General features: G+C 59.0%; 49 protein-coding genes, 5 tRNA genes, 1 pseudogene and 2 riboswitches (2 of these 57 only partly in view). Of the genes and pseudogenes, 27 read left to right on the top strand and 28 right to left on the bottom strand.

Annotated features, from left to right (window positions below; genetic code table 11):
* The 3 genes in view from CLU84_RS06265 to CLU84_RS06255 are tightly spaced (each overlapping or abutting the next) and all read left to right on the top strand, a layout consistent with a single transcriptional unit that may run on beyond the window.
* On the top strand, nucleotides 1-826 hold the 3' portion of the coding sequence (locus tag CLU84_RS06265) for an NAD-dependent epimerase/dehydratase family protein (protein WP_099736447.1). Its footprint begins 56 nt before the window's first position; the window shows 826 of its 882 coding nt (coding positions 57-882); the start codon falls outside the window, past its left edge; its stop codon occupies nucleotides 824-826.
* Nucleotides 819-1,241, top strand: a complete 423-nt coding sequence (locus tag CLU84_RS06260; protein WP_099736446.1) for a DoxX-like family protein — start codon at nucleotides 819-821, stop codon at nucleotides 1,239-1,241. Before CLU84_RS06265 ends, CLU84_RS06260 begins: the two co-directional genes overlap by 8 nt.
* Complete coding sequence (locus tag CLU84_RS06255) at nucleotides 1,238-1,714, top strand: DUF2269 domain-containing protein (protein WP_099736445.1); 477 nt, start codon at nucleotides 1,238-1,240, stop codon at nucleotides 1,712-1,714. Before CLU84_RS06260 ends, CLU84_RS06255 begins: the two co-directional genes overlap by 4 nt.
* 56 nt (nucleotides 1,715-1,770) lie before the next feature.
* Here the strand turns inward: CLU84_RS06255 and hdhA are convergent, their stop codons facing one another.
* On the bottom strand, nucleotides 1,771-2,538 hold the full coding sequence (gene hdhA / locus CLU84_RS06250; RefSeq protein WP_099736444.1) for a 7-alpha-hydroxysteroid dehydrogenase: 768 nt from the start codon (nucleotides 2,536-2,538) through the stop codon (nucleotides 1,771-1,773).
* Between the two features lie 111 nt (nucleotides 2,539-2,649).
* Nucleotides 2,650-3,126 (bottom strand): Lrp/AsnC ligand binding domain-containing protein, encoded by a 477-nt coding sequence (locus CLU84_RS06245; protein WP_099736443.1) that lies wholly within the window; start codon nucleotides 3,124-3,126, stop codon nucleotides 2,650-2,652.
* A gap of 170 nt (nucleotides 3,127-3,296) precedes the next feature.
* On the opposite strand from CLU84_RS06245, the gene putA reads away from it, so the two are divergent.
* Nucleotides 3,297-7,040: a trifunctional transcriptional regulator/proline dehydrogenase/L-glutamate gamma-semialdehyde dehydrogenase gene (putA, locus tag CLU84_RS06240; protein ID WP_099736442.1), complete on the top strand. Its 3,744-nt coding sequence runs from the start codon at nucleotides 3,297-3,299 to the stop codon at nucleotides 7,038-7,040.
* Between the two features lie 127 nt (nucleotides 7,041-7,167).
* On the opposite strand, the gene CLU84_RS06235 is transcribed toward putA, so the two are convergent.
* From CLU84_RS06235 to CLU84_RS06195, 9 genes are all read right to left on the bottom strand, one after another.
* Nucleotides 7,168-7,383: a molybdopterin-binding protein gene (locus CLU84_RS06235; RefSeq protein ID WP_099736441.1), complete on the bottom strand. Its 216-nt coding sequence runs from the start codon at nucleotides 7,381-7,383 to the stop codon at nucleotides 7,168-7,170.
* Between the two features lie 42 nt (nucleotides 7,384-7,425).
* A complete protein-coding gene (locus CLU84_RS06230; protein WP_099736440.1) occupies nucleotides 7,426-8,376 on the bottom strand; it encodes an ATP-binding cassette domain-containing protein in 951 nt (316 codons plus the stop codon).
* A 122-nt stretch (nucleotides 8,377-8,498) separates the two neighbouring features.
* Nucleotides 8,499-9,332: an aliphatic sulfonate ABC transporter permease SsuC gene (gene ssuC / locus CLU84_RS06225; RefSeq protein WP_099736439.1), complete on the bottom strand. Its 834-nt coding sequence runs from the start codon at nucleotides 9,330-9,332 to the stop codon at nucleotides 8,499-8,501.
* Between the two features lie 10 nt (nucleotides 9,333-9,342).
* Nucleotides 9,343-10,521, bottom strand: coding sequence for an FMNH2-dependent alkanesulfonate monooxygenase (gene ssuD / locus CLU84_RS06220; RefSeq protein ID WP_099736438.1), 1,179 nt, complete (start codon nucleotides 10,519-10,521; stop codon nucleotides 9,343-9,345).
* 11 nt (nucleotides 10,522-10,532) lie between these two features.
* A complete protein-coding gene (locus tag CLU84_RS06215) occupies nucleotides 10,533-11,537 on the bottom strand; it encodes an aliphatic sulfonate ABC transporter substrate-binding protein (protein ID WP_099736437.1) in 1,005 nt (334 codons plus the stop codon).
* A gap of 20 nt (nucleotides 11,538-11,557) precedes the next feature.
* A complete protein-coding gene (locus tag CLU84_RS06210; RefSeq protein ID WP_099736436.1) occupies nucleotides 11,558-12,571 on the bottom strand; it encodes a sulfonate ABC transporter substrate-binding protein in 1,014 nt (337 codons plus the stop codon).
* A 229-nt stretch (nucleotides 12,572-12,800) separates the two neighbouring features.
* The gene (ssuE, locus tag CLU84_RS06205; RefSeq protein WP_099736435.1) at nucleotides 12,801-13,394 is read right to left on the bottom strand and encodes an NADPH-dependent FMN reductase; all 594 of its coding nucleotides are present in this window, start codon (nucleotides 13,392-13,394) and stop codon (nucleotides 12,801-12,803) included.
* A gap of 153 nt (nucleotides 13,395-13,547) precedes the next feature.
* Nucleotides 13,548-13,751, bottom strand: a complete 204-nt coding sequence (locus tag CLU84_RS22325; RefSeq protein ID WP_233209938.1) for a hypothetical protein — start codon at nucleotides 13,749-13,751, stop codon at nucleotides 13,548-13,550.
* A 59-nt stretch (nucleotides 13,752-13,810) separates the two neighbouring features.
* Nucleotides 13,811-14,845, bottom strand: a complete 1,035-nt coding sequence (locus CLU84_RS06195; RefSeq protein WP_099736434.1) for a sulfate ABC transporter substrate-binding protein — start codon at nucleotides 14,843-14,845, stop codon at nucleotides 13,811-13,813.
* A gap of 146 nt (nucleotides 14,846-14,991) precedes the next feature.
* Between CLU84_RS06195 and CLU84_RS06190 the strand changes: the two genes are divergently transcribed.
* From CLU84_RS06190 to mnmC, 3 genes are all read left to right on the top strand, one after another.
* A complete protein-coding gene (locus CLU84_RS06190; RefSeq protein ID WP_099736433.1) occupies nucleotides 14,992-15,267 on the top strand; it encodes an oxidative damage protection protein in 276 nt (91 codons plus the stop codon).
* Nucleotides 15,268-15,557: 290 nt separating this feature from the next.
* Nucleotides 15,558-15,649, top strand: a riboswitch (glycine riboswitch).
* A gap of 13 nt (nucleotides 15,650-15,662) precedes the next feature.
* A riboswitch (glycine riboswitch) is annotated at nucleotides 15,663-15,782 on the top strand.
* Nucleotides 15,783-15,834: 52 nt separating this feature from the next.
* Nucleotides 15,835-16,500 carry a trimeric intracellular cation channel family protein gene (locus tag CLU84_RS06185; RefSeq protein ID WP_099736432.1) on the top strand — a complete coding sequence of 222 codons (666 nt, stop codon included), beginning with the start codon at nucleotides 15,835-15,837 and terminating at the stop codon, nucleotides 16,498-16,500.
* Between the two features lie 171 nt (nucleotides 16,501-16,671).
* On the top strand, nucleotides 16,672-18,615 hold the full coding sequence (mnmC, locus tag CLU84_RS06180) for an FAD-dependent 5-carboxymethylaminomethyl-2-thiouridine(34) oxidoreductase MnmC (protein WP_099737894.1): 1,944 nt from the start codon (nucleotides 16,672-16,674) through the stop codon (nucleotides 18,613-18,615).
* Between the two features lie 223 nt (nucleotides 18,616-18,838).
* On the opposite strand, the gene CLU84_RS06175 is transcribed toward mnmC, so the two are convergent.
* Nucleotides 18,839-20,158 (bottom strand): hemolysin family protein, encoded by a 1,320-nt coding sequence (locus CLU84_RS06175; protein WP_099736431.1) that lies wholly within the window; start codon nucleotides 20,156-20,158, stop codon nucleotides 18,839-18,841.
* 295 nt (nucleotides 20,159-20,453) lie between these two features.
* Here CLU84_RS06175 and CLU84_RS06170 point away from each other — a divergent pair, with 295 nt between their 5' ends.
* The 7 genes from CLU84_RS06170 (at nucleotide 20,454) to CLU84_RS06140 (ending at nucleotide 27,504) form a co-directional block, all read left to right on the top strand.
* Nucleotides 20,454-22,238 (top strand): nitrite/sulfite reductase, encoded by a 1,785-nt coding sequence (locus tag CLU84_RS06170; RefSeq protein ID WP_099736430.1) that lies wholly within the window; start codon nucleotides 20,454-20,456, stop codon nucleotides 22,236-22,238.
* A 41-nt stretch (nucleotides 22,239-22,279) separates the two neighbouring features.
* Nucleotides 22,280-22,720, top strand: a complete 441-nt coding sequence (locus CLU84_RS06165) for a DUF934 domain-containing protein (RefSeq protein WP_233209937.1) — start codon at nucleotides 22,280-22,282, stop codon at nucleotides 22,718-22,720.
* Nucleotides 22,674-23,309, top strand: a complete 636-nt coding sequence (locus CLU84_RS06160) for a phosphoadenosine phosphosulfate reductase family protein (RefSeq protein WP_099736429.1) — start codon at nucleotides 22,674-22,676, stop codon at nucleotides 23,307-23,309. The genes CLU84_RS06165 and CLU84_RS06160 overlap by 47 nt, the downstream gene beginning before the upstream one ends.
* 177 nt (nucleotides 23,310-23,486) lie before the next feature.
* Nucleotides 23,487-24,419: a sulfate adenylyltransferase subunit CysD gene (cysD, locus tag CLU84_RS06155; RefSeq protein WP_099736428.1), complete on the top strand. Its 933-nt coding sequence runs from the start codon at nucleotides 23,487-23,489 to the stop codon at nucleotides 24,417-24,419.
* 141 nt (nucleotides 24,420-24,560) lie between these two features.
* Nucleotides 24,561-25,937: a sulfate adenylyltransferase subunit 1 gene (locus CLU84_RS06150; RefSeq protein WP_099736427.1), complete on the top strand. Its 1,377-nt coding sequence runs from the start codon at nucleotides 24,561-24,563 to the stop codon at nucleotides 25,935-25,937.
* A gap of 145 nt (nucleotides 25,938-26,082) precedes the next feature.
* Nucleotides 26,083-26,412, top strand: a complete 330-nt coding sequence (gene fdxA, locus CLU84_RS06145) for a ferredoxin FdxA (protein ID WP_099736426.1) — start codon at nucleotides 26,083-26,085, stop codon at nucleotides 26,410-26,412.
* Nucleotides 26,413-26,448: 36 nt separating this feature from the next.
* Nucleotides 26,449-27,504, top strand: coding sequence for an NAD(P)/FAD-dependent oxidoreductase (locus CLU84_RS06140; RefSeq protein WP_099736425.1), 1,056 nt, complete (start codon nucleotides 26,449-26,451; stop codon nucleotides 27,502-27,504).
* A 205-nt stretch (nucleotides 27,505-27,709) separates the two neighbouring features.
* Here the strand turns inward: CLU84_RS06140 and CLU84_RS06135 are convergent, their stop codons facing one another.
* Nucleotides 27,710-29,200 (bottom strand): nucleobase:cation symporter-2 family protein, encoded by a 1,491-nt coding sequence (locus tag CLU84_RS06135; RefSeq protein WP_099736424.1) that lies wholly within the window; start codon nucleotides 29,198-29,200, stop codon nucleotides 27,710-27,712.
* A 468-nt stretch (nucleotides 29,201-29,668) separates the two neighbouring features.
* Nucleotides 29,669-30,208, bottom strand: coding sequence for a peptide deformylase (gene def, locus CLU84_RS06130; protein WP_099737893.1), 540 nt, complete (start codon nucleotides 30,206-30,208; stop codon nucleotides 29,669-29,671).
* A 217-nt stretch (nucleotides 30,209-30,425) separates the two neighbouring features.
* Between def and CLU84_RS06125 the strand changes: the two genes are divergently transcribed.
* From CLU84_RS06125 to CLU84_RS06105, 5 genes are all read left to right on the top strand, one after another.
* A tRNA-Asn gene (locus CLU84_RS06125) sits at nucleotides 30,426-30,501 on the top strand.
* Between the two features lie 44 nt (nucleotides 30,502-30,545).
* A tRNA-Asn gene (locus tag CLU84_RS06120) sits at nucleotides 30,546-30,621 on the top strand.
* A 47-nt stretch (nucleotides 30,622-30,668) separates the two neighbouring features.
* Nucleotides 30,669-30,744: transfer RNA gene (locus CLU84_RS06115), tRNA-Asn, on the top strand.
* 47 nt (nucleotides 30,745-30,791) lie between these two features.
* Nucleotides 30,792-30,867 (top strand) — tRNA-Asn (locus CLU84_RS06110).
* A gap of 47 nt (nucleotides 30,868-30,914) precedes the next feature.
* Nucleotides 30,915-30,990: transfer RNA gene (locus tag CLU84_RS06105), tRNA-Asn, on the top strand.
* A gap of 50 nt (nucleotides 30,991-31,040) precedes the next feature.
* Here the strand turns inward: CLU84_RS06105 and CLU84_RS06100 are convergent.
* Nucleotides 31,041-31,346 (bottom strand): hypothetical protein, encoded by a 306-nt coding sequence (locus CLU84_RS06100; RefSeq protein ID WP_099736423.1) that lies wholly within the window; start codon nucleotides 31,344-31,346, stop codon nucleotides 31,041-31,043.
* Between the two features lie 390 nt (nucleotides 31,347-31,736).
* Here CLU84_RS06100 and CLU84_RS06095 point away from each other — a divergent pair, with 390 nt between their 5' ends.
* Complete coding sequence (locus CLU84_RS06095; protein WP_144445413.1) at nucleotides 31,737-31,958, top strand: hypothetical protein; 222 nt, start codon at nucleotides 31,737-31,739, stop codon at nucleotides 31,956-31,958.
* 411 nt (nucleotides 31,959-32,369) lie between these two features.
* Nucleotides 32,370-33,272, top strand: a pseudogene (locus CLU84_RS06090) (IS5 family transposase).
* 239 nt (nucleotides 33,273-33,511) lie between these two features.
* On the opposite strand, the gene CLU84_RS06085 reads toward CLU84_RS06090, so the two are convergent.
* Nucleotides 33,512-34,798 (bottom strand): TIGR03862 family flavoprotein, encoded by a 1,287-nt coding sequence (locus tag CLU84_RS06085; RefSeq protein WP_099736421.1) that lies wholly within the window; start codon nucleotides 34,796-34,798, stop codon nucleotides 33,512-33,514.
* A gap of 215 nt (nucleotides 34,799-35,013) precedes the next feature.
* Here CLU84_RS06085 and trxA point away from each other — a divergent pair, with 215 nt between their 5' ends.
* The 5 genes from trxA (at nucleotide 35,014) to CLU84_RS06060 (ending at nucleotide 40,561) form a co-directional block, all read left to right on the top strand.
* A complete protein-coding gene (gene trxA / locus CLU84_RS06080; RefSeq protein WP_099736420.1) occupies nucleotides 35,014-35,343 on the top strand; it encodes a thioredoxin TrxA in 330 nt (109 codons plus the stop codon).
* A gap of 275 nt (nucleotides 35,344-35,618) precedes the next feature.
* A complete protein-coding gene (gene rho, locus CLU84_RS06075) occupies nucleotides 35,619-36,881 on the top strand; it encodes a transcription termination factor Rho (protein ID WP_099736419.1) in 1,263 nt (420 codons plus the stop codon).
* 159 nt (nucleotides 36,882-37,040) lie between these two features.
* A complete protein-coding gene (locus CLU84_RS06070; RefSeq protein WP_099736418.1) occupies nucleotides 37,041-37,286 on the top strand; it encodes a type B 50S ribosomal protein L31 in 246 nt (81 codons plus the stop codon).
* A 174-nt stretch (nucleotides 37,287-37,460) separates the two neighbouring features.
* Nucleotides 37,461-39,188 (top strand): hypothetical protein, encoded by a 1,728-nt coding sequence (locus CLU84_RS06065; protein WP_099736417.1) that lies wholly within the window; start codon nucleotides 37,461-37,463, stop codon nucleotides 39,186-39,188.
* On the top strand, nucleotides 39,185-40,561 hold the full coding sequence (locus tag CLU84_RS06060) for an MATE family efflux transporter (protein WP_099736416.1): 1,377 nt from the start codon (nucleotides 39,185-39,187) through the stop codon (nucleotides 40,559-40,561). Before CLU84_RS06065 ends, CLU84_RS06060 begins: the two co-directional genes overlap by 4 nt.
* A 38-nt stretch (nucleotides 40,562-40,599) precedes the next feature.
* On the opposite strand, the gene phoR is transcribed toward CLU84_RS06060, so the two are convergent.
* The 7 genes from phoR to pstS all read right to left on the bottom strand — a co-directional run bounded on the left by phoR (nucleotide 40,600) and on the right by pstS (nucleotide 47,317).
* Nucleotides 40,600-42,000 carry a phosphate regulon sensor histidine kinase PhoR gene (phoR, locus tag CLU84_RS06055; protein WP_099736415.1) on the bottom strand — a complete coding sequence of 467 codons (1,401 nt, stop codon included), beginning with the start codon at nucleotides 41,998-42,000 and terminating at the stop codon, nucleotides 40,600-40,602.
* A gap of 46 nt (nucleotides 42,001-42,046) precedes the next feature.
* Nucleotides 42,047-42,742: a phosphate regulon transcriptional regulator PhoB gene (gene phoB, locus CLU84_RS06050; RefSeq protein ID WP_099736414.1), complete on the bottom strand. Its 696-nt coding sequence runs from the start codon at nucleotides 42,740-42,742 to the stop codon at nucleotides 42,047-42,049.
* 18 nt (nucleotides 42,743-42,760) lie between these two features.
* Nucleotides 42,761-43,462, bottom strand: coding sequence for a phosphate signaling complex protein PhoU (gene phoU, locus CLU84_RS06045; RefSeq protein WP_099736413.1), 702 nt, complete (start codon nucleotides 43,460-43,462; stop codon nucleotides 42,761-42,763).
* Nucleotides 43,463-43,512: 50 nt separating this feature from the next.
* Nucleotides 43,513-44,289 carry a phosphate ABC transporter ATP-binding protein PstB gene (gene pstB / locus CLU84_RS06040; RefSeq protein ID WP_099736412.1) on the bottom strand — a complete coding sequence of 259 codons (777 nt, stop codon included), beginning with the start codon at nucleotides 44,287-44,289 and terminating at the stop codon, nucleotides 43,513-43,515.
* A 17-nt stretch (nucleotides 44,290-44,306) separates the two neighbouring features.
* Nucleotides 44,307-45,191 (bottom strand): phosphate ABC transporter permease PstA, encoded by an 885-nt coding sequence (gene pstA / locus CLU84_RS06035; RefSeq protein ID WP_099736411.1) that lies wholly within the window; start codon nucleotides 45,189-45,191, stop codon nucleotides 44,307-44,309.
* Complete coding sequence (pstC, locus tag CLU84_RS06030; RefSeq protein ID WP_099736410.1) at nucleotides 45,188-46,126, bottom strand: phosphate ABC transporter permease PstC; 939 nt, start codon at nucleotides 46,124-46,126, stop codon at nucleotides 45,188-45,190. The genes pstA and pstC overlap by 4 nt, the downstream gene beginning before the upstream one ends.
* A 159-nt stretch (nucleotides 46,127-46,285) precedes the next feature.
* The gene (pstS, locus tag CLU84_RS06025) at nucleotides 46,286-47,317 is read right to left on the bottom strand and encodes a phosphate ABC transporter substrate-binding protein PstS (RefSeq protein ID WP_099736409.1); all 1,032 of its coding nucleotides are present in this window, start codon (nucleotides 47,315-47,317) and stop codon (nucleotides 46,286-46,288) included.
* Nucleotides 47,318-47,677: 360 nt separating this feature from the next.
* Between pstS and CLU84_RS06020 the strand changes: the two genes are divergently transcribed.
* Nucleotides 47,678-49,159, top strand: coding sequence for a Ppx/GppA phosphatase family protein (locus CLU84_RS06020; RefSeq protein ID WP_099736408.1), 1,482 nt, complete (start codon nucleotides 47,678-47,680; stop codon nucleotides 49,157-49,159).
* A gap of 172 nt (nucleotides 49,160-49,331) precedes the next feature.
* On the opposite strand, the gene ppk1 is transcribed toward CLU84_RS06020, so the two are convergent.
* The 5 genes from ppk1 to CLU84_RS05995 all read right to left on the bottom strand — a co-directional run.
* Complete coding sequence (gene ppk1, locus CLU84_RS06015) at nucleotides 49,332-51,416, bottom strand: polyphosphate kinase 1 (RefSeq protein ID WP_099737892.1); 2,085 nt, start codon at nucleotides 51,414-51,416, stop codon at nucleotides 49,332-49,334.
* Nucleotides 51,417-51,853: 437 nt separating this feature from the next.
* Nucleotides 51,854-53,188: a phosphoglucosamine mutase gene (gene glmM / locus CLU84_RS06010; protein ID WP_099736407.1), complete on the bottom strand. Its 1,335-nt coding sequence runs from the start codon at nucleotides 53,186-53,188 to the stop codon at nucleotides 51,854-51,856.
* Nucleotides 53,189-53,238: 50 nt separating this feature from the next.
* Nucleotides 53,239-54,087: a dihydropteroate synthase gene (folP, locus tag CLU84_RS06005; RefSeq protein ID WP_099736406.1), complete on the bottom strand. Its 849-nt coding sequence runs from the start codon at nucleotides 54,085-54,087 to the stop codon at nucleotides 53,239-53,241.
* A gap of 69 nt (nucleotides 54,088-54,156) precedes the next feature.
* Nucleotides 54,157-56,079, bottom strand: coding sequence for an ATP-dependent zinc metalloprotease FtsH (gene ftsH, locus CLU84_RS06000; protein ID WP_099736405.1), 1,923 nt, complete (start codon nucleotides 56,077-56,079; stop codon nucleotides 54,157-54,159).
* Between the two features lie 259 nt (nucleotides 56,080-56,338).
* Nucleotides 56,339-56,860, bottom strand: the 3' portion of a protein-coding gene (locus tag CLU84_RS05995) for an RlmE family RNA methyltransferase (RefSeq protein WP_099736404.1). It continues 141 nt past the right edge of the window; only the last 522 of its 663 coding nucleotides appear in the window; the start codon falls outside the window, past its right edge; its stop codon occupies nucleotides 56,339-56,341.

Here is a 56,860-nt window from a genome sequence, read left to right as displayed (position 1 = left end):
CCTGATGCAGCAGGGTCACGACCCCGTGGTGCGCAGCCGCCACAGCACACCGGCCCTTGATTTCAACGCCTGCACCCAAGCCGAACAATGGCTCGAGCACCTGAACGGCATCGATGCCGTCATCAATGCCGTCGGCGCCCTACGGGATAAGCCCGGCCAGGATCTGCAGACCTTGCACACCCTGGCGCCCGTGGCTCTGTTCGATGCCTGCGCCCAGGCAAGCGTGCGCAGTGTGGTCCAGGTCTCGGCCTTGGGCTCCGGCCAGAGCAGCACCCAATACGCCAGCACCAAGCGTGCAGCAGACGAGCATCTATTGGCACTAGGCGCACAAGGCCTGCTCAATCCCGTGGTGGTGCGCCCCAGCATCATCTTTGGCGCAGGCGGTGCCAGCAGCCAGCTGTTTTTGAACCTCGCCAAGCTGCCCGTACTGCTGCTGCCGCAGATCATGCGCAGCAGCCAGATACAGCCGGTGGCCGTGCGCGATCTGGCAGAAGTACTCGCGCATATGGCAACCTCGGGCAGCCCCAGCGGCATCGTTGAAGTCGGCGGCCCCCAAGCTTTGTCGACCGAAGCCTTCATCGCCAGCCTGCGCGCGCAGATGGGTTATGGCCAGGCTTCGGTACACGCCCTGCCCGACTGGATGAGCAAGGGCAGCGCCAGACTCGGCGATCAGATAGCGGCCATGCCCTGGTGCAGCGAAACCATGGCCTTGCTGGAAAACGACAACATCACCGATCCCAAGACCCTCGCCACCTTGCTGGGCCGCGCTCCCGTGGCTCCAACGGCCATGCTGGCAACCCTGCCCAAAGAAAGTCGCCATGCCTGAGCTGCGCAAAGCAAACGAACCAGCGACAAGCTTCATGCACGCCAGCCTTGTCATCGTCTGGCTGGGCACCGCCGCCGTCAGCGCGCTTGACTACTTCGGCCTCTCTGGCCTTAACCATGAAGGCGCACGGCTGCTGGCCGACGGAGGCATTAGTGATAGCAGCTGGCAGGCAGCCCTCATCTGGTCCGGCCTGCTGGCTGACCTGCTTATCGGACTGGCCCTGCTGCTGCGCCCCGGCCGCGCCAGCTATTTTGTCGCGCTATTCATGATGGCCGCCATGACCGTCATCGGCACCGCACTGCAGCCCACGCTGTGGCTGCACCCGCTGGGGCCGCTGCTCAAAAACCTGCCCATCGCCGCCATGCTGTGGTTTTTGCTGCAGACCCACAACGCAACCCAGAAGCTTGAATCATGAATACCTATCTGCTGCTCAAAACCCTGCACATCCTCTCCAGCGTGTTGCTGGTGGGCACCGGTCTTGGCTCGGCCTTTTACATGTTCTTTGCCAACCGCAGCGGCTCCGTGCCCGCGCAAGCCGTCGTCAGCCGTCTCGTCGTGCGGGCGGACTGGTGGTTCACCACGCCCTGCATTTTTATTCAGCCCATCACCGGCATCGCCATGGCCTATATGGCCGGATACCCACTCAGCACGCCCTGGCTGGCGCTGTCACTGGGGCTATATGTACTGGCCGGTATTTGCTGGCTGCCCGTGGTGTGGCTGCAGATTCGCATGGCAGCCATGGCCAATGAGGCCCATACCCAGAATCAAACCCTGCCCCAGCTCTATCAGCAATACCAGCTGCGCTGGGAATCTCTGGGCTACCCCGCGTTTATTGCCATGGCGGGTACGTATTACTTGATGGTCAATAAGCCGGTGCTCTGGGGATGATGCGGTATCGCGCCTGTAAAAATTCGCTGAGGTTATGACGGCGGGGAGTCAGGCGCTCAATCCAGCTCCTGCACGCCGCCCCCCGAAACCGTAAGAATCTGTCCGCTAATCCAAGCTGCCGCGGGACTGCACAGGAACAATGCCGCATTGGCCATGTCCTGCGGCACGCCCAGCCTGTTGATGGGTGTGTGAGCCAGCATTTGAGCCTCTATCTCATCGTTCAATACGGACTTCAGCGCATCGGTCAGCGTGGCACCTGGGGCAATTCCGTTCACGCGAATCGCCTTGGGCCCCAAGTCAAAAGCGATGTTGCGCACCAGGTGGCTGGTTGCGGCCTTGGAAGATGCGTACGCAGCCATGCGTTTGTTTTTGTTTTCTGCTGACATGGAGGTAATCGCCAGAATAGCTCCATAACCGGCTTTTTCCATTTCAGGCACGGCCAACTGCGCCAGGCGAAACAGTGAAAAGACATTGAGCTCGTAGGCACGGCGGAAATCGGCCATCGGCATATCAAAGGGCTTCGGACCTCCGCCCCCGGCATTGCTGACCAGGGTGGTCAGTTTGCCAAAATGACGAACGGTCTCTCGCACCAGAGCGCCCAGATCGTCCTCCTTGGTGACATCACAGGCCTGGGCCGCTGCTCGCCCTCCCCGGCTATTGATTCCTTGCGCCACCTCTGCTGCCGTCGCGGCGTTGAGATCGCTGACCATCACGGCAGCGCCCGCTGCCGCAAAGGTCTCGGCAATCGCGCGGCCAATACCCGCGCCCGCGCCGGTCACCACCGCCACCTGCCCGGCAAGCGTGAAATCAATGGGGTTATACATAGCAGCACTCCTGTGAAAGACTCAATCCACCTCGACCGTTGGGAAGACAGTTTCAGAAAACTAAGGCAATGACCGGGGGCCTGTCAAACAGGGCACCAATCCCCCACGCAGCTACAAAGGCAGCCGCGCATCGTCCTTGACTTCTTCCATCACCGCGTAAGTCCGCGTCTCGCGCACACCCGGCAGTTGCCACAGCACGCTGCCCGCAAACTCGCGGTAGGCCGCCATGTCAGCCATACGGGTCTTGAGCAGATAGTCAAAGCCGCCCGCCACCATATGACATTCCATGATGGCCGGGTAAGCCAACACGGCGGCCTTGAACTCATCAAACACATGGGGCGTGGTGCGATCCAGCAGCACCTCGACAAACACCGTCATGCCCACACCCAGTTTCCTGGGGTTGAGCCGCGCTTCGTAGCCCAGGATGTAGCCGTCCCGCGTGAGCCGGGTGACCCGCGCCTGCACGGCGGTGGGGGACAGGGCTACCTGCTCGGCGAGTCGCAGGTTGGAGATGCGGCCATCTGTTTGCAGAATTGCCAGTATCTTGCGGTCAATTCTGTCTAAATCTACTTCTAAGACGTCATTCATTGGTGAATTCCTCTTTTTAATTCAACAAATATAGTGATTCATTCTTTGGCAAACCAGCAATGATTTTCCCTATGTAGACAGCTGCAGCCGGGTCGCATGCAATGCAGGTGTTGACATGGTGAAGGCCGCACACCCTTGTCGCGGCCCGGCTCTCCATCATCTGTACTGACATGCCAATCTTCACACCGCTGCCAGACTCCGCCCGCCCTGCCGATGCGCTGCGCCGCGCCGCCACCGCTGCCACGCGCATGGCAGAGCCCGATGCCATAGCCCAGTTACTGCCCGCAGCCACTCTTGCCGCACCGCAGTCCGCGCAGGTGGCAGCTCACGCACAAAAACTGGTGGAGCAATTGCGCGCCCAGCCCGCAAGCCTGGGGCGACAGGGGCTGGTGCAGGGCTTGCTGCAGGAGTTTTCACTGTCGTCACAAGAAGGCGTAGCGCTGATGTGGCTGGCCGAGGCTTTGCTACGTATTCCCGATGCCGCGACGCGCGATGCACTGATTCGCGACAAGCTGCGCGGCGGCGACTGGCAGGCGCATCTGGGCAAGAGCCCATCCCTGTTCGTCAACGCCGCCGCGTGGGGACTGGTGGTGACGGGCAAGCTGGTCGATACGCACAGTGAATCGGGGCTGCTGGCATCCCTCAAGCGCGTCTCCGCCAAGGGCGGCGAGCCGCTGGTGCGCAAGGGCTTAGACATGGCCATGCGCCTGATGGGCGAGCAGTTTGTGATGGGCGAAACCATTGCCGAGGCGCTGGTGCGCGCCCGCGAGCTTCAGGCCAAGGGCTTTCGCTACTCCTACGACATGCTGGGCGAAGCTGCACTCACGGCGCAAGATGCGCAGCGCTATATGCAGTCCTATGTGAATGCGATTCACGCCATTGGCAAGGCATCCAACGGTAGCGGCATTTACGCGGGACCGGGCATTTCCATCAAGCTCAGCGCATTGCACCCGCGCTACAGCCGTGCGCAAGTGCAGCGCGTGATGGGCGAGCTGCTACCCCGCGTGCTGCAACTGTGCGAGCTGGCGCGCAGCTATGACATGGGCCTGAATATCGATGCCGAAGAGGCCGACCGGCTGGAGCTGTCGCTGGACCTGCTGGAGCAACTGGCCCACGCGCCCAGTCTGGCGGGCTGGAATGGTCTGGGCTTTGTGATTCAGGCCTACCAGAAGCGCTGCCCTTATGTAATCGACTATCTGGTTGATCTGGCACAGCGCAGCGGCCGCCGCCTCATGGTGCGGTTGGTCAAAGGGGCCTACTGGGACAGCGAAATCAAGCGCGCGCAGATCGACGGCCTGGCCGACTACCCGGTCTACACCCGCAAGCACCATACCGACGTGGCCTACATCGCCTGCGCCCGCAAGCTGCTGGCCATGCCCGACGCCATCTACCCACAGTTTGCGACTCACAATGCACAGACCGTGGCAAGCATCGAATCACTCGCCAGCACACAACCATACAGCGCTGAGCGCTATGAATTTCAATGCCTGCACGGCATGGGTGAGCCGCTTTACCGCAACGTGGTCGAAGCGGCAGACAGCACCGCACGCCGCCCCTGCCGCATCTACGCCCCCGTGGGCACGCATGAGACGCTGCTGGCTTATCTCGTACGCCGTCTGCTGGAGAACGGGGCCAACAGCTCCTTTGTGCACCGCATTGCCAACCCCGACTGGCCTATCTCAGATTTGATAGCTGCTCCCGCAGATCAGGTGCTGGCTGAAGGCCAAAAAGACCTTAATGTGGATGTCACCCAAGACATAGGCCAGCCCCACCCAAACATCACCCAGCCACACGACTTGCTGGGCGCGCAGCGCGTCAATTCAGAGGGCCTGGATTTGAGCGATGAACGCGTGCTGGCTGCGCTTTCGCAATGCCTCACGCAAACCCAGCCAGAACCCGTCGCCACAGCGCACGAAGCAAGCAGCGCCATCACCAACCCTGCCAAGTTTCAGCAAGTGCTGGGCCATGTGGCAGACGCCACGCCCGAACAGATTCAGCAGGCGCTGCAAGCGGCCCACAAGGCCCAGCCCGCATGGAACAACACCCCCGCCGCACTGCGTGCCAGCGTGCTGGAGGAAGCCGCCGATAGCTACCAGGCCCAGATGCAGCCGCTGATGGCCCTGCTGATGCGCGAGGCTGGAAAAACTGCCGCCAACGCAGTGGCCGAGGTGCGTGAGGCCACAGACTTTTTGCGCTACTACGCCGCGCAACTGCGCAGACAGGATGAGGCCGGGTTACTCGCACCCGGCATAGGCCCGGTGGTGTGCATCAGCCCGTGGAACTTTCCGCTGGCCATCTTCACCGGCCAGATTGCCGCCGCGCTGGCCGCAGGCAATGTGGTGCTGGCCAAACCTGCCGAGCAAACCCCGCTGATCGCAATGCAAGCCGTGCGCCTGCTGCATCAGGCCGGCATTGCCACAGATGTGCTGCAACTGCTGCCTGGCCGGGGCGAAACCGTGGGAGCCCCGCTGGTGGCCGATGCGCGGGTGGCGGGCGTGCTGTTTACCGGCTCCACCGAAGTGGCCCGCTTGCTGAACCAGCAAACCGCCCAACGCCTGCGCACTGATGGAGAGCCCGTGGTATTGGTCGCAGAAACTGGTGGCCAAAACGCCATGATCGTGGACTCCTCCGCCTTGGTTGAGCAGGCCGTGCAAGACATTGCCGCCTCGGCCTTTGACAGCGCGGGCCAGCGCTGCTCTGCCCTGCGCCTGCTATGCGTGCAAAACGACTGCGCTGATCGCGTTGTCGACATGCTCAAAGGTGCCATGCAGGAGCTGCGCTGCGGCGACCCGGCCGAGCTGCACACCGATATCGGCCCCGTGATTGATGCCGACGCCAAGGCTGGCATTGAGCAGCACATTGCCCAACTCAAAGCACAGGACCTGCGCGTGCACCAGTCGCCCATCAGCGATGCGGTGATGGCACAAGGCCACTTTGTGCCACCCACGCTGATCGAGCTGAACGACCTGCAAAGCCTGCAGCGCGAGGTGTTTGGCCCCGTGCTGCATGTGCTGCGCTACCAGCGGCGCGAGCTGCCGCAGCTGCTTGCGCGCGTCAACGCACTGGGGTACGGCCTGACCATGGGCCTGCACACCCGCATTGATGAAACCGTGCAGCAGGTCGCTCAGTCTGCCCATGTAGGCAATCTCTACGTCAACCGCAATATGGTGGGTGCCGTCGTAGGCGTGCAGCCGTTTGGAGGCGAGGGCCTGTCGGGCTCAGGCCCCAAGGCGGGCGGGCCGCTCTACCTGACGCGCCTGCAGCAAGCGCCCAGCTCGCCGCTGCGCCTGCTTTGCCATGTGCTGCAGCAAGCAGGGGCTGCGCAAGAAGTCGCCACCTCAGAGCCCAGCGCCGCCTTGCAGCAACTGGGCCACTGGGCGGAGAAAAATGGCGAAATGCCCGTCAGCAGCAGTTGCGAGCGTCTGCAAGACGCCCTGCCCGATCTGCATGCCGCGCGCCTGCTGCCCTGCCCCACGGGCGAGCGCAACCTATACACCCTCATAGCCAAACCACGCACGCTGTGCCTGGCGCAAAGCCAGAACATGCTGCTACAGCAACTGGCCGCCGTTCTGGCCTGCGGCTCCAGAGCCGTATGGCCCCACACGCCCGTCAGCACCCACCTGCACAACGCTTTGCCGCAGGCGCTGCGCAGCCATGTGGAGCTGCTGGCTGCGGGCATCACTACGGTACAGATAGCCGAAAGCACAGCCATGGACGCCGCATTGTTGGAATGCGATGACGCGCAGTTCATGCAATGGGCACAGGCGCTGGCGCAGCGCAGCGGCCCCATCGTGCTGCCCACACGCTGCCATGCGGGCCAGCCCGTGCGACTGGAGCGGCTGTGGCATGAGCGTGCGCTGTCGCACAACACGGCAGCCGCAGGGGGGAATGCGGCGCTGATGAATCTGGAGTGAAGCCTCTGTGTCGCTTTGCCAGAACACGCCAGTCTTAAGCGCCGCGACCATCAGTTATCTAAAAAGAGAGCACCCAGCGCAAACAGTACCTGCGCTGGGTGCTATTTTTGATGAACTCTCTAACGGTTTACAGCTTGGCGATGGAGACTTCGGTGGACTTGACCAGCGCCACGACTTCGGAGCCGACTACCAGCCCCAGATCATTGACCGAGCGCGTGGTGATGACCGAAGTGACGGTGCCCCATGGCGTTTCGACATCGACTTCCGAGACCACATCGCCACGGATGATTTCCTTGACCTTGCCTTTGAACTGGTTGCGCACGTTGATAGCTTGAATGGACATGATGTTTCCTTTGTGTTGAAAGCATTGAAAGAGAGATAAAAATCAGATGGCCCAGCGCAGGCCGGTCACGGGCACGCCCGGCCAGCGGTCCTGTGCGGGCACTTGTTCAGACTCGGGCTTTTGCAGCACGCGGTCGAGAATGCGGGTTTCCAGCGCCGCAAAGCGCGCATCACCATGCACACGGGGACGTGGCAGGTCTATGCGTTCATCGAGCGCAATGCGCCCGTCTTCAATCAGCACCACGCGGTCAGCCAGCGCCACGGCTTCCTGCACATCGTGGGTAACCAGCAAAGCCGTAAAACCGTGGCTGCGCCACAGACCTTCGATGAGGCGGTGCATTTCAATGCGCGTCAGCGCATCCAAAGCGCCCAGCGGCTCATCGAGCAGCAGCAGACGCGGCTGGTGCACCAGGGCCCGGGCCAGGGCCACACGCTGGCGCTGGCCGCCAGACAAGCGCGCAGGCCATTCGTTTTCACGGTCGGCCAGCCCTACCTGCGCCAACACCTTGCGACCCTGCTCTTTGGCCGATTCGGGCAGACCCAGAATCACGTTGTCCAGAACCCGCTTCCAAGGCAGCAGGCGTGCGTCCTGAAACATGATGCGCGTGTCCTGCTTGGCCGCTTTGACATCGGCTTCATCGATCAGCAACTGACCCGCACTCGCGCCCTCCAGCCCCGCCACCAGCCGCAGCAGCGTGGACTTGCCGCAGCCGCTGCGGCCCACGATGGCGATGAACTCGCCGGGCTGAACATCAAGCTGCACCTGCTTGAGCACTTCCCGCTCGCCATAGCGCTTGGTCAACTGCCGGGTCTGCAGCTGCACGCCTTGAGGCTTGATGCGATCGGCCTCATCCTGTTCACTGCGCAGCTGGCCGGCCAGCTCCAGCACCTGCGCTTCGTCCAACGATGCCTCCCAGGCTTCCAGCGGCCGGCGTGCATTCAAGGCACCGGAACTCACCAGCGACTGCGTCAAACGACTCCATAAATTGCTCATCACAAGCTCCTGTCATTCTTTTCACTGACCTCAAAAACCGTCACACCCCAGGCAAGAGACATCCAGCAAGGGCCGCCCTGCTGCATGAATGTCGTCCCCTCAGGGGCAAGTCGCACAGCGACTCAGGGGGTCCCATAGTTCGGATGCCAGCGCAGCCACCAGCGCTCCAGGCTGCGTGCAAAGACGTCGGCCAGCTTGCCCAGAATGGCGTAGAGCAAGATGCCCACCAGCACCACATCGGTCTGCAGAAACTCGCGGGCATTCATGGTCAGATAGCCAATGCCGGCCTGCGCCGAAATGGTCTCGGCCACGATCAGAATCACCCACATCAGCCCCAGCGAAAAACGCAGACCCACGAGGATGGAAGACAGAGCGCCGGGCAGCACGATGTCGCGGTACAGCTGCCAGCGCGTGAGGCCGTAGCTCTTGCCCATCTCGATCAGCCCCGGGTCCACATTGCGAATGCCGTGAAAGGTGTTGAGATAGATGGGGAAGAACACCGAGATGCTGATGAGAAACAGCTTGGCCGACTCATCAATGCCAAACCACAGAATGACCAGCGGAATCAGCGCCAGCGCGGGGATGTTGCGCACCATCTGGATGGTGGAGTCCAACAGCGTCTCGGCCCAGCGCAGCGAGCCTGTGAGCAACCCCAGCAACAGACCCAGACTGCCGCCTATGGCCAGCCCAGCCAGCGCACGCCCGGCGCTGACCCTGACATGGGTCCACAGCTCGCCCGATTCGGCAAGCGTCCAGGCGGCACGCAGCACATCCAGCGGAGCGGGCAGTACCCGGGTCGACAGCCAACCGTAGGCCGATGCTGCCTGCCATGTGGCAATCAGCAGCAGCGGCACCAGCCAGGGCAGCAGCCGCACACCGACCTGCCGGGCAAACTGCTCCAGACGGGGCACCGGCTGAGTTGCGGGCTTCAAAGCCAGCGTTTGAACATCACTCATGCCGTCTCCTTCAGCTTTGCGAAACCCGACCCTGATCGCGGCCCGGTGAGTACAGATTGGCGACGGTCTCGCCAAACGGGCCGCTGGGGCTGCCGCCGCCCAGTTTTTGCTGCAGGTTGAGCGGCAGCAGCGGGAAGACCAGCTCGGCAAAGCGATAGGCTTCTTCCAGATGCGGATAGCCCGAGAACACAAAGGTGTCGATGCCCAGATCGGCGTATTCCTTGATGCGATCAGCCACCGTCTGTGCACTGCCCACCAGCGCCGTGCCGGCACCGCCACGCACGAGTCCGACACCGGCCCAGAGATTTGGGCTGATCTCCAGATCCTTGCGGCTGCGCTTGCTGCCACCTGCATGCAGGGCAGCCATGCGGCGCTGGCCTTCCGAATCCATGCGCGCAAACGCGGCCTGCGCCTGCACCACGGTTTCATCCTGAACACGGCTGATCAGGCGCTCGGCATCGGCCCATGCTTCCTCATCGGTCTCACGCACGATGACGTGCAGGCGAATGCCGAATTGGAGCTTGCGGCCATGGCGCTCGGCCTTGGCGCGCACATCGGCCAGCTTCTTGGCGACTTCGGCCGGGGGCTCGCCCCAGGTCAGATAGGCATCGACCTGCTCTGCCGCCAGCTCATGGGCGGCTGGGGATGAGCCGCCAAAGTACACAGGCGGATACGGTTTTTGTAGCGGCGGAAACAGCAGCTTGGCGCCCTTGACCTGCAGATGCTGGCCGTCAAAGTCCAGCGACCCACCCTCATGGCTGCGCGCCAGAATTTCGCGCCAGATTTTGATGAACTCTGCCGACTGCTCGTAGCGCGTGGCATGGTCGAGAAACACACCGTCTCCCTCCAGCTCAGCCTGATCGCCGCCGGTCACCAGATTGATCAGCAAGCGCCCGCCAGAGAGCCGGTCAAAGCTGGCCGCCATGCGCGCCGCCAGACTGGGCTGGTGCAGCCCTGGGCGCACAGCCACCAGAAACTTCAATCGCTTGGTGACGGGGATCAGGCTGGAAGCCACCACCCATGGATCTTCGCAAGAGCGACCGGTGGGAATCAGCACCCCTTCATAGCCTAGGCTGTCCGCGGCGACAGCGACCTGTTTGACATAGTCGTGGCTGAGTTGCCGCGCACCTTCGCTGCTGCCCAGATAGCGGGCGTCACCATGAGTGGGAATGAACCAGAAAACTTGCATGGAATATCTCCTCAGACCTTGGATGGCTGCCAGACGATGTCGGCGACCCGAATCTGGCGTGGAATCACGCCCAGACGAAAAAATGCATCGGCCACACGCTGCTGATCGGCCACCATGACGGGGCTGAGCAGCGATGTGGGAGAACTGGGCCGGCGGCCTATGAAGCGACTGACCACGTTGGCCTCCAGCCCGCTGAAAGCGGCAACCAGTTGCACGGCTTCCTGGCGCGAGCGCTGCACCAGCTGGTCGGCCTGAGTCAGCTCCTCGAACAGCGCATGTATGAGCTGGGGCTGCTGCTCCACCAGCGCCCGAGAGGCCAGATAAAAGGAGTTGTTGCCCGTCAGCCCTTCGCCATTGCTCAGCACCCGTGGACGGATGCTGAGTTCGGTGGCCGCGTAGTACGGGTCCCAGATGGCCCAGGCATCCACGCTCTTGCGCTCGAATGCGGCACGCGCATCGGCCGGAGCCAGGTACACGGGCTGAATGTCGGCCCAGGCAATGCCCGCCTTATCGAGCGCACGCACCAGCAGATAGTGGGCGCTGGAGCCTTTTTGCAAAGCAATGCGCTTGCCTTTGAGGTCGACCAGGGTTCGCAGCGGTGAATCGGACTGCACCAGAATGGCCGAGCTTTCGGGCTTGGGCGGCTCGGCCCCCACATAGCGCAGGTCCTTGCCTGCGGCCTGAGCAAACACGGGCGGCGAGTCGCCGGTCAGGCCGAAGTCCAGACTGCCGACCGACAGAGCCTCCAGCAGTTGCGGCCCGGCGGGAAATTCCAGCCAGCTGATCTGCGTCTGCGGCAGGCGTTTTTCGAGCACGCCATGCTGCTTGAGCACCACCAGGTTGACCGCTGACTTCTGGTAGCCGATGCGTAACTGGGCCGGTGCCCCGACCAAAGGCTTGGCCTGAGCACTGGCGTAATGGTCGGCCAGCACCCAGCTCAGCGCCGTGGTGCCCAGCAGTTGCAAGGCCTGGCGACGGCCTCGATAAAAGCGGGGAATAGAGGATGAAGCACTCATGATCGGATCTCTTTCATGAATCAGCGACTGGCCAGCAAGTCCACAGGTGCGGCGTGCAGCAGGTTGAGCTTTTTGGGGATGAGCTTGAGGTCGAAGAAGGTGTCGGCAATCTTTTGCTGCTCGGCCAGAATTTCACCGTTGACGGCCTGGGTACCAAACTCGGCGCGGCTCAGGTACAGCTCGGTCACGGAGGTGTCCAGCCCCAGAATCTGCGACAGCTCAGCGGCTGCGGCCTTCTGGTTCTTGCTGGCCCATTTGTCGACAACGGCAATTTCCTCAATCGCAATGCGCAGCACATCGGCGTTACGGCTGGCAAAGTCGCGTGAGGTGAAGTAGTAGGCGCGGTTGTTGACCACGCCCTTGGCATCGGCCAGCAGGCGAGCGTCCAGCGTCTTCTGGGCAGAGGCCAAGAAGGGGTCCCAGATCACCCAGGCATCGACCGAGCCTTTTTCAAATGCCGCACGGGCATCTGCGGGGGCCAGAAAGACGGACTGCACATCGCCGTACTTGAGGCCATGCTTTTCCAGCAGCTTGACCAGAAAGTAATGGACGTTGGAGCCCTTGTTATAGGCAATGCGCTTGCCCTTGAGGTCAGCCACGCTGCGAATCGCCGAGCCCTTGGGTACGATCACGGCCTCAAGACCGGGGCGGGCCACGGTGGCACCGGCATAGACCAGGGGCGCACCGGCGGCCTGCGCAAAAATGGGCGGGGCTTCACCCACATCGCCAAAGTCTATGGAGCCGACGTTCAGAGCCTCCAGCTGCACGGGGCCGGCGTTGAATTCCACCCAGCGCACAGACACACCCAGTGGCGTCAACCGCTTTTCCAGCGTGCCGCGATTTTTGAGGATGGAGAGCCAGCCTTTTTGGTGACCCACGCGCAGTACACGCTGTGCGCCATTGCTTTGCTGGGCTTGCAGCTGGCCCGACGCCAGTGCCAGCGCCGAGGCCACAGTCCCCGCCAGCCACTGGCGGCGGGTGGTTTTCAAAAGCTGGGTCGAAACGCGAGAGGTGGTGATGTTGCGATCAGTCATGAGAATTCAATCCTTGGAAGGGGCAGTCCACAGGCCTCTGGTGTTCAGACCTGTTTTGGGCACTTTTCAGGCGCAACTCGGCCTTCACAGCGCGGGGACTGCTATCAAAAACAATGGGAGTGCGTTAGGGGCGCAAGAAAGGATGGCCAGCAAGGGCCGCCTTACAACGAAGCCACGAGGCCGTCGGCCCCGCAGGGGAAGCGGCGCAGCCGCTCAGAGGAGAGCTAGATCAAACACTACATCGCACGTCAGTAAACGCGATGTTTTCAAAGTGGTTTCCAGCCCATTGCGCGCTGCGGCGCAGGTCAGTGGCCAGCAACTGGGCGGCGTCGTCCAGCCGTTCGGCAATATCCGGGGTAAGGCCATAGCCGCCTTCGGGCAACAAGGGCACGCCTTGATCGGTGGCGTAAATGCCCGGCAGGATGTGGCGCGCACCCAGCGACTGCAGCACGGGGCGCAGGGCATAGTCCAGCGCCAGCATATGGTGGGGGCTGCCGCCTGTGGCCAGCGGCAAAACCAGCTTGCCTTTGAGCGCGGTCTGGGGCAGCACGTCGAGAAAAACCTTAAGCAGCCCGCTATAAGCCGCTTTGTAGACCGGCGTAGCTACCACCACGGCATCGGCCTGCGCCACACGGTCTGTGATGGCTCGAATTTCGGCGTGATCAAACTGGGCTAGTAGCAGCGCTGCGGGGTCCAGCTGGTTGAGCTGCAGCACGGGTTCAGTGCTCAGGCCCTGCGCCTGCAGACGGCTCGCCACGGCATGCAGCAAGGATGTGGAGCGCGAGGGCTGTGTGGGACTTCCGGCAATCAGCAAAATCGACATGGCTTGGCTTATCTTTGTGGGAGTGCTTTAGGAGCTGCGAACAGGGCCCGGAAAATCGTAGATTGGCGTTTCAGACAAGGTGCAAAGCCACAGGCGGTACAAACGTACGGCAAGGCTTCATATCACAAGGTATCAAAGGTGGTGTTGAGGGCTTCAAGGCTGCTGCGCCGTGCCGGGGGATGTCTCCGCTTCCCTGCTCCCGGCCTGAGTTTGCTGCGGCTCAGGCCACAGCTTGCCGCTGGCAATCAGTGCCTCGGCCTCGTCCCACGAAGCCTCCCACGCCAACAGCGGCTGGCGTGCATTCATGGCTCCTGCGCTCAAAAAAGACTGTCCCAGACGGCTCCAGAAATTGCTCATTACCCGCTCCTGTTGTTGCTGTGATCTGGTGTGCGGCGGGCCAGCCCGCCGCGCTGTGCTTACTTCTTGGCGTAAATCTGGTCGAAGCTGCCGCCGTCGGCAAAGTGCGCCTTGTCAGCCGCAGCCCAGCCGCCAAAGGCCTTGTCGATGGTGAACAGCTCCAGCTTGGGGAACTGGCTGGCGAACTCGGTCGCCACCTTGGCATCGGTGGGGCGGTAGAAGTTCTTGCCGGCAATGCGCTGGGCGTCTTCGGAGTACAGGTACTTCAGATAAGCCTCGGCCACGGCACGCGTGCCGCGCTTGTCCACCACCTTGTCGACCACGGCTACCGAAGGCTCAGCCAGGATGGACAGCGAAGGCGCAATGATCTGGAACTTCTCAGGGCCAAATTCCTTGAGCGCCAGATAGGCTTCGTTTTCCCAGGCCAGCAGCACATCGCCCAGACCACGCTGCACAAAGGTCACGGTGGAGCCACGCGCGCCGGTGTCCAGCACGGGCACGTTCTTGTAGAGCTTGGTGATGAAATCCTTGGCCTGCGCATCACCGCCGTACTTGCGCTTGGCAAACTCCCAGGCGGCCAGATAGTTCCAGCGGGCACCGCCCGAGGTCTTGGGGTTGGGCGTAATTACCTGCACGCCGGGCTTGACCAGATCGTCCCAGTCCTTGATGCCCTTGGGGTTGCCCTTTTTCACCAGAAACACAATGGTCGAGCTATAAGGCGCGCTGTTGTGCGGCAGGCGCTTTTGCCAGTCAGCCTTGACATTGCCGTTCTTGACCAGCGCATCAATATCACCGGCCAGCGCCAGCGTGGCGACATCAGCATCAATACCGTCAATGATGGAGCGCGCCTGCTTGCCCGAGCCACCGTGCGACTGCTTGATGGTCACATCCTGGTTCTGCGTGGCCTTCCAGTGCTTGGCAAACGCCTGGTTGTAATTCACATACAGCTCACGAGTCGGGTCATAGGACACGTTGAGCAATTGCACGCCGCTTTGTTGTGCAAAAGCAGGCAATGTGGGCAGAGCGGAGAGGGTCAAGCCAGCAATCAGACCGGCAGCCAGAGGAAACTTGATAAAGTTGCGACGATTTTTCATTGGACTGTGTTCTTGGAGTGAATGGATAACGGGCTTCTTCTCCCCCGTTGCTATGCATTCTTGATCCGCAGTCTTAAAACTCAAACTACTAAGATTTCAGTTTGTTATTACCTAAACATCTGTAATCACACAAGAGGACCCTACACATGGCACGTACCGTTCATTGCATCAAGCTGGATCAGGATGCAGAAGGCCTGGACTTTCCCCCTGCACCCGGCGAACTGGGCAAGCGCATCTATGAAAGCGTGAGCAAGCAGGCCTGGGCCGACTGGCTCAAGCACCAGACCATGCTGATCAATGAAAACCGCCTGAACCTGGCCGACGCGCGCGCCCGCCAGTACCTGTCCCGTCAGATGGAAAATCATTTCTTTGGTGGCGGAGCAGATGCGGCTCAGGGCTACGTGCCTCCAAGCGCTGAGTAAGCTCGCCTGAGTCAGAGACCTCAGATACAAAAGCCCCGTGGCATTGCCCGGGGCTTTTTTGTTGCTGGCTGCGGCCAAAGGCGCCAGATTTGTCACAGTCAGGCATCAAGGAAAACCTGCCTATACCCCAAGCACAGCAAGCGCGAGCAGCTATCAAAATTAACTTTCCATCATCGCCATCGCAGCCGCCAACGAAAAGCCAGACTTCAAATAAAACAAAAAACAGATCATCAAACCCAGGCAACACAGGTACTAACCCGTAAAACACCGCCATAACTGGCTAAAATCGCGCCCATCCTGCGGGAGAGCGGAACCTGCAACGGTTCCCGCCGAAGGCGCAAACTCCCATAATCGCTCAGGCAATAAGTACCGCAGGTGGGTCAGACAAGGCCCGGATATCGCCAACTGGAGAGCAGCCCGCAATCACAAGTTTGCAGGGCTCACCGAAGGGGCAAGCATGTCCACCGCGAAGGTGCACATGCGCAACTCTCAGGTAAAAGGACAGCGGGAGAGGCAAACCAGACACTCCTGTTGATGTGAGTGGCTGGTCTATTTTCAAGTGCCGTCATGCTTCCTTCCGTCTCTTTGCTGGACTCGTTCCAGACCGCCAATTTCACCGTCATGCTGGTCATCTATCTGGTGGCCATCACTGCCGAAGCCATGTCCGGCGCGCTTGCTGCGGGCCGGCGCAATATGGATATCTTTGGCGTCGTCGTCATTGCCTTTGTCACAGCCCTTGGCGGCGGCACCATTCGTGACATGGTGCTGGGCCACTACCCGATTGGCTGGACGCAGCATCCCGAATATGTGTATCTGGTCATCAGCTTCGGCCTGCTGACCACGGTGATTGCACGCCACATGCACAGACTCAAGCAAGTGTTTTTGCTGCTGGACGCCATGGGCCTGATCGCCTTCTCGCTGATCGGCTGCAACACCGCGCTGGAGCTGGGCTACCCCACCATCGTCGTCATCATGGCGGGCATGATTACCGGCATCAGCGGCGGCATTTTGCGTGATGTGCTGTGCAACCAGGTGCCCGTCGTCTTCCGCCGCGAGCTATATGCCAGCGTGTCGCTGGCCGTATGCCTGATGTTCCTGGGCCTGCGTCACCTGGATGTCAGCCCCAATATCAGCACCATCGTCTGTTTTGCCGGTGGCTTGGCCTTTCGTATGGCGGCCATTCGTTTTAAATGGCGTCTTCCTGTCTTCTCCTACCAGCAACGCTGGGAATAAACTTCCCCCCTGAGCCGCTTTGCGGCTTCCCCCTCTCTCTGCGAGAGGGGGACGACAGCCTCGCTGCGAGACGGCTCTTGCTCGCTGTCCCTGATACTTACACCGCACCAGTTTTAAGCATCACGCCTTGTGGATGCGTTTTCCCCTGCCATGTCTGAACCCATCACATGGATGCCTGATGGCACCCCCTACAGCTCTCGTTTTCAGGATCGCTATCGCAGCGAAGATGGCGGCCTCGATCAGGCTACCCATGTCTTTCTGGGCGGCTGCGGCCTGCCTGCTGCATGGGCCAATACGCCGCAATGGCGGATTCTGGAAACCGGTTTTGGCTTTGGCCTGAACTTTCTGGTGACCTGGGCGGCCTGGAAAGCTGACCCGCAGCGCACGCGGCTGCTGCATTTCGTTTCGGTTGAGGCGTTTCCCGTCTCTCGCGAAGACCTGCTGCAGTCCTTGCCTGCAGATGACCAGCTGCGCGCACTGGGCCTGCAACTGGCCGAGCAGTGGTGGGGGCTGCTGCCAGGCGTGCACCGCCTGTCTTTTGAAGAGGGCCAAGTTCTGCTGACGCTGTATATAGGCCCGGCACAGACCATGCTGCGCAAGCAGCAGCTCACGGCAGATAGCGTCTACCTCGATGGCTTTTCGCCCCAGCTCAACCCCGAGCTATGGGATGAAGATGCCATGAAAAACATCGCCCGCCACTGCCGCCGTGGCACGCAGCTGGCGACCTGGTGCGTGGCTGGCAGCGTGCGGCAAGCCCTGAAGACACAGGGCTTTGACGTCAAAAAAGTGCCGGGAACGCCTCCCAAGCGACACAACCTGCAGGCCAGCTACAACCCTGCGTGGGAGCCCCGCCACCGTGCGGATGGGCTGCCTGCGCCCGTCAAACAACCAGGCCACTGCCTGGTGCTGGGTGCGGGGCTGGCCGGTGCAGCCGCCGCAGCCAGTCTGGCAAGGCGGGGCTGGCAAGTCACCGTGCTCGACAGTGCTGCGCAGCCCGCTGCCGGTGCATCGGGTCTGCCTGCAGGGTTGTTCTGCCCCCATGTCTCACCCGATGACAGTGTTTTATCGCGTCTGTCCCGCAGCGGCGTGCGCACCACGCTACAAACTTTGCAGCAACTGAGCGCTGCCCAAAAACTGCAAACGGACGAGGACTGGGCCCATGGCGGCGTGCTGGAGCATGACCTGAACGAGCCCGCCCACCTACCACCGCAATGGCTGAAGACAGGCAGCGCCGAGCACGGCTGGGGCCTGCAGTGGAGCAAGCCCGCTACTGCTCAGCATCTGCAAGCCGCCCGCTTGCCTGATGACAGCCACGCCCTGTGGCACGCGCAGGCGGGCTGGGTCAGGCCTGCGCAACTGGTACGGGCTTTGATGCAATCGACCCTTATTCAGTGGCAGGGCAATACCGATGCCGCCAGGCTGCAGCGCGATGAAGTCAACGGTCAGTGGCAGGTGTTGAACCTGCAGGGCCAGAGCATTGCCCAGGCCGACATGCTGGTTCTGGCGCTGGGCCCGGCCAGCAAAACACTGCTGCAAGCCAGTGGCATGAATGCCGGACTGTGGGAGCTGCAAGCCATACGCGGGCAAGTCAGCGTGGCCGAGCATACGGCACAGACTCAGGCGGCCATGCCGCCCTTCCCGGTCAACGGCCACGGCAATCTGGTACCGGACTTTCCGGGTGACGCCCCTACCAGCCCGCACCAATGGATCATGGGCTCCACCTTCGAGCGCGATGTGACCGAGCTGCCGCCCAGCGCCGCAGACCAGCAGGCCGCACATGCGGGCAATGGCGAGAAGCTGGCCGCCCTGCTGCCCGCATGCCGGCAGGCGCTGCAATCCTTTTTTGATGCACCACAGCAACCCGAGACCTGGGCGCGAGTGCGCTGCGCCGCCTATGACCGCCTGCCGCTGGCCGGACCCGCCGGTGAAGCGGCGGACGACCTGCCCGGACTGTGGGTGCTGACGGGACTGGGCTCGCGCGGGCTGACGCTTTCCATGCTCTGCGGCGAGTTGCTGGCAGCGCGCCTGCATGGTGAGCCGCTGCCGCTGGATGCCAAGCTGGCGCAATCGCTGGGCACGCAGCGACTGTGGAGTCGCGTGACGCGTGATGCGTGATCCGAAAAGCGCCTGACCAAGAGCGGCTAACACTACCCAGCAAACCGCAGGTTGGCGTTTGAGACGAGGCGCGAAGCCGCAGGCAGTACAGAAATACGACAAGGCGAAGCAACGACGTATCAAGGGTTGTGTGAGTCGCTCTAAAACCAGGACTCCTAAAAAAAGAGCACCTGCCGCTTATCAATAAAGCGCCAGGTGCTCTTTTCATGCCTGAAGACTGGATTTACGGCAGCGTAATCGCGTCTGCTGAGACTAAAGGCTCCAGCTTGGTGGCCAGCACCTTATCGAGCGTCTTGCCGTCCATGTCCACCACTTCAAAGCGCCAGTCTTCCCACTCGACCACGTCGGATTCGCTGGGCACCCGGCCCAGCAAGAGCATCACCATGCCGCTGAGCGTGTGATAGCGGCCGCGCTCTTCTTCGGGCACGGCATGCAGGTTCAGGCGGTCCTTGAGTTCTGGCACAGGGATATGTCCATCCAGCAGCCAGCTGCCATCCGGACGCTGCACCGCCCAGCTGGTTTCGTCGTCGCGCGGCTGGAATTCGCCGGTAATCGCTTCAATCAAATCCTGCAGCGTGACAATGCCTTGCACCTCACCGTATTCGTCGATCACAAACGCCATATGCAGATCAGAGTTGCGGAAGGTGTCCAGCAGCTCCATACCAGTAATGGTTTCCGGCACATAGAGCGCCGTCTGCAGCGGCTGATCGCCGAGCTTTTGCTCGCCCTTCTGGCGCACGGTCTGGGCCAGCCACTGGCGGGCATTGAGCACGCCCACGATATTGTTCATATCGCCGCGCACCACGGGATAGCGTGCATGGTCGGCTTCTTCCATCCGGGTCAGATTGACGTCCAGGCTGTCGTCGATATCTAGAAACACCACATCGCTGCGCGGCACCATAAGTGAGCCGATCTGGCGGTCATCCAGCCGGAACACGTTGCGCACCATGGTGTGCTCTTGCGACTCGATCACACCGGCGCTGTGACCCTCCACCAAAATGGCCTGAATTTCCTCTTCGGTTACCACGCTGCCATTGCTTTCCTTGACGCCCAGCAGTTTGAGCAGGCCGCGTGTGGATGCAGACAGCAACCAAACAAAAGGCTTGGTGGCCAGAGCCAGAAAGTTGATGGGGCGGGAGATCAGGCGCGCCAGCGCTTCGGGGTTGGTCTGACCCAGACGCTTGGGAACCAGCTCGCCCACCACGATAGAGAAGTAGGTGATCAGCACCACGACCAGACCGGTAGAGACGTAACCAGCCGTCTTGGCCTGCATGCCGGCGTCTATCAGCTTGAGAGCCAGTGGCCCGGCCAGAGCCGCCTCGCCCACGATACCGTTGAGCACGCCAATCGAGGTAATACCAATCTGAATGGTGGAGAGAAAACGCGTTGGATCCTCTCCTAGCTTGATAGCGGCTACCGCACCGCTGTCGCCCTCATCCACCATTTTTTGCATGCGGCTCTTGCGGGCTGTGACCAGCGCAATCTCCGACATGGCGAACACGCCGTTCAAACAGATGAGAGCGAAAAGTATGGCTATTTCCATAGTCAGGCACCCGCTTTCAATCCAGGCGCCTCAATCATTGAACAAGCCCCGATTCTAGGGAATCAGCGAGCCTTGCTTACAGATAAATGCAAGTGCACCGCAAGGAAATTCCCAGAACCGGCGCACTTTGACCCGAAAGCGAGCCTTTGTTTACGGCCTCACATATTCTTTTAGTTATATATGAAGGACTAAATAATCGTTTGTTTTTATATAAAGCATCTCTACAGTTCGCTCCAACGATCACAGTGCAATGCCATTCGAGGCAAGGCATTCGCTCCACGGAAGAACTGAAGACATGTATCAATACACCGATTTCGACAAAGCGTTCGTCAAGCAACGCGCCGACCAGTTCCGTGACCAGCTGGAACGCTGGCAGGCAGGCAAGCTCCCGGAAGATGATTTCCGCCCGCTGCGTCTGCAAAACGGCTGGTATGTCCAGCGCTATGCGCCCATGCTGCGCGTGGCCGTGCCTTATGGCGAGATCAACTCCGCCCAGATTCGCGTGCTGGCCAAGGTGGCTCGCGAATACGACGAGCCCGAGGCCGCCGTCTTTCAGGCAGCGCTGGATGGCCAGGGCAAGATGGGCACCACCTATCTGCCCAAGAACTGCGCCCACTTCACCACCCGTACCAATGTGCAGTTCAACTGGATTCCCCTGTCCAGAGCTGCCGATGTGATGGATCTGCTGGCCAGCGTCAATCTGCACGGCATTCAGACCAGCGGCAACTGCATTCGCAACACCACCACCGATGCGCTGGCCGGTATTGCCCCTGACGAAGCCATTGACCCCCGCCCCTACGCAGAAATTCTGCGCCAGTGGACCACGCTGCACCCCGAGTTCGCCTTTCTGCCACGCAAGTTCAAGATCGCCATCACTGGTGCCAAGGAAGACCGCGCCGCCACAGGCTGGCACGATGTGGGCCTGCACATGGTCAAAAATGAAGCGGGCGAAATCGGCTTCAAGGTATTTGTCGGTGGCGGCATGGGCCGCACGCCCGTGATCGGCACCGTGATTCGTGAGTTCCTGCCCTGGAACCAGATCATGAATTACATCGAAGCCATTGTTCGCGTCTACAACGAACTAGGCCGCCGCGACAACAAATACAAGGCACGCATCAAGATTCTGGTCAAGGCTGAAGGCCAGGCCTATATCGATGCGGTGGAAGAAGAGTTCCGCCAGATCGTTGACGTGGACGGCGGCCCTCACACCGTGCCGCAGGCCGAGTTTGACCGCGTGGCCGCCATGTTCACCACACCGGCTCTGCCCGTCGTCACCGATGCAGCCGCCGCTGAACAGGCACTGATCGAGCAAACGGCCAAGGAGCCCGCCTTTGCCCGCTGGGTCGCCCGCAACGTGCACGCCCACAAACTGGCAGGTCTGCGCGCCGTCACCCTGTCCTTCAAGCGCGTGGGCCAGGCCCCTGGCGATGCACAGAGCGAGCAGCTCGATGCACTGGCGCAATTGGTCGATGCTTTCTCCTCTGGCGAAGCCCGCGTAACGCATGACCAGAACGTGATGCTGCCCTGGGTACAGGTCGGCAAGCTGCATGCGCTGTGGACCGAAGCCAAGGCTCTGGGTCTGGCCAGCACCAATGTAGCCCTGCTGACCGACATGATTGCCTGCCCCGGCGGCGACTTCTGCGCACTGGCCAACGCCCGCAGCCTGCCCATTGCCGACGCCATCACCGCCCGTTATCAGGATCTGGACGAGCTGGACGATATCGGCGAGATTGACCTGCACATCAGCGGCTGTATCAACAGCTGCGGTCACCACCACAGCGGCCACATCGGCATTCTGGGTGTGGATAAGGACGGCAAGGAGTGGTACCAGGTCACTCTGGGCGGCTCTGACGGCTCCACCCTCTCGGGCAACGCCGTGGCTGGCAAGGCCATCGGCCCATCGTTCAGCGCTGCCGAGGTGCCTGACGTGATCGAAGCCGTGCTGAGCACCTACCGCGACCTGCGCCACAGCGGCGAACACTTTATTGACGCCGTGCGCCGCATTGGCATCGATCCTTTCAAGGAAGCTGGCAAGGCTGCCCGCCACCCCGCCGAAGACGAAGAAGCCGCGCTGGCCTGAGCCACGAGCAAGAACAAAAAGCCAAGAGCAAGGAATTGATGATGAAAATTCTGGCAAACCATGACTACCAGGCCCCCAGCGAGAGCACCGGCCCTGTGTTGGTACTGGCCAATGATGTGAACGCGCTGGAAGCCAATCTCGACGGCATCACGCAAGTCGACCTGAACTTCCCCAACTTCACCGATGGTCGCGCCTTCAGCCAGGCCTATCTGCTGCGCCGCCGCCTCAAGTTTGCGGGCGATATCCGCGCCACCGGCGATGTGCTGATTGACCAACTGGTGCAGATGCAGCGCACGGGTTTCAGCTCTGCCGTGCTGCGCGAAGGTGTGGACGCCGCCGATGCCCAGCGTCAGTTCGAGCGCTTTGGCGGCTACTACCAGGCCGATGCGCTGGAGCACCACCCCACTTTGCCCAGACTTCGTCGCTGGAGGCCGCATGAGCCAGCTCGCCCCCGCCATGAATCTCGCCAGCGTCAACGCTGAGCTGGGCCACGATGCCGCTGCGCTGGTGCGCTGGGCCGTCGGCCTGGGTCAGCCCACCATCGTCACCACCAACTTCCGCCCGTTTGAAGCGGTGATTTTGCACATGGTCGCTCAGGCCCGCCCTGATGTGCCCGTGATCTGGATGGACAACGGCTACAACACCGAAGCCACCTACCAGTTTGCCGACACAGTCACCAAGCAGCTGGGCCTGAACCTCAAGATCTACCTGCCCCTGCGCAGCCGTGCCCACCGCGAAGCGGTAGAAGGCACCACGCCAGCGCTGGATGACCCGCGCCACGCAGCCTTTACTGAAGAAGTAAAGCTGGAGCCCTTCACCCGCGCTCTGCGCGAAACAGCGCCCAAGGTCTGGTTCACCGCACTGCGCGCAACCGATACCGCTGTGCGCGCCGCCATGGACCCCGTCAGCATCAACCCCGACGGTCTGATCAAAGTGGCTCCGCTGCTGCACTGGTCCAGCAAAGACCTGTACGAGTACTGCCAGAAGCACGGCCTGCCCAACAATTTTGACTATGTCGACCCCACCAAGGGCGAAGACAACCGCGAGTGCGGCCTGCACATCTCTCACTAACTCCCTGAGTCGCACGCGGCTCCTCCTAAGGGGGACGGCAGCCTCGCTGCGAGAGCGGCCCTTGCGGGCTGCAACTGTGTTTAGGTTAGCGCCAGTTTTTGTAAGCCGTTGATTGAAAAAAGATAGCTGCCTGCGCAATCTCCATATGCGCCACAGCACGATTTGATTGGACAAACAATGAACGCCCGAGTGGATACCTCCGTCCTGAGCCATCTCAGCAACCGCCATCTGGATGCCCTGGAAGAAGAAACCATCTTCATCCTGCGCGAAGTGGCCGCCGTGTTTGAGCGCCCCACCCTGCTGTTTTCGGGTGGTAAGGATTCGCTGGTCATGCTGCGCTGCGCCGAGAAGGCGTTTGGCGTGGGCCGCATCCCCTACCCGCTGTTGATGATCGATACCGGCCACAACTTCCATGAGGTGACCGATTTCCGTGACCAGCGCGCCAAGGAGCTGAGTGCCGAGCTGATCGTGCGCAGCGTGGAAGACTCCATGGCGCGCGGCACGGTGCGTCTGGCCCACCCTGGCGAATCGCGCAATGTGCACCAGTCGGTGACGCTGCTGGAAGCCATTGAGGAGTTCCGCTTTGACGCGCTGATCGGCGGCGCCCGCCGCGATGAAGAAAAGGCCCGCGCCAAGGAACGCATCTTCAGCCACCGCGACAGCTTTGGTCAGTGGCAGCCCAAGGACCAGCGCCCCGAGCTGTGGACGCTGTTCAACACCCGCATTGCACAGGGCGAGCATTTCCGCGTCTTCCCGATCAGCAACTGGACGGAGCTGGACGTGTGGCAGTACATCGCCCGCGAAAACATCGCCCTGCCAAGCCTGTACTACACCCACAAGCGTGATGTGGTGGAACGCAAGGGCCTGCTGGTGCCCGTAACTGAGCTGACCCCGCCACGTGATGGCGAGGAAATCGTGCAGCGCGATGTGCGCTTTCGCACCGTGGGCGACATCACCTGCACCTGCCCTGTGGAGAGCACCGCCGCATCGGCCAAAGACATCGTGATTGAGACCCTGTCTGCCGAAGTCAGCGAGCGCGGCGCGACCCGCATGGATGACAAGACCAGCGAAGCGTCTATGGAAAAGCGCAAAAAGGACGGTTACTTCTAACGACATCCCCCTGAAGCGCTTTGCGCCTTCCCCCTTCTACCGTCAGGCTTCGCCTTCGGAAAGGGGGACGACACCCTCGGTGCGCGGCGGCGCTTCCTCGGTGTCTCTGGATTGGGACATGCCTGTTTTCGAAAGAATGTGATGACTGAAACTATTAATTCCGTAGCTGCCAGCGATACTGCCTCAAGCGCTGCAGGCCAATTTGAGACCGATAACAGCAACGCGCTGCGCTTTATTACCTGCGGCTCGGTCGATGACGGCAAGAGCACGCTGATTGGCCGTCTGCTGGTCGATACCCGCGCCGTGCTGCAAGACCAGTTGGCAGGGGTCACCAAGTCAGGCGAGACCGATCTGGCCTTGCTGACCGACGGTCTGGCCGCCGAACGCGAGCAAGGCATCACCATCGACGTGGCCTACCGCTACTTCGCCACCGAGTCGCGCAAGTTCATCATTGGCGATGCGCCCGGCCACGAACAGTACACCCGCAATATGGTGACGGCTGCATCGAGCGCCGACGCCGCGGTGGTGCTGGTCGATGCCACCAAGCTGGACTGGAAGAATGCCGACTTGGAGCTGCTGCCCCAGACCCGCCGCCACAGCCTGCTGGCCCATTTGCTGCGCGTGAACTCGCTGATCTTCGCGGTCAACAAGCTCGATGCCGTGCAAGACCCGGCTCTGGCCTTTGCCCACATCAGCGCCGCGCTGCAAAAGTTTGCAGCCTCTGCCGATATCAAGGTCACAGCCACGGTGCCCGTGTCGGCCCTCAAAGGCTTCAACGTGGTCAACACCGAAGCCGACTGGGCAGGCTACAACGGCCCCAGCTTGCTGCAAGTGCTGGAGCAGTTGCCCAACACCCCCACCGACAGCGCGCTGGCGCTGGCCTTCCCTGTGCAGTGGGTCGAAAAGTTCTCGTCTTCTGCCGACACCAGCCAGGGCCGCCGCGTGTTCTGGGGCCGCGTCGCAACAGGCCTGGCACAGGTCGGCGCGCAGGTGCAGATTCTGCCCAGCGGCCAGTTGGCCACCGTGGCCCAGGTCATAGACCATGCGCGCGCGCCCAAAGACGTGCACGCGGGCCTGTCCGCCGGCATCACGTTGGACCGCGAGGTCGATGTCTCGCGTGGCGACTGGATTGTGGCGGCTCCCGTGGCCGCTGCGGCTGCCGCCGAAGACGACTTTGATGCCTCGGCAGCGGTCAGCCCATGGCCCAGCACCCGCGAGATCACGGCAACGGTGGCATGGATGGACAACGAGCCTCTGGTGCCTGGCCGTGTCTACTGGGCGCTGCACGGCCACCGCTGGGTCAAGGCCAAGGCACGCCGTCTGGTGCATCGCCTCAACATCAATACGCTCGGTGAAGAACAATCCCAACAGCTGGAAGCCAACGCCATCGGCCAGGTGGAGCTGGTGCTGCAGGAAGCCATCCCCGCAGCGCCCTTCACACAGGCTCGCCAGCTGGGCGCCATGATTTTGGTGGACACGGCCAGCAACGCAACTGCAGGTGCTGTGCTGGTGCATTGAGCCCTGCAAACGCACTACGGCCGCACGTCGATCTGAGCTGCAAACCAGATCACCGTGCGGCCTTATCCAGCCTGGCACTGGCGCCAAGCGGGAAAAAACCTAGAATCACAGGGTTTACCAATCCCACCCTACAAGAAGAATCCCAATGACTCACGTCGTTACCGAAAATTGCATCAAGTGCAAATACACCGATTGCGTGGATGTTTGTCCCGTGGACTGCTTCCGTGAAGGCCCTAACTTCCTGGTCATCGATCCCGATGAATGCATTGACTGCGCAGTCTGCATTCCCGAATGCCCAGCGAATGCCATCTTTGCCGAAGAAGATGTGCCAGCTGATCAGTTGGCCTTCATCAAGCTGAACGTCGACCTCTCCCAGATCAAGACCTGGAAGAGCATCACCAAGCGCAAGGCTGCGCTGCCTGATGCCGACGAGTGGAATGGCAAGCCAAATAAAGTGGATTTGCTCGAGCGCTAAGCCGTTCAGGGTGCCGTCTGCGCTACGCTCGACAGCATGAGCCTGTCCAACGCATCCTCTTCCCAACAACCCGCCGTGGAAACCGACGCCCTCATCATTGGCGCAGGTCCGGCGGGTTTGTTTCAGGCCTTTCAGCTAGGTCTGCAGGGCATTCCCGCCCATCTGATTGATGCCCTGCCCCATGTCGGCGGCCAGTGCAGCCAGCTCTACGGTCACAAGCCCATCTACGACGTGCCCGGCATCCCGGTCTGCACAGGGCTAGAACTGGTGCAACTGCTGGAAAAGCAGATTGAGCCGATGAAAGTACCTCGCCACCTTGGTCAGCAGGTTCAGACCCTGCAAGCCATGGAGGACGGACGCTGGCAGGTCTCAAGCTCTGCTGGCACTGTGTTTCACGCCCGCACCGTCTTTATCGCCGCAGGCGTGGGTGCTTTTGTGCCCAAGGCATTGAAGGTTGCAGGCATAGAGCTGCTGACAATGGGCCAGTTGCACTACCACCCGCTGCAACTGGATATGGCGGCTGGCCACAATGTGCTGGTCTATGGCGGTGATGAGGAAGCGGTTAACGCCGCCATCAGCTGTGCAGCAGCTGCCGCAAAAACCCAACTCATGCACCGCCGCGACAGCTTCAATGCCGAGCATGCGCAACTGGCTCAGTTGCAGCAACTGCGCGAATCCGGCGCCATCGATGTGCTGATTGGTCAGATCACCGACATTCAACAAGAAAGCGGCCAGCTCAATGCCGTGCAATGGATGGATGGCGAGGGCAATGAGCAGTCTCTGGCCATCGAGCAATTGCTAATTTTTCAGGGCATCTCCCCCAAGCTAGGCCCAGTAACAGACTGGGGGCTGGCACTGGAGCGCAAGCAACTCTTGGTAGACCCCGCCACGCTGACCACCAGCGCCCAAGGCATTTATGCCATTGGCGACATCGTCAGCTACCCCGGCAAGAAACGACTGATTCTCTGCGCCTTCCACGAAGCCACCATGGCTGCGTTTGCCGCTGCTGAGTACCTGCAAGGCAGCAAGCCATTGCTGGAATACACAACCACCAGCGCCCGTCTGCACGCCATTCTGGGCGTCGCTCACTAGATCTACGGCCTGTTCAGGCCCATCTCTGCCTGCGCGCCGCAGGCATAAAAAAACCGCTACCCCATCTGCATGGGATAGCGGTATCAATCACGACGGGGCTATCTGACCCCACCGCGCGCACTTCGTTGAGACCCGCCAACACCTCTTTTGAGGCTCAACCGTCAACCTTCGGTTGCCTGGATGGTGTCAGCGGCTCTTATTCAAATCAATGGCCGTGAGCAGGCTTGGCTTGGATGACCGGCACTTCCTTGCCTTCCTTGTCAAACACCTTGCCGCCTTCAACACGGTCACCATCGGCCAGAGCTTCAAGCACGTGCTGGCTCAGAACGCGGCCATAGCCAGCTTCAAACACAGAAGGCTGATCGGAATTGCCTTGCTTGAAGTGGTTGTAGACCAGATTCAGAGTCACGGCAACCAGAGCTGTCGCACTGATACCGGAGTGGAAAATCGTAGCAAACCAGTCAGGAAACTGGTCGTAGAACTTGGGAGCGACCACAGGCAGCAGGCCTGCACTCACCGAAGTGGCAACAATAATCAGATTCATATTGTTGTTGTACTCCACCTTGGCCAGAGTACGAATACCACTGGCAGCCACGGTGCCGAACAGCACCAGGCCCGCGCCACCCAGCACGGACGGAGGCACGCAAGCCACGATACGGCCCATGACGGGCAGCACGCCAAACACGATCAGGATCAGGCCAGAGAACGCCACCACAAAGCGGCTCTTGACACCAGTCACAGCAACCAGACCCACGTTTTGGGCAAATGCGCTTTGGGTAAAGCCGCCAAAGATAGGCGCAACGATGCTGGAAAGCATGTCAGCGCGCAGACCATCACCCAGGCGGCGACCATCCACAGGGCTGTCCACGATTTCGCCCACAGCCAGGACGTCAGCCGAGGTTTCCACCAGGATCACCAGAATCACGATGAACATGGAGATGGTGGCTGCCATATCAAAAGTAGGCCAGCCAAAGTGCAGCGGTGTGGGCACGGCAAAGATGGGGCCGCTGAGGACTTGCGAGAAATCAGCCTTACCGACGAACACGGCAGTCACCGTACCCACCACAATCGCCATCAGAATGGACAGGCGCGACAGCATGGCATTGCCCAGCTTGCTGAATAGCAGAACCATGAACAGGGACAGGCCAGCCAGACCGATATTGCCCATGCTGCCGTAATCAGCAGATTTGGCATTGCCGCCCATGGCCCAGTGCGCAGCCACAGGCATCAGCGACATGCCGATCACCGTAATCACGCAGCCATTGACCAGTGGCGGGAAGAATTTAGTGATGCGCGAGAAAACCGGCGCAATGATCAAGCCCAGTACCGAGGCGTACATGACAGCCCCCAGCACGCCTTGCATACCGCCACCGGTATGCAAAATGCTGACCATGGTGGCAACGCCCGCGAATGAGACGCCTTGCACCAGAGGCAAACGACAACCAAAGAAAGGCAGGCCCAAGGTTTGCAACAGCGTTGCAACCCCGCCCATGAACAGGCAAGCAGTCACCAGCAGACCGGCATCAGCTGCGGACATGCCAGCAGCTTCAGCAACAATCAAAGGCACAGCCACAATGCCGCCATACATCGTCAACACATGTTGCAAGCCATACATGAGGTTGGCTGCAAAGCCTAAGTTCTCATCCTCGGGCCGCTGGGCACCCGAACTCTGGGGCACTCCGGTCTGATCGCTCATCTCTGTCTCCTAATTTGTCCAACGTACTAAGGCTCTGGAGGCCTTTTGCTCTATTTATTCGATTTGCAACACACTCAAAAGCTGCGATTTTTTGATGCGCAGCCTCGTGACTTGTATCGCTGCCTGCCGTTCTTCTAAGTGAGAACGATCTGGCGCATGCGAAGAGCAAACAACTCTTTCATTCACCTAAGCTAGTCCATCAATCTCCTTCGATTGCGCAATGTCCGTCAGGCGAACTATTCCATTACGCAATCAAAGCCATACCCAACAGGGCATGAGTTGAGAATGTACGTCGGCAGAATGCAGAAATTGTCTACAGTTTTGTATACAAAGTGCTGACCATAACCTTTCCAAAGTGGAAAAGCGAACTAAATACTTACATTGCCACTCTGGTTAAGAGTGACTGGAGCCGCCCCTGCAGCCCAAAAACGTGCAAGACATAGCGTCCAGGCAAAGGCAAAAGAGAAATCAATCGTCCTCAGCCTGAGCAATTCCGGGGAACAGCACATCCGTAAAGCCAAATTGACTGAAATCCCGCATCCGCATGGGGTAGAGCTTGCCCCACAGATGATCGCACTCGTGCTGAACCACTCGCGCATGAAAGCCCTCCACCGTCCGGTCTATGGGATCACCATAGATATCAAAGCCCGTATAACGCACAGTATTCCAGCGCGGCACCATGCCTCGCATCCCTGGCACAGAAAGGCAGCCCTCCCAATCCAGCAGCTCCTGCTCACCCATAGGCGTGATGACAGGGTTGATCAACACTGTGATAGGTACGATAGGTGCGTCGGGATAACGAGGATTGAGTTGCCCCGAACCAAACACCACGACTTGCAGACCGACACCAATCTGAGGAGCAGCCAGACCAGCTCCGTTGGCGGCATGCATGGTGTCCAGCAAGTCCTTAAGAAGCAGGTGCAAAGCATCCGTATCAAATTCGGTAACAGGCTTGGCAACCTGCAGCAGGCGGGGGTCACCCATTTTCAAAATTGTGCGAACTGTCATATCAGAACCATGCGCAGCAGCCTTTGAGCCACCGCTTTCGTGCTCCATATCCAAAAAGCAAAGAGCTACATTGCTGTAGCGAACATTCAAAAGCATAGCGCCAGCCCCACACAGCATCTTCGATGTAGGCATTTATGAGCCCAAGCGTAGAGAATTTGGTGAAATTCTGGCGAACTTCCTGCGAGCCTCTTTTTCCGTCCTATAATCTAGGTCTTCTTCCTCAATAGCTCAGTTGGTAGAGCGCCGGACTGTTAATCCGTAGGTCCCTGGTTCGAGCCCAGGTTGAGGAGCCAAGAATTTCAATGCTTTGATCACTTCAAAGCATTAGCCAACATTTTCCTCAATAGCTCAGTTGGTAGAGCGCCGGACTGTTAATCCGTAGGTCCCTGGTTCGAGCCCAGGTTGAGGAGCCAAAATTTAATTGCCTTGCAATCGCTCAAGGCAAGTCTCAAAGACATCTTCCTCAATAGCTCAGTTGGTAGAGCGCCGGACTGTTAATCCGTAGGTCCCTGGTTCGAGCCCAGGTTGAGGAGCCAAAATTTAATTGCCTTGCAATCGCTCAAGGCAAGTCTCAAAGACATCTTCCTCAATAGCTCAGTTGGTAGAGCGCCGGACTGTTAATCCGTAGGTCCCTGGTTCGAGCCCAGGTTGAGGAGCCAAAATTTAATTGCCTTGCAATCGCTCAAGGCAAGTCTCAAAGACATCTTCCTCAATAGCTCAGTTGGTAGAGCGCCGGACTGTTAATCCGTAGGTCCCTGGTTCGAGCCCAGGTTGAGGAGCCACAATAAAAAGCCTGTATGTTCACACATACAGGCTTTTCTTTTTGACACCATCACGCTGCGCGAACCACGCCACTGACCGGCGCTGCATCGACAGCAACAGCCTTTTGCACTGCACGTGTCGGATAGGCATAGTGATGCGGCACAGCAGGAGCATGCTGATCCCCCTGCTCCCAGGCGTGCAGCTCTTCTTCAAGCCTTGCCGCTCGCTCGGCATACATCTGCGCAGATGACTGGTAATGCTCTGCCGCAATCGTGTGCTCCAGCATGGCCATGCGCGCCTCTTGCAGGTAGGCACGTGTACGGCGGATATAGCGCGGCTCGGAGCGCCCAAAGCCAAAAATCTTGCCGAGAAACATGTCGACCTCCTTTACCAATGATTAAGTGCGTCTATCGCACTCATTCACCAAGCACCACTGCTAGCGTAATGAGTCCAGGCTTTAGCACCTGTCCCACTCCAAGAGTTCCCCTCGTAGGATGGCTGCCCGCCCACACCACCCTGCGCAAAGCACCTTTATGGCTCAAAATTCTGCATCAGCACCATATAAAGTATGTATGTTTACACCCGCGCACCTTTGTAACAATTCAATTCATGGCAAGTGCCCGCGAAATTGCGAAAGCATATGCCGCGCCTCAGCAAGCTCTAGATCTTCAAATGCATCCAGCACAGCCCGCGCTTGATCTTGCCACGAGGCCCCGCCTGAAGACTGAATCAATTGCTCAAGCAGCGCCCGGACACCAAAGTCGCCATGATCAACCAACGGAATCAAATGTTCAAGCAGCGCCAGAGAGTCAGCACCCGCCACTACGCCATCCGCAATCTTTTCAGGATTCTCAAGCTGGTGCAGTGCCCCGCAAACCTGAGCAAGACATTCGTGTACAAGCAGCAGGAACTGATCAGCCAGATTTCACACTACATTCCCATTGCCATCATGCCCCGCACGCTTTATGACATTGGCGACCGCACATAGTTGCACCGCATCCAGATAACCGGCACTGCTTTTGATTTGCTGAACCAGCTCCGCAAGCTCTTGTCAGCGATGCCCTGAGAGTAATTACTCAAACTACCCAGGCAAGGGGTCAAGTCACTCAAAAAACCACGCCGCAACCATGCCTTGCGTTGCGGCGAAGATGGCAAGCGCGGAAACATTTGCGCTGCGAAAGTGCCAGCAACATCCCTCCCCTTTACCACCGAACTCTCCTGCACACTCTCTTTGCAAGCACTACAAATCCTCAGCAAAGTACTGTAGTGAATCGACCAAAGTTTGAGAGACGTAATTCCGTGAGGCTAGCGGCTATCTAGAAAAAGCTGGCCGATTCAGAATTTGTTTCGTCGCGGCGTTGTTGCATAAACAGCTGCCATCCACAGATAGGCTTGCAAGATGAGTGAGTTGCTTCGTTCCAACTCCCACTACCGACCACAAACTGAAAGAACTACAACGCTGCACTCAAAGCTCGCGGCCCATTGACCGTCTGGCTCAATAAGGACATACAGTGGTTTGCCGCTGCCAGCGGCAAACGCGGGCGCAGCCCGAAGTTCTCGGATACGGCCATTCAGTTTTGTCTGACAATCAAGAATTTGTTCGGTCTGGCGCTGCGTCAGACGATGTGCTTTGTTGAATCCCTTGTGAATTTGTCAGGGCTGCATTGGCCAGCACCTAACTTCAGCACCGTCTGCCGTCGCTAGCGCAGCCTGCAAATTCATGTGCCGTATCGCTCTAGCCAGGCAGGGCTGCGTTTATTCGTGGGCTCTACGGGCATTAAGTTCCTGGGTGAAGGCGAGTGGAAATGCAAAAAATACAGCCCTGAGCGCCGCCGCCAGTGGCGCAAATGCATATCGACATTGATGCGCACACGCGGCAGATACGTGCGATTTGCGTAACCAGCAATGAGGTAACGGACACAGCTGTCGTGGCGAATCTAATGGAACAAATTCCTCACAACGAAGACGTACTCAGTCTGACTGGTAATGACGCCTATGAAACCCAGTCGGTCTATGAAGCGGCTATGCAAGGAGGCACCACTCCCATCATTCCTCCGAGAAAGAATGCCCAGGTACGCAATGCGGCTGTCGCCGCATGTCGGCGTTTGCGCCGAAGGATATGGAAAGGGAACGGTTACCACCAACGCAGCTTGGCGGAGACCAAAAGAACTGCATCAAACGACTGGGTGAGCGGGTCATTTCCAGAACCTTCGAGCGCTAGGTCAACGAACTGCACATCCGTGCCGCCATCCTTAATCGATTCACCGAACTAGGCTGTCCTCATACGGTCGCTGTGGCATAGCTGCGTCTGGGGTCTGGGGTAACTCAACCTCAATCGGATTTATGCAACAGCGCCGAGCCGCAGTGAAGGCTGTTTCAGCAAATCAAGCATGCGCCTGACTATTTGAGCAAGCCCTCTTGTCGTGAGCTGCACGAAGGCCGCCTGTTTATTGGCCGGTTAAAGCAAAAATAACCTTTCTCACGACAAATCCATTCTCAAAAATAATGCAGCCTCCATATTGCCCAAGCACCTTCACAAAATTACTTGCCTTGCAGGTACTTCACAACGCCATTAGCAATATGCACACCCGATGACATGCATGCGGTCAGCAGATAACCACCTGTAGGAGCCTCCCAGTCCAGCATTTCCCCAGCGCAGAACACCCCAGGAAGCGCCGTGCACATGCCATGCTCATCCAGCGCTTCAAGGCGCACGCCGCCCGCAGTACTAATGGCTTCATCAATAGGGCGCGGCGCAATCACCGTCAAAGGCACAGCCTTGATCGTTGCAGCCAAGCGTGCCGAATCAGCCATGCCATCTTTACCAAGAACTTCATACAGAAGACCTGCCTTGATGCCATCCAGACCCAAGCGGCCTTTGAGGTGGCTGCTGAGACTGCGCGAACCGCGTGGGTGCATGACTTCTTGCAGCACACGCTCGGCGCTAAATTGCGGCAGCAAATCCAGCTCGAACGCCGCATGACCCTGGCGAGCAATACAGTCCCGCAACATGGCCGAAACAGCATAAATCAGGCTTCCTTCCACCCCCGTTTGCGTCGCCACAAACTCGCCCTGACGCGCAAAACTGACACCTTGATCATCGGTGAACCGCAGAACCACAGGCTTGAAAGGCTGACCGGCAAAGCGCTGGGCGAATATGTCGCTCCAGCCTGCTACGCGCCCCTGCGCCCCACCCACATCAAAGCCACAGTTAGCCGCTTGCAGCGGCGCAAGATCTACACCCTTGCCTTCAAGCAACGGAGCCCACGCGCCATCAGAGCCCAGACGAGCCCAACTGGCACCGCCAGTTGCCAGCACAAAAGCCCTGCAGTCCACCTTGACCTTTGCATCTTCCGTCTGCAGCACAGGCTTTCCATCTGCATCCCAGCCCAGCCAGCGGTGGCGCATATGAAATTTCACCCCTTGGGCTTTCATGCGCACCAACCAGGCGCGCAGCAATGGCGCGGCCTTCATATCTGCAGGAAAGACTCGGCCCGACGTACCCACAAAAGTATCAAAGCCCAAGCTTTTAGCCCAGGCTTTCAATTCTTCTGCACCCCAATGCTGCAACCAGGGCGTCAACTCCGCAGTACGAGAGCTATAACGGGTGACAAAACTCGCGAATTCCTCGGAATGCGTGAGATTGAGCCCCCCCTTGCCAGCCATGAGGAACTTGCGCGCGGCCGAGGCCTTGCTCTCAAACACTCGGACAGACAAACCAGCCTGTGCCAGCTGCTCAGCCACCATCAGCCCAGCGGGCCCTGCTCCCACCACAGCCACATCACAGACCACTTCAGAATCGGCCACCAACGGCTCCGAGAGACTCATACTTCTATTACCTAATTCAACAGGCAGCCAACGGACTACCAAAGGCTGCGCAGAATACCACCGCAGGCATTTCTGCGATAAGACAGGCACTATTAACGTCATAGCTGTAAACAACCGCCACACAATGCAGCGGGAGATGAGTTTCTGTCACAATCAAGTCACTAGGCGGGTACACCGTCGATCTTTTTTTGATTCAAGAAAATCCAGGACTACAAATGGCTAGCGAATTGATCAAGCACATCACTGATGCAAGCTTTGAATCTGACGTACTGCAACCCGGCACTACCGTGCTGGTGGATTACTGGGCTGAATGGTGCGGCCCGTGCAAGATGATTGCCCCCATCCTGGACGATGTGGCCGAAAGCTACAAAGGCAAGGTGCTGATCGCCAAGATGAACGTGGACGAAAACCGTGAAATTCCTGCCAAGTTTGGCATTCGCGGCATCCCCACACTGATGTTGTTCAAAGATGGCCAGTTGGCCGCCACCAAGGTAGGCGCTTTGAACAAGACTCAGCTGACGGCTTTCCTCGACCAGCACATCTGATGTGTTCAGAAAACAGGGCTTCATTTGAGGCCCTGTTTGTTTTTGTGCTTAGCCCGCTTACATCTGCAGATCGCCCAACGCAGGCAGCAGATGACAAGCACCAAATAAATAGCTTGCAAGCTGCGCCGCTTTTCCTGTCATAATGGTTAAACCGCCGGCCACCGCATGGGGCCGCGCTGGATTTTTCTTCAGGCAAGCCTGCCCACTTTCACAGTGTTTCGTTAGGCTCTACGCCTCCCCCCTGGTTATTCTCACTCCACGCTTGGAGTCATTTCATGCACCTTAATGAACTCAAGGCACTGCACGTGTCTGAAGTCTTGAAACAGGCCGAAGCGCTTGAGATCGAAAACGTCGGTCGCATGCGCAAGCAAGAACTGATGTTCGCCATCATCAAAAAACGCGCCAAAGCGGGCGAACAAGTTTTTGCCGACGGCGTGCTCGAAATTTTGCCCGATGGCTTTGGCTTCCTGCGTAGCCCCGATACGAGCTACACCGCCAGCACGGACGATATCTATATATCCCCTAGCCAGGTGCGCCGCTTCAATCTGCACACCGGCGACATGATCGAAGGCGAAGTGCGCATCCCCAAGGATGGCGAGCGCTACTTTGCCCTTACCAAGCTCGACAAGGTCAACGGCAACCCCCCCGAACAAAACAAGCACAAGGTGCTGTTTGAAAACCTGACCCCTCTGTTCCCCAAGGAGCAGTTGCGCCTTGAACGCGACATCAAGGGCGAAGAAAACATCACCGGCCGCATCATTGACATCATTGCTCCCATTGGCCGTGGCCAGCGCGCACTGATTGTTGCCCCTCCAAAGAGCGGCAAGACCATGATGATGCAGAGCATTGCTCACGCCATCACGTCCAACTACCCCGATGTGCACGTGATGGTGCTGCTGGTAGACGAGCGCCCTGAAGAAGTGACGGAAATGCAGCGCTCGGTCAAGGGCGAAATCATTGCCTCCACTTTCGACGAGCCCGCCACACGTCACGTTCACGTGGCAGAAATGGTTGTCGAGCGCGCCAAGCGTCTGGTGGAGCTGGGCAAGGATGTGGTCATTTTGCTGGACTCCATCACCCGCCTGGCCCGCGCCTACAACAACGTCGTGCCTTCGTCGGGCAAGGTGTTGTCGGGTGGTGTGGACTCTAACGCTTTGCAGCGTCCCAAGCGCTTCTTCGGCGCGGCCCGCAAGGTGGAAGAAGGTGGTTCTCTGACTATCATCGCCACAGCACTGGTCGATACCGGCAGCCGCATGGACGAAGTGATCTTTGAAGAATTCAAGGGCACGGGCAACAGCGAACTGCACCTGAACCGCCGCTTGTACGAAAAGCGCGTGTTCCCTGCCATCGAACTCAACAAGAGTGGCACACGCCGTGAAGAGTTGCTGCTGGCTCCCGAGATTCTGCAAAAGACGCGTATCTTGCGTCAGTTCATGTATAACATGGATGAGATCGAATCCATGGAGCTGATGATCAAGAACATGAAGGCGACGAAGAACAACGTCGAATTCTTCGACATGATGCGTCGCGGCGGTTAATAAATTGCCGCATACGGGCTTTAGCCTTTATTAAACTCATCAAGCCCGCCACGTTATAATGGTGGGCTTTTTCTATTGCGGAAAGTACGCTTGATTAACCACTGCTACAAGGGTTGTAGCAGGTCAGGCACGGCTACCGCACTTGACCAAAGGAAGATCATGAAAGAAGGCATTCACCCTAACTACCGCGAAGTTCTGTTCGTGGACATGTCCAACGGCTTCAAGTTTGTGACCCGTTCGTGCGTGAACACCAAGGAAACAGAAAACTTCGAAGGCAAGGAATACCCCCTGTTCAAGCTGGACACGACTTCTGAGTCGCACCCCTTCTACACTGGCACACAAAAGTCGGTGGACAACATGGGTGGCCGCGTGGAGAAGTTCCGCAACCGCTTCGGCAAGAAGTAATTTTTACTTTTTCGCTGACAAAGGCAGCTCGGGCAACCGCGCTGCCTTTTCTTTTGAGGCCTGCTCCGCAACGTCCTCAACGCTCCTATCATCGCAGCACCCTGCGCTTTATTTTCAAGCGCTACCGCCTGATCTGGCCGTGCAATTTTGTACCGCCGCTACCGGATTGATTGTGTGAACCAGCCCACACCCGCCATCGTTGCCCAGAGCGCTGTGCGCCGCCTGCCGCGCTGGGCATTGCTTTTGCTGTGCCTGGCCTACGTCATTCCCGGCTTTGTCATGCGCGGCCCCTGGCGCTCCAACGACATGGAGGCCTTTGGCTTCATGCGAGAGCTGGCTCTGGGCCACACCAGCTGGTTAGCGCCAAAGCTCTCCGGCCTTTCCCCCAGCATGGATGGACTACTGCCCTACTGGCTGGGAGCCCTTTCGCTGCAAGGCTTTGGGTGGCTGATGGGCCATGAACTGGCCACACGCCTGCCCTTTATTGCGCTACTGATTCTCACGCTGGGCGCTACCTGGTGGGGTGCCTACTACCTGGCCCGTACCCCTGGCGCACAGCCCGTTGCTTTTGCTTTTGGCGGCGAAGCACAGCTGATTGACTACTCCCGAGCCATGGCCGATGCGGCCTTGCTGGCACTAGTCGCCACCCTGGGGCTGGCCCAGCCATCCCATGAAGCGACCAGCTACGTCACCCAGCTGGGCTGCACGGCACTGGTATTTTTTGCAGCGGCCGCCATGGCCTACCACCCCAACAAATCTGCCGTAGCACTTCTCGTCGGCCTGCTGGGTTTGGCCCTAAGCGGCGCGCCCACCATAGCCGTACTGTTTGGTCTGGGCGGCAGTCTGATTGCCTTCACGCAGCACAGCTGGGGCGATAACCCCGGCCGCGCCCATCGTCAGGCCCGCATCTGGGCTGCGGCATGGCTGGCGGCTACGGTTCTGGCTGCCATGCTGACCACCGCACTTGACCAGTGGGTCTGGCATCTGGTGGATTCCGTCAACGACCTGAGCGGACTGCTGCAGCTGCTGCTGTGGTTCTGCTGGCCTTCGTGGCCGCTGGCTTTGTGGACACTCTGGGTATGGCGCCGTCAGATTTCGTCGCCTCGCAAAAACGCTCATCTGTCCATTGCCCTGTTGTTTGCAGCAGTGCCCATCGCCGCCTGCCTGAGCAGCACACCCGCAGACCGCGCCCTGCTGCTGGGCCTGCCTGCCATTGCCACGCTGGCCGCCTTTGCACTACCCACCTTACGCCGCAGCATCAGCGCGTTGATCGACTGGTTTACGCTGCTGTTTTTCACCGTCTCAGCCATCGCCATCTGGGTGGTCTGGCTGGCATTTCAGACAGGGTATCCGCCAAAAATCGCCGCCAATATTGCGCGTCTAGCTCCTCAATTTGAAGCAAGCATTTCCTGGATTTCGGTTCTGATTGCACTGATAGCCACAGCAAGCTGGTTTGCTCTGGTGGTCTGGCGCACCTCACGCAATCGAGCCGCCATCTGGAAGAGTCTGGTTTTGCCCGCAGGCGGTGCCACGCTAAGCTGGGTTTTGCTGTCCACACTCTGGATCGCACCACTGGACCATGCGCGCAGCTATGAATTTCAGATGTCTCAGCTGGCCGATGAGATGCAAAAAGCGCAGGCTACCGGCTGCGTGCTGACTTATGGTCTGGGTCGCTCGCAAATAGCAGCCGTGCGTTACTACACCCATGTAGATACCGCCCTGCTGCGACACAACCCAACCGCCCCATGCAACTGGGCGCTGGTCGATGCCGACCGCTGGGCGGGCGACCACAATATCAAGCTACGTCAGGGCTGGAATGAAGTGAGCCGCATCACCCGCCTAAGCGGCCGCAAGGAAGTGCTGATTCTGCTCAAGCGCACAGATTCCGCAGCTGCGCAATGAAGGGCGAGCTGCAACACATAGGCCGCCACGCAGGTACGGTGCTGGCAGGCCAGCTGGCCGTCATGGCCTTTGGCACCACCGACACCATTGTGGCCAGCCGCTATTCCGACGATGCGCTGGCCGCCCTGTCCGTAGGCTCAGCCATTTTCGTCAGCGTCTATGCCTCGCTGATGGGCATTTTTCAGGCCCTGCTGCCGCTGTGGGCAGAGCAACGCGGCGCGGGCCAACCGCTGGCTATTGGCCGGTCGCTGCGGCAGTCCATGTACCTGTGCATGCTGGCATGTCTGCTTGGCATGGCCGTGCTGCTCATGCCCGATGCGCTACTGCGCTGGACCGATGTGCCAGACGCGCTTCAGCACGAAGTCAAACGCTATCTGGCCGTGCTGGCTTGGGGATTACCACCTGCGCTGCTGTTTCGCATTTACAGCGCACTGAATCAGGCGCTGGGCCACCCAAAGCTGGTCACCTGGCTGCAACTGCTTTCGCTGCTGATCAAGATACCGCTGTCCATCTGGTTCACGTTTGGCGGTCTGGGCCTGCAGCCCATGGGCGCTGTGGGCTGCGCACTGGCAACGCTGCTGGTCAACTACACCATGTTTGCCATCGCCCTGTGGCTGGTGCGCGTGCAGGATTTTTATGAGCCACTGGCGCTCTGGGCCAAGCTGGAGTCGCCGGACTGGAAACAGCTGGGGTATTTCTGCCGCTTGGGCGTACCCGCCGGGCTGGCCATTTTGGTGGAAGTGACCTCCTTCACGCTGATGGCCCTGTATGTGGCGCGCCAGGGCTCGCTCTCATCGGCCAGCCACCAGATTGCGGCCAATCTGGCCGCAATCCTCTACATGGTGCCGCTGTCGCTGGCCATTGCCACCAGTGCCCGCGTCAGCTACTGGCGCGGCGCGGGTGATGAAGTGCAGGCGCGCAGCCTGATTCAACAGTGTTTCAAGCTCTCAGCACTTATTGGTATTGCGCTAGCAGCTACGCTTTTAATAGCTCGCGACTTGATTGTGGACATTTACACAGACTCCCCCAAGGTGATGGCTCTCGCCTCATGGTTGCTGTTTTCTGTGGCCGCCTACCATGTAGCCGACTGTGTGCAAACCTACTGCATCTTTGTGCTGCGCTGCTACCGCGTGACCGTGGCTCCGCTGCTCATTTACTGCGTGCTGCTCTGGGGCGGCGGCCTGGGCATGGGCTACTGGCTGACCTACGAATGGCAAGCCGGCCCCACCTGGCAAAACTGGCAGGCCACGCCCATGCTGTTCTGGGCATGCAGCGCGGCAGCTTTGTTAGTGACCGCCATTGCTTTCAGCAGCATTTTGTTCAAAGTGATTCGCACCTCTGAATCAGTCCAGCCCGCCCAGCAAAAAAACTAGGCACTGGACCTGAGCACTGAACCCGACCTTCGCTGCTCTTATCGCGAGAGCAGCGAGGCCGTCGAATCCACACCGCTGACGCGCACCCTCGCCACCGGGAAGGTCACAGAAAATTCCGAGCCCTTGCCCATCGTGCTGGCAATGTGAAGCTTGGCGCCATGCCGCTGCAGCACATGCTTGACGATGGCCAGCCCCAGCCCCGTGCCGCCGGTATCACGGGAACGGCTGCGGTCTACGCGGTAAAAGCGCTCCGTCAGGCGTGAGACATGCTTCTCGTCAATGCCCGGGCCTGAGTCCTTGACGGAAAAGCGGGCCGTTCCATCACCCAGAATCTGCCAGCTCACATCAATCTGCCCACCCGCCGGGGTGTAGCGCATGGCATTGGCCAGCAAATTGGAAAACGCGCTGTGCAGCTCTGCACTGGCACCGGCAATTTCACCGGCATGCTTGAGCGCTTCTTCATCGGGAAAATTCAGTACATGAGGCCTGACCTGCTTACGCGTCAGGGCGCTAGACAGGCCGCGCGCCTCGTTCTCACAACGGGTGAGCAAGTTCGCCACCGACACCCAGTCGTTATTGCTGGGCAGAGGACTACCTTCCAGACGTGAGAGCGTGAGCAGATCTTCGACCAGATGTCGCATACGCTCGGCCTGCTGGGCCATCAGCTCCAGATAGCGGTTGCGCTCATCATCTTCTAATGGCAGGTTTTGCAGCGTTTCGACAAAACCAGCCAGAACCGTGAGCGGCGTGCGAATTTCATGCGAGACATTGGCCACAAAGTCGCGGCGCATGGCCTCAGCCTGCTCTAGCGCCGTGACATCGCGCGCCAGCAGCAGCTTGCGGCCTTCGCCATAGCCATACAGCTGCACAGAAAGGCGCACAGGCCGCGAAGGCGTACTTTCTCGCCCCTGCATGACCAAGTCATGCGTAAAGTCATGCGCAGCAAAGTAAGCGCTGAACTGAGGATCTCGCACCAAGTTGCCAATGCTTTGCAGCACATCGCGCTTGGCATCAAAGCCAAATTGCTTGGCCGATATCTGGTTGCACCACTCAATACGGCCCTGCTCATCCAGCAACACCACGCCGTTGGGGCTGGCCTGCAGAGCAGACAAAATATCATTCAGGCGCTGATCGCCCTGATGCACCTGCTGCTCGCCCTGGCGAATCCAGCGGCGCATGCGCACCCCGGCCTCGCCCCAGATGCCAGACAGATCAGGTGCAGCTCCCAGCTCTGACTGACGCAGCCAGCGCAGCAGCCGCGCGCCATTCCAGCTATCAACCAGCCACCAGACCCAGCCACCCAGCAAGAAGCCAGCCAGCACCACGATCACCTGCTGGACCGGTGTCGCTTCCGGGTGAATGAGGTAGATCCAAACCAGCCAGAGCACAAGGCCTGCGGCGATCTGAGAGGCCAAGAATCGAAAAGCACGCCAGCCCATATTTGCTCTTTGTTGTGATGGTCAGCCAAGGTTCGGAAAAACGCCTTCAGCCCAGAGCCTGCGCGCTGAACCGGTAGCCCGCACCGCGCACGGTTTCAATCAGCGCACCGGCCACGCCCAGCGATTCACGCAGGCGTTTGACGTGCACATCTACCGTACGCTCTTCAATAAAGACATGATCGCCCCAGACCTTGTCCAGCAGCTGGGCACGGCTGTGCACGCGCTCGGGGTGCTTCATCAGGTAATTGAGCAGCTTGAACTCTGTAGGGCCGATTTTGAGCAAATCGCCCTGCCAGCTTACGCGGTGGGCCGCTGCGTCCAGCATCAGCTCACCCATGCTGACCTTGTCCTGCACCTGCTCGGGGGCGCGGCGGCGCAGCACGGCGCGAATGCGGGCCAGTAGCTCCTGCGTGGAAAAAGGCTTGGTGATGTAGTCATCCGCACCGGCATCCAGGCCGGCCACCTTGTCGGGCTCATCGCCACGCGCAGTCAGCATCAGAATGGGCACGCCCTTGGTGCGGCTGTCGGCACGCCATTTGCGCGCCAGAGACAGGCCACTGGCGCCGGGCAGCATCCAGTCCAGCAAGATCACATCGGGCAGCACGGCATCCAGCTCGCGCTGCGCCGAAACACCGTCTTCCGCCCACACGGGCTGGAAGCCGTTATGCCTCAGATTGACTGCAATCAACTCTGCAATCGCAGGTTCGTCCTCAACGATGAGAACCATAGGCATCTTCTTCATCCCTCAGTTGCCTCCTGCTTACAGCACTGCCGATTCGATTTCGGCCATGGTCTGGTGGCGCACATCCTTGCCTTCGACCAGATAGATGATCAGCTCGGCCACGTTTTTGGAATGATCGCCAATACGCTCGATGGCCTTGGCCAGGAAGAGCAGATCGAGACTGGCAGAGATGGTGCGCGGATCTTCCATCATGTAGGTGATGAGCTTGCGCACAAAGCCATCAAACTCTTCATCGATCAGATCGTCCTCTTTCAAGATCGCTACCGCAGCCTTGGTGTCCAGGCGGGCAAAAGCATCCAGTGTCTTACGCAACAGCTCTGACGCCATCTGGGCCGCCATACGCAGCTCTCCGCTAGGCAGGGAACGCGCTGCGCCGCTTTCAATGATGGACTTGACCATACGGGCCATCTTGCAGGCCTCGTCGCCCATGCGCTCCAGATTGGCCGTGGCCTTGGAGAAAGCGATCAGCAAACGCAAATCCCGCGCCGTAGGCTGGCGGCGGGCGATGATGGAAGACAGCTCATGGTCAATCTCGACTTCCATCCCGTTGACCTGCTGTTCGGTGCTGATGACCTGCTCCACCGTATCGAGGTTGAAGCTAGTCAGCGCATAGACGGCATTGCGGATCTGCGACTCGACCAGACCGCCAAGTTCCATGACGCGGGCCGAGACGCGGTTGAGTTCCGCATCGAACTGGGTGGACAAATGTTTTTCTGTCATTGCTCTAATCCTTCTCAGTTTTTCGAGGTCTTAGCGACCGCTTTCGGCTCTTAACCAAACCGGCCAGTGATGTAGTCTTCTGTTTCTTTGCGCTCGGGCTTGAAGAACATTTTTTCTGTCTCGCCAAACTCCATCAAGTCGCCCAAATACATATAAGCCGTGTAGTCACTGCAGCGTGCGGCCTGCTGCATGTTGTGGGTCACGATGACGACGGTGTAGTCGCTCTTGAGCTCCGCAATCAGCTCTTCAATCTTGGCGGTCGAGATAGGGTCCAATGCCGAACATGGCTCATCGAGCAAAAGTACTTCGGGCTTGATGGCAATGCCACGTGCAATGCACAAGCGCTGCTGCTGACCGCCCGAGAGGCCAGAGCCGCTTTGCTGCAGCTTGTCCTTGACTTCATTCCACAGCGCCGCCTTGCGCAGCGCCCATTCCACGCGGTCGTCCATATCAGAAGAGTTCAGGCTTTCAAACAGCTTCACGCCAAAGGCGATGTTGTCGTAGATGGACATGGGGAACGGCGTGGGCTTCTGAAACACCATGCCAACCTTGGCGCGAATCAGCGCCACATCTTGCTTGCTGGTCAGCAGGTTGTCGCCGTCCAGCAAAATCTGGCCTTCAGCGCGCTGCTCGGGGTACAGCTCGAACATGCGGTTGAAGGTGCGCAGCAAGGTGGACTTGCCACAGCCCGAAGGGCCGATAAAGGCCGTGACCTTTTTCTCGGGAATGTCGAGATTGATGTTTTTGAGCGCGTGGAACTTGCCGTAGTAGAAGTTCAAGTCGCGCACAGCCAGCTTGACGTTGGAAGGAGCAGTGGTTGCAGTCATGATCGTGAACTTTCGAATTATTTTTGGCGAGTGATGTAGCGCGCCAGAATATTGAGACCCAGTACCGCCACGGTGATGAGAAGCACACCGGCCCAAGCCAGTTGCTGCCAGTTCTCATACGGGCTCATCGCAAATTTGAAGATTGTGACCGGCAGACTGGCCATGGGCTTGGTCATGTCGGCATTCCAGAACTGGTTGTTCAGTGCGGTAAACAGCAGCGGTGCGGTCTCACCCGCAATACGGGCCACAGCCAGCAGCACACCGGTAATCACACCGGCCCGTGCGGCACGCAGCGTGACCATGATTATGACTTTCCACTTGGGCGTACCCAGCGCATAAGCCGCTTCACGCAAGCTGGCAGGCACCAGCACCAGCATGTTTTCCGTAGTACGAATGACCACGGGAATCACAATCAGCGCCAGCGCAATCACACCGGCGATGCCAGAGAAGCTCTTGAGGCGTATCACCACCACGGTGTAGACAAACAGGCCGATCACAATCGAGGGAGCCGACAGCAGAATGTCATTCACAAAGCGGGTGGCTCCGGCAAGCCAGCTCTTTTTGTCGTACTCAGCCAGATAGACGCCAGCCATCACGCCAATAGGCGTGCCCACAAACGTGGCCAGCGTCACCATCATCAGAGAACCCCAGATGGCATTGGCAATGCCGCCCTCGTCATTAGGCGGCGGCGTCATCTGCGAGAACAAGGCAAAGCTCAGGCCGCCCACACCCTGGCGCACGGTTTCCCACAGAATCCAGACCAGCCAGAAAACACCAAACAGCATGGCCGCCAAGGACAGGGCCAGCGCCAGCAGGTTCATACGCTTGCGCTTGTCGTACTTGGCCTGGCGCACAGCCGCCAGATCGGCGGCGTTGAGCATTTTTGTGGAGGTCGAGCTCATGAGCGGGCTCCTTCATTCTTCTGCAGGCGATTGAGCAGCAGCTTGGACATGGCCAGCACCACAAAGGTGATGAAGAACAGCACCAGACCCAGATAGATCAGCGATGCCTGGTGCAGGCCTTCGCCCGCTTCCGCAAATTCATTGGCCAGCGCCGAGGTAATGCTGTTGGCCGCCTCGAACACAGAAAGCGAGTTGAGCTGGTTCATGTTGCCGATCACAAAGGTGACGGCCATGGTCTCGCCTAAAGCACGGCCCAGACCCAGCATGACGCCGCCCAGAACACCGGTCTTGGTATAGGGCAACACCACTTTCCAGACCACTTCCCAGGTCGTGGAGCCCAGACCGTAGGCAGACTCCTTGAGCAGCGCGGGCGTGACTTCAAACACATCGCGCATCACCGAGGCGATGAACGGAATGATCATGATCGCCAGAATAATGCCTGCTGACAGAATGCCGATACCCACGGGCGGGCCAGAGACAAAAGCGCCCAGATAGGGCACGCCGGTCAGCAGCGACTGCAGGGGCTGCTGCACATAGGTGGCGAGCACGGGGCCGAACACCATCAGGCCCCACATGCCGTAAACGATGGAAGGCACCGCAGCCAGCAACTCAATGGCCGTACCCAGCGGGCGCTTGAGCCAGGCGGGCGACAGCTCCGTCAGAAACAGGGCAATGCCAAAACTCACAGGCACTGCAATCAAAAGCGCGATGGCAGAAGTGGCCAGCGTGCCGTAAATCATGACCAGACCGCCGTACTGGTCCTGCACGGGGTCCCAGACACTGCTGGTCAGAAAGCCCAGACCATATTGATGAATGGCGGGCCAGGCGCCCACAATCAACGAGCCCATGATGGCCACGAGCAGCACCAGCGTCAAAATCGCTGCGCTGCGCGCCAGGACACCAAACAGGCGATCCGCCAGACGACCCGACATCATCGGTGCTCGTGGCGGTGAGGGAGAGCGTCGCTTGGCGGCATCGGTAGAAGCAGCCAGCGAGCTGGAGGGCGACGTTGTGGACACGTGGGCGCCTTTATTCGCAAAGGTTGAAAGAAGCAGCAAAGGTACCGTCCGGAACGGCACCTTGCCACTCACACATTACTGGGAAACGGCCTTGCCGGAAGTGTCCTTGATATTGCTCCAGGACTTGTAAATCACCGTCTTCACCGCCTCAGGCATGGGCACGTAGTCCAGATCGGCAGCTGTCTTGTCGCCCTGCTTGTAAGTCCACTCAAAGAACTTCAGCGATGTAGCGGCCTGAGCAGGCTTGTCTTGCGACTTGTGCATCAGGATAAAGGTGGCCGATGTGATGGGCCAAGCGTTCTTGCCTGACTGGTTGGTCAGGATTTGATAGAAGCTCTTGGCCCAGTCAGCACCGGCAGCAGCCGCCTTGAAGGTTTCGTCGTCAGGAGAGACATAGACGCCATCCTTGTTCTGCAGCTGCGTGAAGGTCATCTTATTTTGCTTCACATAGGCGTACTCAACGTAGCCGATGGAGTTGGGCAGGCGACCGACGAAAGCAGCAACGCCTTCGTTACCCTTGCCACCCGCACCTGTAGGCCAGTTCACAGCCTTGCCTTCACCTACTTTTTCCTTCCACTCGGCGTTGACCTTGGAGAGGTAGTTGGTGAAACCAAAGGTGGTGCCAGAGCCATCAGCGCGGCGCACAGGGGCGATGGCTGCATCAGGCAGAGCCACACCGGGATTCAGAGCCGTGATGGCGGCATCGTTCCACTTGGTGATCTTGCCCAGGTAGATATCACCCAGCACCTGGCCCGAGAGCTTGAGCTGACCGGGAGCCACGCCCTTGATGTTGACCACAGGCACAATGCCGCCGATCACAGTGGGGAACTGAACCAGACCCTTCTTGGTCAGCTCATCATCTTTCAGGGGCTCATCCGAAGCACCGAAGTCCACGGTCTTGGCTTCGATCTGCTTGACGCCAGCGCTGGAACCCACCGACTGGTAATTAATCTTAACGCCTGTGGCCTTGTGATAGTCAGCAGCCCACTTGGAGTACAGAGGAGCTGGGAAGCTCGCACCAGCGCCAGTGGCTTCCTGGTTCGCTTGGGCCATGCCACCTGCAGACAAAGCACCAGCCACCAGAACGTGAATCAAGGACAACTTCATGAAACGACCTCTTAGGGTTGAAAGATTCGATGGGTGAACTGTAAAAAGCTTTTATGACAGCGTCGTGACACATACATTTCAATACGCCTCCGAGTGAAATAGCGGCCCTGTGCTTCATTTGATCGTCATGCAACCGTCATATTTCATTCGCAAAATTCTGCCCCTACTCTGTGCAAAAGCAGGTGTCAGACAAGCCAGCACCGCCAACGTGATAGTTGGCAAATACCTGACTTGGCAGAGGTTGAAACCCGCCCGAAGCCAGCCAGAACCGCGTCTGTACTGCATATTTCAGAACTTTAGGTGCAGCGCTAATCAGCCTCGCGCCCACACTCTTAGAACAACACATAGATTGGCTCAGAAATGGCCCCTGAATCACTGCTTGCTGCCGTAGACCTTGGCTCCAATAGCTTTCGCCTTGAAATTGGCCGCATCGGCTCCCACCAGCGCATCGAGCGCGTGGAATACCTCAAAGAAACAGTGCGCCAAGGCAATGGACTGAACGCACGCCATGAACTATCACGCGAAGCCATGGAGCGTGGCTGGGAATGCCTGGCCCGCTTTGGTGAACGCCTGACGGGCTTCAAAGCCGCGCAAGTGCGCGCCGTGGCCACCCAGACCCTGCGCGAAGCCATCAATGCTCAGGAATTTGTGGAACGCGGCAGCCAGTTGCTGGGCTTTCCGATTGAAGTCATCTCCGGCGAAGAAGAAGCCCGGCTGATCTATCGCGGCGTGGCCAGCTCGCTGCCGCCCAGCCAGCAAAAGCGTCTGGTCATTGACATTGGTGGCCGCTCCACCGAAATCATCATCGGCCAGCACAGCAAGGCGCTGCAGGTTGCCTCCTTTGCGCTGGGCAGCGTCTCATGGAGCTCGCATTACTTCAGCGATGGCATGCTGAACAAAGCCAATTTTCAGACCGCCATGGCCGCCGCCAAGCAAAGTCTGACCCAAGCCCAGTTTGCCTACCCCGGCACAGCCTGGGACTGCGCCTATGCCTCATCCGGCACGGCCAATGCAGTGGCCGATGCGCTCACGGCACAAGGCCTGGATGGCCGCGTCATCACGCCAGCCAAGCTACGCCATCTGTATGAGCAGTTGCTGGACATCGGCCATGTGGACAAGCTGCGTATTCCCGGCCTCAAAGAAGACCGCCGCGCAGTGGTGGCTGGCGGCATCAGCGTGATGATGGCCGTGGTGGACTTGCTGGGTATTACCGAGCTGGAAGTCGCACAAGGCGCGCTGCGCCAAGGCGTTTTGCATGACCTGCTGGACCATGAGCCGCCCGCCGACAAGGAAGCCGCCGAGATCAGCGGCCTGCAGCTGGATTTTGGCGTAGACGAGGCCCACGCACACCGCGTGCAACGCGTTGCCGCCGAACTGCTGCAACACATGCAGCCCACAGCGCCCTCGCTTTTGGCGACCAAGGCGCTGGACATTGCCGCGCAGCTGCACGAAGTGGGCATGCGCGTGGCCCTGAGCAACTACCACCGCCACGGTGCCTACATTACCGAGCATTGCAGCCAGGCCACCTGGGAGCCCGAGCTGCGCGAGCGCATCTGCCAGCTGGTGCTGGGCCACCAAGGCAAGCTGCGCAAGCTGGATGCAGTGATTGACAACCCCGAAGTCGCCCTGCCGCTGATGGCTCTGCGCCTTGCCGTGCAGCTATGCCACACGCGCCGCGACCCGGACATGCAAGGCATTACCCTCAAACGCGCAGGCACAGAATTCAGACTGACCACGCCCACAGACTGGATGCTGACCTACCCCCAATCTGCCCGGTTGCTGGAAGAAGAAGCCATGGCCTGGAGCAAGTCGCCCTGGAGCCTGAAGCTCTATCTGCGCTAAACCTATGCTCCGGATACAGCGATAGAGCAAAAAAAGGGACTGCCGTGCAGTCCCTTTTTGCTTCAGCGTTCATAAAAATGAGAGCTTCTTGCGCAATTCATTCAAGGGTTTCCGCATCAAAAGACGCTAAAACCATTGAACATCAGGAGCAAGCAGCTCACATTTTTAAAGATTACTTGGCAAGCTTCTCCCCGCCATAGCGAGCCATCAGTGCCTGCTGGGCACCCTTGCCATCCAGCGGATGCAGAGGCTTCAGATAAACACCCGAGGCATCAAGCAGCCACGCATCACGGTCATCGCCCAAATAGGCCACCAGACACTCGTCAATCACGCGCTGGCGCAGTTTCTTGTCCAGCACCGGCCAGGCAAGCTCCACTCGGCTGAGCATGTTGCGGTTCATCCAGTCAGCGCTGGACAGCAGCAGCTCTTCCTCATCCCCCCAAGCAAAGTAGAAGACCCGTGAATGCTCCAGAAAGCGGCCAATGATGGAGCGCACGCGGATGTTGTCCGTTACGCCCGGGCGCTGCGCCGGCAGCATGCAACTGCCGCGCACGATGAGATCAATCTGCGCACCCTTTTGCCCTGCGGCAACCAGTGCGCGGATCAGCGGCTCATCGGTCAGCGCATTCATCTTGAGTACCATGCGCGCGCGCTGACCACGGGCGGCAGCAGCAGCCACCTTGCCAATCAGCTCCAGCATGCTGCTTTGCAGATGAAATGGCGCCATCACCAGCTTTTGCAGCTTGGGCAGAGTGTTGTGGCTGGAGAGATGGCGAAACACGGCATCCATATCGGCCGTAATTTCCGCATTGCAGGTCAGCTGGCTGATGTCGGTATAAAGCCTTGCGCTGCGTGCGTTGTAGTTGCCTGTAGACAGATGCGCGTAGCACTTGAGCTGGTTGGTGCGCTTTTCGCGGCGCGTAATCAGCAGCATCTTGGCGTGGGTCTTGAGGCCGACCACCCCATAGACCACCTGCACGCCCAGCGACTCCAGCTTCTCGGCCCAGTTGATATTGGCCTCTTCATCAAAGCGGGCCTTGAGCTCCAGCACCGCCAGCACTTCTTTACCGCGGCTCACGGCCTCGGCCAGCAGGTTCATGATTTCAGAGTCGGTGCCGGTACGGTAAATCGTCTGTTTGATGGCCAGCACCTGCGGGTCGTTGACGGCCTCGCGCAACAATTCCAACACGCCATCAAAGCTCTCAAAGGGCTGGTGAATGATGATGTCGCTCTTGCGCATCTGCGCCATGATGGAGCGACCGGGCGTGAGCTGCGTGGGCCATGCTGGCTTCCATTTGGGGAATAGCAAGGCAGGGTCATCCACCAGGTCAATCAGCTGCATCTGGCGCACCAGATTGACAGGGCCCTTGACGCGGAACAGCGCCTGCGCAGGCAGACCGTATTGCTCGAGCAGCAGATCAGACAGCTCCACCGAGCAAGACGATGACACCTCCAACCGCACTGCCTGACCGTAGTGACGGTGATGCAGGCCCTGGCGCAGTGCCATGCGTAAATCGACGACATCGTCGTCATCGACAGCCAGATCGGAATGACGGGTGGCGCGGAACTGCGAGAACTCCGACACTTCGCGACCAGGGAATAACTCGGCCAGGTGCGCCCGCACTACGCTAGAGATGCTGACAAACAGTTTTTGCTTGCCCGAGATTTTTTCCGGCACCCGGATCAGTCGCGGCAAGGCGCGCGGCACTTTGACAATGGCCACCTCATTGGCACGCCCAAAAGCGTCCACGCCATTGAGGCGCACAATGAAATTCAGCGCCTTGTTGGCCACTTGCGGGAAGGGGTGTGAAGGATCGAGCCCCACCGGCATCAGCAAAGGCTGAACTTCACGCAGAAAATATTCACGCACCCACTTGCGCTGCGCCGCACTGCGATCGCCATGCGAAATCAGGCGAATCGCATGCTTGTTGAACGCAGGAATGATGGACTGGTTGTAGAGCTGGTACTGCTTGGCGACCAGAGCATGCGCTGTCGCCATCAGCCGCTCAAAGCTGGCAAGCGTATAGGTGCCCAGCTCATCCCCGGCCTTGGCTGCAGAGACGTGAGGCGCGCAACGCACTTCAAACCATTCGTCGAGGTTGGAAGAAACTATGCACAGATAGCGCAGGCGCTCAAGCAGCGGAACGTCTTCGCGCTCGGCCCAGCTCAGTACCCGCTCGTTGAAGATGAGAATATTTTGATCACGGTCTAGAAGCTCCAGAGTCGGCTCAATCGTCTGATCAATCGCAGGGGGCATGGCAACCTCAGTCTTGGGCGCTGCACGACGTCTGCGCGGCGCTTTGGTGACAGCTTTGACCGGCTCAGCCAACGCCTTGCCGGTCGTGCCATGTTGCCCGTCAGACTGAGGTTTCGCAACTGCCGCCAACCCAATGCGCGACACTTGCCCACTCAGACCATGCAGATCGTGAGCCAGCCCCAGCGATGCGGGGCCTGTTTCCGCAATCTTTGCAACCTGCAAGGGCTGCACCGAAGCCTCTTCAGCCTGGGTTGTAGCAGAGTTGAGAAAAGAAGAAGCAGAGCCAGAGTTGGCTTGTGAGGATTGGGACATGTGTCAACAGCGGCCTGCAGAGCCTGAAGCGCCCTTGCGGGCATGCTCACAGTCTGCCGCTGCTTTATGACAATCACATGACCATTTAGTGACGTTGGAGACTGTCTATGACAGTCTTCAACGATTTAACTACCCCTGACAACTGCAGCGAGTCGCTCTGCGCAGGTGCTGGCCATGGTTGCATCTCGCGCTTCGACCATGACGCGCACCAGGGGCTCTGTTCCGCTGGCGCGAATCAGCACGCGGCCCTCGTTGCCCAGCAGCTTTTCCACGTCCGCCTGCTCATGAGGCAGCTGCGGGTTGCTCTTCCAGTCTTGACCCGGCTGCAAACGCACATTGATCATGACTTGAGGGAACAGTGTTACTTTCTCCAGCCACTGTGCAATCGTCTTGTTCGAGCGCACGCAAGCCTGCAGCACCTGCAAAGCGCTGACCAGTCCGTCACCGGTGGTGTGCTTGTCCAGAGCCAGCAGATGGCCCGAACTTTCACCACCAAGTTGCCAACCATTGGTTTTCAGCGCTTCCAGCACATAGCGGTCACCCACCTTGCTGCGCACAAAGTCCATGCCTTGTGCTTTGATTGCCAGCTCAACCGCCATATTGGTCATCAAGGTGCCCGCCACACCGGGCACTACACCGCCTGCTGCCAGGCGGTCAGCCGCCATGAGATACAGCAGCTCATCCCCGTTGTAGAGGCGACCCTGTGCATCCACCAATTGCAGGCGGTCAGCATCGCCATCCAGCGCAACGCCATAGTCGGCATTGTTAGCGCGCACGGCCATCACCAGTGCCTCGGGGTGGGTTGCACCCACGCCTTCGTTGATATTCAGGCCATCCGGCGAGCAACCAATGGCCACCACATTCGCGCCCAGTTCGTGAAAGACCTTGGGTGCAATCTGATAGGCAGCACCGTGCGCCGCATCAACCACAATCTTCAGGCCGCGCAGCGACAGGCTATGGTCAAACGTGCTTTTGCAAAATTCGATATAGCGGCCAGCAGCATCTGCCAGACGGTGTGCCTTGCCCAGAGCGGCAGATTCTGCCCAGACAGGTTCATCCTCAAGAGCCGCCTCAACCTCTTCTTCCCAAGAGTCAGGCAACTTGGTGCCTTCCGCGCTGAAGAATTTGATGCCGTTGTCATAAAACGGGTTATGACTGGCGCTGATCACCACACCCAGACTGGCGCGCTGAGCACGTGTGAGGTAAGCCACCCCTGGAGTGGGTAAGGGCCCCAGCAGCATGACATCGACGCCCGCAGAATTAAAGCCTGACTCCAGAGCGCTCTCCAGCATATAGCCGGAAATGCGGGTGTCCTTGCCGATCAACACCAAGGGACGCTCTTGCGTGCGGCGCAGCACACGGCCCACCGCATGCGCCAGGCGCAAAGCAAAATCGGGGGTGATAGGCGACTTACCGACTGTTCCACGAATCCCATCGGTACCGAAATACTGTCGTGCCATGTTCTAGTTTTCCTTTTGCTGATTCAATATTCTTGCTTTTACGCTGGCGCTCAAGCGGTCATCGCATCTTCATCATGCATGGCCTGCCAGACAGATAAAGCAGCCACCGTATCTTTCACATCATGCACGCGCACGATGCGTGCACCGCGCTCTACCGCCAGCAAAGCAGCTGCCACACTGGGCACCATCCGATCTTCCACAGGCAAGCCAGAAACCTGCCCCAAAGAGCCTTTGCGTGACCATCCTGCGAGAAGGGGAAAGTCTAGTCCCAGCAGCGCCTGTTGATGTGCCAGCAAGGCAAAATTTTGTACCACGCTTTTGCCAAAGCCAATTCCGTAATCCCAGACGATGCGCGAGCGCTCCACCCCAGCATCCAGCAAAGGCAGCGTGACTTGCTGCAGAAAGCCTGCAACTTGAGCAACCGCATTGCCCTGCATATGGCTCAGGTGCATGTCCTGAGGTGTCTTGTGCATGTGCATCAGGCAAACGCCGCAGTTGCGGTGCTTGCTGACCACCTCAAACGCACCCGGCTGGCGCAACGCCCAGATGTCATTAATGATGTCTGCGCCTATATCCAGTGCGGCCTGCATGACTTCTGGCTTGTAGGTATCGACGGATATTGGCACATTGAGCTTGATGGCCTCTCGCAGCATGGGCAACACACGATCCAGCTCCTCTTTCAAACTGACAGCCGGTGACCCCGGCCTTGTGGACTCGCCGCCAATATCCAGAATATGCGCACCCTCCTTCAGAAGCAGCTCTGCATGCGCCATAGCCTGAGACACGCCTGTGTGCTTACCACCATCAGAAAAAGAATCCGGGGTCACATTCACAATGCCCATGACCTGAGGTTTGTCGAGTTGCAAAAGAAAACGCGATGTTTGCCACTGGTGCGACATAGAGATCCGATCTTGAAAGTGAAAAAACAAAAGGTCCTCAAGGGACCTTTTGTTCATGTGCTTAATTTTTTAAGCGGTTGTCGGCGCTGGGTCTGCACTGGCTGCAGGAGTACCGCCCGACGAGTTACCACCATCCGATGAAGGAGGGTTGCGAGGTGTCCAGTCCTTGGGAGGACGGGGCTCCTTGCCAGCCATGATGTCATCGAGCTGCTCTGCATCGATGGTTTCCCAATCGAGCATAGCCTTGGCCATGGCATGCATCTTGTCGCTATTGTCTTCGATCAACTTGCGTGCCAGCGTGTACTGCTCATCAATGATGCGGCGAACCTCATCATCCACCTTTTGCATGGTGGCTTCAGACAGGCTGGAGCCACGGCTGAAAGAGCGTCCCAGGAATGGCTCGCCTTCCTGCTCGGAATACACCATGGTGCCCAGAGCATCACTCATACCGTAGCGGGTCACCATGTCACGTGCAATCTGGGTCGCACGCTCAAAGTCATTCGAGGCACCAGTCGTCATCTGGTGCATGAACACTTCTTCGGCAATACGGCCACCAAACAGCATCGCAATCTGGTTCAGCATGAACTCCTTGTCGTAGGAGTAGCGATCCTTCTCGGGAAGGCTCATAGTCACACCCAGCGCACGACCACGTGGAATGATGGTCACCTTGTGCACGGGGTCGCACTTGGGCAACAGCTTACCAATCAAAGCGTGGCCTGCTTCGTGGTAGGCCGTGTTGCGGCGCTCTTCCTCAGGCATGACCATGCTCTTGCGTTCAGGGCCCATGATGATCTTGTCTTTGGCCTTTTCGAAGTCCTGCATCTCGACGGTGCGCGCATTGCGGCGTGCAGCCATCAGAGCAGCTTCGTTGCACAGGTTGGCCAGATCAGCACCAGACATACCGGGCGTGCCACGCGCGATGATCGCGGGATTCACGTCTTGCCCGACGGGGATCTTGCGCATATGCACGTTCAGGATCTGCTCACGACCGCGGATATCGGGCAGTGTCACATACACCTGACGGTCAAAACGGCCAGGGCGCAGCAAAGCCGCATCCAGAATGTCAGGACGGTTGGTTGCAGCCACCACGATCACGCCGAGGTTGGTCTCAAAACCGTCCATCTCAACCAGCATCTGGTTCAGTGTCTGTTCGCGCTCGTCATTACCGCCACCCATGCCGGCACCACGCTGGCGGCCCACGGCATCGATTTCATCGATAAAGATAATGCAAGGCGCATTTTTTTTCGCGTTCTCGAACATGTCACGGACACGGGCAGCACCCACACCAACGAACATTTCCACGAAATCAGAACCCGAGATCGAGAAAAAAGGAACCTTGGCTTCACCAGCAATGGACTTGGCCAGCAGGGTCTTACCCGTACCAGGAGGACCCACCAGCAGCAAGCCACGAGGAATGCGACCGCCCAGCTTCTGGAACTTGTTGGGGTCTCTCAAGAAGTCAACGACTTCCTTAACCTCTTCCTTGGCTTCGTCGGCACCAGCCACATCCGCAAAGGTAACGGTATTGCTATTTTCATCAAGCATGCGCGCCTTGGACTTGCCAAAACTGAACGCACCGCCCTTGCCGCCGCCCTGCATTTGGCGCATGAAGTAAACCCACACACCGATCAGCAACAGCATGGGACCCCAGCTCACGAGCAAAGTCATGAGCAGCGAACCTTCCTCGCGGGGCTTCACGTCAAATTTGACGTTGTTATTGATCAGGTCGCCGACCAAACCACGATCCAGGTAAGTGGCTGTGGTGCGGATCTTGCGATCATCGGTTGTGGTTGCCACAACCTCGGTGCCGCCGGCACCTTCCTGAATGGTTGCAGACTTGATGCGGTTACTGCGAACCTGCTCCAGGAATTCCGAGTAGCCAACATGAGATGCACCACCAGCGCCTCGGGTGTCAAACTGTTTGAACACCGTAAACAGCACCATGGCAATGACCAGCCAGACGGCGACTTTTGAAAACCACTGATTGTTCAAGCGGGGCTCCAAAGGAATATTCAGACGAAAAGGCCCAGAAGGGGGCTTCTAAACCTAGTTGAGGTTCATTTTAGGTCTTTCAAGCGGCAAAGACGGCTATTTCCCCCTATTGCAGCCATAGGCAGAATGCGGTCTTGCGCTGAAACAGCGCTAAGCCAATGATTTACCACGGCTTTGCACTATCACTTTCATAGACTTGCGTAAGCAAGCCGTTCGAAAAAATGCCCTTAGAACCTGTTTACACAGTGAGCTCAAGCACTCAGGCAGGCTGTTTAAGACCAATACCCACCAAGAATATCTCGGAAGAACGGTCACGCGAGGCCTTGGGCTTGATGGGTTTGACCAGCTTGAAAGTCTGCTTGAACAAATCCACCAGCTCGTTGTAGCTGCTACCGTGGAAGAGTTTGACCACCAATGTCCCTTCAGGCTTCATGTTATTGATCGCAAATTCGACGGCCATCTCGATCAGCACGGCGACCCGTGCACCGTCTGTTACTCCATGACCTGAAAGGTTTGGTGCCATGTCAGAGACCACGACATCGGCCTTACCTCCCGCCATGGCTTCTTCCAGCTGGACCAGCACAGACTCCTCGCGGAAGTCGCCCTGGATGTAGTGCACGCCCTCAATGGGGTCCATGGGTAACAAATCCAGAGAGATGATGCGGCCATTTAAATCCCCCGCAGCCGCGCCACTAGGCGAGAGGCGACGACGCACATATTGGCTCCAAGCGCCAGGGGCACAACCCAAGTCAACCACGGTGTGGCCGGGCTGAATCAGCTT

The organism is Comamonas sp. 26, assembly GCF_002754475.1.
Classification (GTDB): Bacteria; Pseudomonadota; Gammaproteobacteria; order Burkholderiales; family Burkholderiaceae_C; genus Comamonas.
This window is presented reverse-complemented; position numbering and strand designations above follow the sequence as displayed.

Coding starts and splice junctions, on each gene's coding strand:
- CLU84_RS06195 (WP_099736434.1), bottom strand. CDS start 14,845: ATGAAAAATCGTCGCAACTTTATCAAGTTTCCTCTGGCTGCCGGTCTG.
- CLU84_RS06185 (WP_099736432.1), top strand. CDS start 15,835: ATGCTTCCTTCCGTCTCTTTGCTGGACTCGTTCCAGACCGCCAATTTC.
- trxA (WP_099736420.1), top strand. CDS start 35,014: ATGGCTAGCGAATTGATCAAGCACATCACTGATGCAAGCTTTGAATCT.
- CLU84_RS06255 (WP_099736445.1), top strand. CDS start 1,238: ATGAATACCTATCTGCTGCTCAAAACCCTGCACATCCTCTCCAGCGTG.
- CLU84_RS06215 (WP_099736437.1), bottom strand. CDS start 11,537: ATGAGTGCTTCATCCTCTATTCCCCGCTTTTATCGAGGCCGTCGCCAG.
- CLU84_RS06165 (WP_233209937.1), top strand. CDS start 22,280: ATGAAAATTCTGGCAAACCATGACTACCAGGCCCCCAGCGAGAGCACC.
- CLU84_RS06060 (WP_099736416.1), top strand. CDS start 39,185: ATGAAGGGCGAGCTGCAACACATAGGCCGCCACGCAGGTACGGTGCTG.
- CLU84_RS06175 (WP_099736431.1), bottom strand. CDS start 20,158: ATGGAAATAGCCATACTTTTCGCTCTCATCTGTTTGAACGGCGTGTTC.
- phoR (WP_099736415.1), bottom strand. CDS start 42,000: ATGGGCTGGCGTGCTTTTCGATTCTTGGCCTCTCAGATCGCCGCAGGC.
- ssuD (WP_099736438.1), bottom strand. CDS start 10,521: ATGCAAGTTTTCTGGTTCATTCCCACTCATGGTGACGCCCGCTATCTG.
- CLU84_RS06190 (WP_099736433.1), top strand. CDS start 14,992: ATGGCACGTACCGTTCATTGCATCAAGCTGGATCAGGATGCAGAAGGC.
- mnmC (WP_099737894.1), top strand. CDS start 16,672: ATGCCTGATGGCACCCCCTACAGCTCTCGTTTTCAGGATCGCTATCGC.
- pstS (WP_099736409.1), bottom strand. CDS start 47,317: ATGAAGTTGTCCTTGATTCACGTTCTGGTGGCTGGTGCTTTGTCTGCA.
- ssuC (WP_099736439.1), bottom strand. CDS start 9,332: ATGAGTGATGTTCAAACGCTGGCTTTGAAGCCCGCAACTCAGCCGGTG.
- CLU84_RS06020 (WP_099736408.1), top strand. CDS start 47,678: ATGGCCCCTGAATCACTGCTTGCTGCCGTAGACCTTGGCTCCAATAGC.
- CLU84_RS06235 (WP_099736441.1), bottom strand. CDS start 7,383: ATGTCCATTCAAGCTATCAACGTGCGCAACCAGTTCAAAGGCAAGGTC.
- CLU84_RS06100 (WP_099736423.1), bottom strand. CDS start 31,346: ATGTTTCTCGGCAAGATTTTTGGCTTTGGGCGCTCCGAGCCGCGCTAT.
- putA (WP_099736442.1), top strand. CDS start 3,297: ATGCCAATCTTCACACCGCTGCCAGACTCCGCCCGCCCTGCCGATGCG.
- CLU84_RS06095 (WP_144445413.1), top strand. CDS start 31,737: ATGATCAACCAACGGAATCAAATGTTCAAGCAGCGCCAGAGAGTCAGC.
- rho (WP_099736419.1), top strand. CDS start 35,619: ATGCACCTTAATGAACTCAAGGCACTGCACGTGTCTGAAGTCTTGAAA.
- CLU84_RS06085 (WP_099736421.1), bottom strand. CDS start 34,798: ATGAGTCTCTCGGAGCCGTTGGTGGCCGATTCTGAAGTGGTCTGTGAT.
- CLU84_RS06245 (WP_099736443.1), bottom strand. CDS start 3,126: ATGAATGACGTCTTAGAAGTAGATTTAGACAGAATTGACCGCAAGATA.
- phoU (WP_099736413.1), bottom strand. CDS start 43,462: ATGACAGAAAAACATTTGTCCACCCAGTTCGATGCGGAACTCAACCGC.
- CLU84_RS22325 (WP_233209938.1), bottom strand. CDS start 13,751: ATGAGCAATTTCTGGAGCCGTCTGGGACAGTCTTTTTTGAGCGCAGGA.
- CLU84_RS06230 (WP_099736440.1), bottom strand. CDS start 8,376: ATGAGCAATTTATGGAGTCGTTTGACGCAGTCGCTGGTGAGTTCCGGT.
- CLU84_RS06150 (WP_099736427.1), top strand. CDS start 24,561: ATGACTGAAACTATTAATTCCGTAGCTGCCAGCGATACTGCCTCAAGC.
- pstA (WP_099736411.1), bottom strand. CDS start 45,191: ATGAGCTCGACCTCCACAAAAATGCTCAACGCCGCCGATCTGGCGGCT.
- cysD (WP_099736428.1), top strand. CDS start 23,487: ATGAACGCCCGAGTGGATACCTCCGTCCTGAGCCATCTCAGCAACCGC.
- CLU84_RS06070 (WP_099736418.1), top strand. CDS start 37,041: ATGAAAGAAGGCATTCACCCTAACTACCGCGAAGTTCTGTTCGTGGAC.
- CLU84_RS06140 (WP_099736425.1), top strand. CDS start 26,449: ATGAGCCTGTCCAACGCATCCTCTTCCCAACAACCCGCCGTGGAAACC.
- phoB (WP_099736414.1), bottom strand. CDS start 42,742: ATGAAGAAGATGCCTATGGTTCTCATCGTTGAGGACGAACCTGCGATT.
- fdxA (WP_099736426.1), top strand. CDS start 26,083: ATGACTCACGTCGTTACCGAAAATTGCATCAAGTGCAAATACACCGAT.
- folP (WP_099736406.1), bottom strand. CDS start 54,087: ATGTCGCACCAGTGGCAAACATCGCGTTTTCTTTTGCAACTCGACAAA.
- CLU84_RS06160 (WP_099736429.1), top strand. CDS start 22,674: ATGAGCCAGCTCGCCCCCGCCATGAATCTCGCCAGCGTCAACGCTGAG.
- CLU84_RS06260 (WP_099736446.1), top strand. CDS start 819: ATGCCTGAGCTGCGCAAAGCAAACGAACCAGCGACAAGCTTCATGCAC.
- ssuE (WP_099736435.1), bottom strand. CDS start 13,394: ATGTCGATTTTGCTGATTGCCGGAAGTCCCACACAGCCCTCGCGCTCC.
- CLU84_RS06135 (WP_099736424.1), bottom strand. CDS start 29,200: ATGAGCGATCAGACCGGAGTGCCCCAGAGTTCGGGTGCCCAGCGGCCC.
- CLU84_RS06170 (WP_099736430.1), top strand. CDS start 20,454: ATGTATCAATACACCGATTTCGACAAAGCGTTCGTCAAGCAACGCGCC.
- pstB (WP_099736412.1), bottom strand. CDS start 44,289: ATGACTGCAACCACTGCTCCTTCCAACGTCAAGCTGGCTGTGCGCGAC.
- pstC (WP_099736410.1), bottom strand. CDS start 46,126: ATGATGTCGGGTCGTCTGGCGGATCGCCTGTTTGGTGTCCTGGCGCGC.
- CLU84_RS06210 (WP_099736436.1), bottom strand. CDS start 12,571: ATGACTGATCGCAACATCACCACCTCTCGCGTTTCGACCCAGCTTTTG.
- hdhA (WP_099736444.1), bottom strand. CDS start 2,538: ATGTATAACCCCATTGATTTCACGCTTGCCGGGCAGGTGGCGGTGGTG.
- glmM (WP_099736407.1), bottom strand. CDS start 53,188: ATGGCACGACAGTATTTCGGTACCGATGGGATTCGTGGAACAGTCGGT.
- def (WP_099737893.1), bottom strand. CDS start 30,208: ATGACAGTTCGCACAATTTTGAAAATGGGTGACCCCCGCCTGCTGCAG.
- ppk1 (WP_099737892.1), bottom strand. CDS start 51,416: ATGCCCCCTGCGATTGATCAGACGATTGAGCCGACTCTGGAGCTTCTA.